Below are 45,146 nucleotides of genomic sequence, written 5' to 3'. Positions count from 1 at the left end.
GAACCTGCATTAGGTTGGGCATTAATGGTAATTGTTGCAACGCTTGAGTCATTCACGCAAGGTGATGTTCCGGTAATAGTATAGGTGAAGGTACTGTTTGTTGCTCCGGGCGCGGGAGTAAAAGTACCTGCTGCTGAGTCGAATGTTCCGCCGGTTCCTGTGGGCCGTGTCCAAGTTCCTCCGGGTTGTGCTCCGGTAATCAAACTAAATAAATCAATTGGGGTCGAGCTGGAATCACAAATAGTAGTACTTCCTGCCGAACCTGCATTAGATTGCGGATTTACAGTAACGGTTACTGTTATAGGTGTACCATTGCAACTATTTGCATTTGGAGTAATGGTATAAACAGCTGTACCTTGAACGGTACCTGTTGCAGTAAGCGTTTGTGCAATTAGAATTCCACTAGCTGCACTAGCACCGGTTACATCCGTTTCCACAACTGTCCAGGTGAAAGTTGTACCCACTATATCACTCGTTAATGAAACATTGGTGGTCCCCCCAGAACACAACGTTTCAACATCGGGCGCAGCAGTGGCTACGGGACATTGGCCGAAACTAATAAAGGATTTGAAACACAACAGAATTACCAGGAATTTAAAATTTTTCATAATGAATGCTATTGATTAAACAAATACATTTTTTTGATATTTGATTAACTCAATGGAAACCACTTATGATAAAATTCCGAATAAAACCTGTGGTATATGTTTTACGATTGGGTTCGTAAATTGTATAAAATATAAAAATATTTATTTAGATTATAAACAAGAAATATTAAGAGTATTTGTATACATCACAAAGTAATTTTTACCATAATAGGTATTTTTTATTGAACTAACTACTTTAAAATTAGTTATTTAAAATCTATTTTTGAGAGATAGAATTCAGTTTTCGATGAATTGTTTCCATCCTTCGATGAACAACCATATTTTAGTAAAGATGACTTTTTAAAAGGGGATCACTTACCTGAAAATAGATATTTAACATTGTAAAATTAGAATATTTTAGGTAATATAAAAGCTCCTCCGGTGGAGAAGCTTTTATAAATTTTAAGATTTTTAATTTATTGGATAATAATTTTTTTGTTGATATCACCGGCGCTAGTTTTAATTTTTACAAGATAGGTTCCAGCGCTTAAATTTTCAATAGGAATCTGAATATCGGTTTGGTTTTTATCAGTAATATTCCATTGCGTTATAAACTGACCTACAATATTAAAAAGTGTAACGGAACTTACCAATTGTTCAGTGGTATTGATGATATTCAGATTATGGTTCGTATTGGTGAACCTCACTTGGATCTCTGCACCCACACCGCCATTTTCATCTGATTTAGCGGTTACCGTATTGCTATTTTTGTTGTTAAAACATAAATAAAAACGATCACTATATGTTCCGGCTTGTAGCCTGATTCCAAATCCCTGATTTTTAATGCTGTGATAAGTATTGGTTTGTTTATCATATATGTAAACAGTTTGATTAGTACTGAAATTTTCCAATCCATCCAGTACAAATTCAACATTTCCGGCTACATCTGTTATTACTTCAAGTAGGTATTTCTTATGTTCATTAAAGAAACCTACACCCTGAATGGTAAGCTTGCTTTTATCGCTAATGAAACACATATCACTGGGTTGACTATCAATGTGATATCCGTCATACCCTGGGTCGTAATTGCTGGTAGCATTCCCATTCATAAAGCCAAGCAAAATTTGTCTGTGGTAGTTGTTATTGGAATTAAATCCTAAACGAACTCTTTTAAATGTATCGATTTCATATTCATCATTCGCATTTATTTCAGTAGAGGCTGTAGAAGAGGCTAATGAAGACCTATTGGTTCTGAACAATTCAAAAGCAGCTGCATTATCTTCTTTCACAAACAGGCGCTGATTATTATTGAAAACAATATTGCCCCCTGTAACACTTGCGGCCACAAAAAAGCTTTGTCCTACTGGAATAAATCGTTTGGCAATTTTTGTGTTCCCACCGGTACCGTTAATGCCTGTCGGTGCAATAGGAGGAGTTCCGCCTGTTTTGTTGTAAGCAGCGTAGCCTCCCTGATAAGCGGCTAATATATGTGTATTATTAGCGCTGGAATGTTCCCAGAAATAAATAGTGCCTGTAGTTGTTGCCACACCTGAAATAGAAGTCACATTGTCTTCTATGAACTGATTTGCGTCGATTGCCGATGCGTACGGGTTGCCGCTTAAATTCAAATTGTTAGCTGCTATTGGACTGGTGATGGTTCCATTGAAAGGTTTTCCCGTGAAAGTATAATTTTGGGTGGTACCTGCACCGCCGCTGCCTTTCATTGTGAATCCCTGCCCTGGTAAAAGAGAACCGCTTTCTGTAACCTGTGCCCAGTTTGCGTATAAATTGCTTACGTTTTGAAATTTAAAGATCCAATAACGAGCCAGGCTAATTGGCGTTCCGGCACTTCCGTCATAACCGCCTACCCAATTGATATTTATTGGATTTGCCGGATCTGTTCCGTCTTTTATAGCGCCGCCAACGGTATAACTGTTGTTGTTAGTAAAGGCGTTGATAGGGCCCACTGGAGACGACCAATAGTTATAGTTGTATAAATTAGATTGTCCTTGTTGATCTCTTTCGATGCTACCTGCACTGGTTGGCTCCAGGTCACTTTGGATAGTTTGTACCAATTGTGATTTTCCTTGTAAATCGATTTTCCCATCCAATTTCAAATACCAGTCGTTTTGGATTTTGTTATCATTGTTCATCACAATTTTTACTAAAGGGTCTACGAACATTCCTAAGTCGATGGTGTTGCTGCTTTCGGTAATGTTATGTTTTACGTTTACGATAGACCAATCAAAATCCATGATGTCCATTCCTCTGATTTCTTTGGATGGACTATTTACAGCAGTTGCAAAATCCCCTGTTCTTTCCGTGATGAAAGGCATTGGCGCCTGCTGAACGTATATGTTTTTATGATTGTAAATTCTGGTTCCACTAGCAATGTCAATCGCTGGAGTTGTTAAATCATCAATAATATCGTCTTTGTAAACATCCATTCTGTAATATCTCAAAAGATTTGCATAAGGTAACGTGCCTATATCTTTTGGAATGACAGCACCTCTCACTTGAGAACTGTTGTTTTGGATTTCCTGATACACCATTCTTTGCAGTTGGCTATCAGTTAACGCTACATTAAATACACGTACTTCGTCTATTTTTCCGTTAAAATATTTATCTCCCGCTATTGGGTTTTTACCGATAGTCAAAAAGGAAGGGTCGGCTGCGATGGTACCGCTCAAAGCTTGACTGCTTACCATAACACCGTTCAAGTATAATTTTAAAAATCCTCCACCATAAACAGCAGCAACGTGATACCATTGGGAAACATTTAAAGGAAGGGTATATGTTAACATGGTTCCATTTACTACGGCTTCCAATTCTTTATTGGTAGTAATTCGTAACTGGAATTTATTTTGTCCAACAATTACACCCACTTTGGCGAAATCATTTCTCATATTAACCCAAGCCATTAACGAAGTATTTGATAAGCCGCCCAGGATTGCAGTGCTTTGTGCATAATCATTTCTTCCGTCAAAATCAAGGAATAGTTTTCTGTTTAAATCTCTTGGTGATCCAAAAAGGGCGTTATTAGTATCAAAAGCATCTACAATTCCGTCTTTGTCAATATCTGTAGTTCCGTCAATTATTCCATTGTTGTTGGCATCTAAAGTGGCATACAATGTTCCGGCAATATCATAAGTGGCACCGTTAGAAGAAATGTCCATATAATCTGGAGTTCCGTCGCCATCCGTGTCAATTACATAATTCAGAAAAGGAGCTATGAAAGAGCCTTGGTCTAGATTTCCATATTGATAGATACCGGTTCCATAATCGTAAATGTCCAAGATTCCGTCTCCAAAACCTTCCGTGATACCATCTCCATCCACATCCTTGCTTCTAAATGTTTCAGTATCTAAACCGTCACCTACACCATCTCCGGTAATATCACCATCCCCGTTTACATATCCTGCAACGGCATTTGTATTTCCCGCACCTGATTCATCCACATCAAAAAGCGTATCATTATCACTGTCCAAATCGATATAATTTGGAATGGTATCTCCGTCAGAATCCAATACCGGTGATAATGATTCAGCGCCATCATGAAGTCCATTTCCATTTCCATCAATCCAGGCCACATCAATTCTTCCTTTACCATTACTTAGGTTTCCATATCCTGCTTCAATGACATCTTCGATGCCATCGTTATCCGCATCCAAATCAAACATATCAGCAACACCATCATTATCCAAATCACATAAGGTCTGGGCAATTACTATATCGTCTAAAGCAAGGTCATTACCTCCTCCACCAGGAGCGTTATTGATAAAACGAACCGTAAAGGCGTTTACATTTCCTAGATTTACACTTGTTGTGTATTGTTTCCAAACACCTTGGGCGCATGAATTGTCCGCGAGGCCTCCAGAACATCTTCCAAATTGTCCGGTTGTGAATGTAGCAAGTATATTATTTGATAAATCCACAAATTGCACAGTCACATCGGGTAAGATAGAGCCTGGGAAAGTAGATGGAGCCATAATGTTAAGAGCCCAAAAACTATAAGTAATAGGCAAATTTGATAAAACACCACTTATGGTAGTTTCGTAAAACACTCCCGGAGTAAAGCTGGCATTAAAAACAGCCATTCTTCCGCTGGTATCGCCTGGTGTGTGATCTTCTCCATTATACCATGCAAGATCCCCGTGAATGTTTTCAGGATCGCTGGCTATTGTGCCTGTTATTTTAGAAACGACGCAATATTCTCCATCATCAAGTATTATTGAAGACTGGAATGGACATGCCGCGGTATTAGGACCCACGATACCATCTTCATAGCAATAGGTCGTTCTTGCGTCATAGGTAGTGTTTATGGTTGTTCTGGATCCGGTTCCAAAAGTTTCATTTAGAAATTTATAATTTACTTTATGCCCATTCGCATTATTGCAATTTGCCTCTTCTGCAATATCCTGAATCCCGTCATTATCATCATCAATATCGATGTTGTCAAAAACAAGGTCATCATCACTGTCATAAAAAGTCTGGATTACCAAAGCCTTAACGGCAAAATCATATGGATTTTCGTTGGAATCATTATTTATAACGGATATCGTGGCCGATTTACTACCATTTGTAGTTGGAGTAAAGGTTACTACGAATGCCGTACTGGATCCTGGGCCTACTGTAGCGCTTGGTGCGGTAGTAACGGTAAAATCAGCAGCGTTAGGCCCACTGATAGTTATGGCTCCGATCGTTAAGTTTAGATTTCCTGAATTTTTAATTGTAAAAGTTCGTGGAATGTTTCCCCCAACCTCAGTGGTGCCAAAATCGGTCCAGTCCGTAATGGTAGGGGTGATATCGCCATCTGCAATCGATGTAGAATTACCCTCAATATCAATCTCAGGATTGGCGGCGCTGATACCTTTAATCGCAAAAGTATACATTAAAGCGCCTCCATTATTGGTATAATTTACAGTAACAATTGCATTTTTTGTCCCGGTTGGTAAAGTAGGAGTAAAGCGAATTACTAAATTTGGAGAATAAATGGCTCCACCACCATTTAATGTACTTCCTGCTGTAGGACCTGAAATTATTGAAAATTGTGCTGCATCAATACCGGATATTACTATCGAAGGGTTTGAGAATGTAATTTTGCGAGAACCAGCATTGCCGGCCACACCTGTATTTCTTAGTACGAAGGTATTGTTCAGGGTGTTTCCCACATACACTGTTCCGAAATCAGTGTTGTCAGCTAGACTTGGTGTGATGTCATTGTTTGCAATGTCGACTCCATTACCGCTGATGATAAGATTTGCGTTTTGGGAAAAACTTAAAGCGGTAAAAAATAGGAAAACTAAAGTAAGAATTAGTTTGCCAGCTAGTAGGGTAATTTTCTTCATAATCTTTGGGGATTAGATTAATGATTCAGTGTGTTTGTTAATTTTGGGCTATGGCATTTTAAATAGGCAACTTGTGTATATGTTATTTATATGTTAAAAATACAAAAACATTTTCAATAAAATCGACATAACTATGTTAATTATCGATAAAAATAACATTTTCTTTAATTTAATACTAAAAGGCTTACAATCAGTTAATTAGAAAATAAATATAATGCGATATTTTGAAATAAAAAAATTATTTGTCGATTAAATACAAATAAAGTCGATTAAGCGCATATATTGTTAAGAAAAGTAAGTTTATTCTTTATTTTTATTTATTATAATAATAAAACACGTTCTTATGTGAATTTTATGGTTTTTCCGCATAAAATAGTAAAGTGTAGAAATAACAATGACTGCAGGGTCAAAAATATAGTTTCAAAAGGGGAAAATTCAGACACCATATGGGACAGGCGCGTCCGAAGGACAGTGACTAAAAAAGGCCCTATCTTCAAGATATTATAGTTTCTGATTTTTATTTCACGAAAAAGTTAACAATAGTTTTTGAGAGTAATGTTATGAACTATAATATGTGAGCATAAAAAAAACGGTTTAGATAGCTTAAACCGTTTGTTTTCAAATACTTGATTTTTGTAGCGAAGACGGGAGGAACTGACTTTATCTTGCTTGATGTGACGAATTCTTAATCCTCTTGTTTACTAAGGCTTTAGAAGAAAGTGAATCCAAATAAATTTCAGTTAATTTAGTTAAGATTAATATAAATCCGTGAATTATCCGTGAATTAAATTGTATCTCTGTCACTGTAAAACAACCCTACTTATGGCAACTATCCAATTTAAAGCATTAGGTACAAAAGACCCAGTAAATCTTAATATTAGATTTTTTCATAATAAAATTAATTGTTATGCAAAGTCTAATGTTTTTATTAATTCAATTAATTGGAGTAACAAGACTTATAAAGTAAAAGGACTGCCTCTAGAAGAAAAGAAAGCTATTGAAGAAAAGATTGAAAATATATCGAAGCATATTTTACAAGGCTTTAATACAGATTTTCCAACGGGTGAAACAATTGATAGTAATTGGTTAATAAAACAAGTTGATGGTTTTTACTGCAAACCTGAAGGAGACGATGATTATAGATTTTATTTTGTACCATTTGTAGCAAAATATATTGAAAGCTCAAAAACCAGAATAAACCCTAAATCAGGAATGCAGATTTCAGTAAGAACAATTCAGAATTATACGACTACATTAACTAGATTAAAAGAGTTTGAAATTAAACATGAGAAGTTAAAAACAAAAAATATTAATTTAAATTTTCACGGAAAGTTCACCAGTTTTTTGAAAACCGAAGGCAATTATTCAAGTACTGTAATTGAGAAATATATCAGCCATATAAAGAATTTTGTAAAGGAATCTAAGATTGAAGGTTTTGAGACAAGTGTAGAGATAGAAAGTAATAAATTTACTTTTAAACGAGATGAAACACTTGATACTTATTTAGACGAAAATGAAATTGAAACAATTTTCAATTTAGATTTAAGTAACAATTTGAGATTGGAAAATGTCAGGGATTTGTTTATCGTTGGGGTTTGGTCAGGATTGAGAATTTCCGACCTGAAAAGAATTAATGATTTCAATATATCTAATAACAGAATCAAAATTATATGTACTGAAAAGACTCAGGCTTCAGTTGAAATTCCAATACATCCACAATTAAAAAGGATTTTAGAAAAGAGGAATAATGTTTTGCCTATAATATCTGAGCAAAAGTTCAATTTATATGTGAAAGATTTATGCGAAGCAGCAGGAATAGATGAAACTATTTTAGGGAGTATCAAAGACCCAAAAACAAACAGAAAAGTTAAAGGATATTATCCTAAATATAAACTTATCTCTTCGCATACATGTAGAAGGTCATTCGTGTCAAATCATTATGGTAAATTACCAGATAAGACAATCATGGCTATTACCTCTCATAGGAGTAATTCCCAATTTCTTAAATACGTAAAAACTACTTTAAAAGAGCAGGCTAATAAACTTGAAGAATATTGGAGTAAAAAAGAAGAATTGAAGAGTATAGAACTAATGAAAGTAGTATAAGTAGCTTAATATGCAGTTATGAAAATAGGTAGAAACGATTTATGCTCTTGTGGGAGTGATGTAAAATATAAAAAATGTTGTTTAGGGAAAGCAGGAAATGTCTTAACATCTGAAAATGTTGGTAATGATTTTGAATTGTTTATTAAGACTAATAATTCTATCAAATTATTAAAAGTTTTATCGCTTATTCAATTGATTCCCAAGAACCATTCTAAGGTTGTACGGTTAGAAACCATTCAAAATACTGTATGTGAAAATCTCACAAATAATGATTTGGATGTAAATTATGTAGCATTCCAATCTATAATTCATAAACAGTTTGCCAGTGATTATAGGGAAGACCCTTCTGAATCTTCTTTTACCGAAAATTTAATTTTTTTAAATGGTAACAATATCGTGTTCCCAGGGATTTCTAGTGGCAGTACTAATGTGAATCAGATACTTTTAAGCACTACAATAATTTGGAAAAATGAATTATCTGAAAAATCAAAAAATAAAATAAAAGAAGGTGCATTCCTTTTACTGCATATTCACAATGAAATAGCAAAAAAATTAAATTACGAAAGGTTTTTATATGAAGATGATTATAAAGGAAAAATTCACTTCCCAACCCCCGAATTTTTAGAATCAAATAGTCATTTATTTGAATTTACAATTGAAGACATACAACATATATATACAAAGTTTAATATTCAAAACGATATAATTAAAGAATTTGTATCTACACCAGAAGAAATAAAAAATCATAACGGAGAAGAAACTTTACTTATTCAAAAGCCCTTTATCATTTATGATGACAAATACTACTTAGCATTACCTACAGCTCAAATGTATTCCTTGAATTTATTCATCAGAAAAGTAATTTCTGAAAATAGTGAATTGGATATTTTAAACAAAACTTATAATAAATTTATTAATCAAGAGGTATATAAATATCTAGTTCCATATTGGTCTAAAATCGAATTTGATTCCCTGCTAAATGAAGATGAATCAATTTGGCAATTTGATACTAATAAGTTTGCTTACGTATGCTACATACACGAAGATTCTAATATAAAAACGGAAGATAGAGCTAATGAAGTTATTCATAATTTTAAGAAAGAATATAAACAGACAGATATAGAATTCTTATCTCTTCATTTTTTTGCTTCTTATAAAATTGATGAAATTGTACCTCATATGTTTGAAGGTATAACAGAGGCAAAATATCAGTTAGCTATAGATTTTTTTGATTTTGAAAGAATTAATACATATTGGGATATAGATAAATTATCGTTTTGGAAATATGCTAAAGCTAAAAATAGATTAGATGAAAAGGACATTATTATCGCTCCATTTTTTTCAATCCTTACTTATTACAAATGGTATGTTTCGAATAAGGAATCCTTTTTTCATAGTGATGATGCAATACCAAATATGATATCCTTTGATTTTAGCATGCAAGGTGAAGTGATTATTGAAGCAGATAAAAAAAATGATAAACATTTAATTTTATACATTAATGATGAAAAAGTATTGGGTTACATTCCTGTATATAAAACAGAGAAATATGCTAAAATATATACTTCTGAAGAAATATTTGAAGGAAGCTTAAAAGTTGCTTTGGAAAAATTTTCTTTTCCAATTTGGGTATCATGTAAGCAGCAAAGAGATTATTTGGGTAAAAATTTCATTGATGCGATTTTGTACTGGCTTAACGAATTACATCATCCACTTAATTCATTATTAAAACCATTAGGGAAACTTCCTGTTGAGTTCATATTGTCATTTGATGAAATGTTAAGAGAATTTATGAATGATGGAAAGCAAATGCCTGACAATAACAAAATCAATATTGATTTTGAAATTAACCCTGATAAAAGAAAAATTGAATTGACTTTTCCTGTCGGTATCTTCAATGCTTTACATCGAGAAGATAACTATGGCGAAAGAATAATCATGAATTCAGTTATTAAATGCTTAAATAATCTGCTTATTATTAACGGTTCTGAAGAAATTCCAGAGATACTGATTAAAAACATTATTGATGAATATATCCCCTTAGGCAAGAAAAAAATGATTCTTACATCTAATTCACATGATAATATTCAATCATTTGATAAATACATACCTACTGTCAGATATATATATTCTGCTGATACATCAATTGTTCTCGAAGAAAACGTAAAATGGTTAAATTATAGTACACCAATTCCAATCAAGATTAATGATATTGAAGAAAAAATAAAACTATGTAATGACTTAATTAACTCACTAACGAATCAAATAAGAAATAGAATTAACGAGTATAATTCCGAAAAATTATTAATTCATTTAATGTTAAGACATGAGTCTTTGATACAAAAAAATGGATTTAAGGATATTGGACTAGTAGCCAGATTGGAATGTTTTAGTAAATATGATGATATAATTGAAGAATATAAAGATTTTAATTCAAAATTAATTAAATCATCTCATGCAATTCGATGCTTAATTGAATATGTAATAGCTGAACCTTACTATGGTAATAAAACAGTTAATGACGATGATACTGATTTTTTATTGGCTTTAATCAGTGAATTAATTTATTATGGTTCAGTAAAAGATTCAATTAAATTGGGAATTGACAACCCCGACATGGGGCTTTTACCATCTGGAAGAATAGGAATGAATCATGATTTTTATGAGAATGTCCTTGTAAAATATAGTGAGTCAGTTACTTTTGATGAAATTCACGAGTATCGGGAATCTTTTGATAATCGTTTTAGAAAAGAGGAAGTAAAAAAGGATGGAGCTAAACAAGATGAATCCTTAAATTCTTATTATGATAAGGTAGATATTGCATTTCAAAATGATATAGGGATTACACTTACAAAAATTCATCATATATTAATATTTCTTTCAAACCATTGCTTCGTTAATGAAAATTCAATTTATAGCTGTGGTGAATTAGAATTTATGCAGCTTTTAAAAGACAATTCTGATTTAGACGGAAATGAAATAAATGCATTCGTTAAGTTCATGTCAATAGTAACAAGGGGAAAAATGGATGTGCCAGAAAATGAAAGTGAATATCCTGAAATATACCCATGGAGATACAATAGAGAGTATTCTTATATTAGGAGACCAATACTAAAATTGAAAGCTGAAAATAATTCCTATACAATATTATGGAGTGCAAGACATTTAGATAGGGCTTTAGAGAATCTATTAGCGATATTTCATAGTGGTTTATTAAAAGTTAATAAAGAACACAAAGAGATTAACCAGCTAATAAAGGATAGAAATAATATAAAAGGAACTGAATTCAGAAATAAAGTATATGAATGGTTAAGTGATAATACTAATTTAAAAATTATCAAACATGAAGTTAAAATTCGAAAGAGCGTATTCCCAAATGCAGTTAGGGATTACGGGGATATTGATATATTGGCTTTTGATTTAGAAAATAAGATTATTTATTCTATAGAATGCAAAAATACCAAACAAGTAAAAATAATGTATGATTTCTCAAGTGATGTTCAAAACTATTTAACAAAACAATTGCCTAAGCATATTGCAAGAGGGATTTGGTTAGAAGAAAACCTTGAGCAACTTTCAATAAAATTTGATTTAGATTTATTGCAATTTGAAGTTAAGCCATTGGTGATTTCTTCATATCAACTTCCAATAAAATTTATTGAAAAAACTCAAATTCCAATTTATTCTTTTAATGAGGTGAAAGGAAAAAAAATATTCAATAACAATCAATAACAAAATGAAATATATAAAACATTGCTTATTAGACATCGAAAATGTTTATGTTCCCCAAATAGAATATTTAAATGATGATTTTTTTGGGATTAACGATGATTTTATTAATAGTAATGAAGTTATAAAAAGGTCTATGAAATTCTATGAAATAGAAGTTGATGCGGAAGACTTTGAAAAACTTCCTATTTCCTACAAGGAGTTTAATAACAAAAATAAGAATCATTTTTATAAAGGTCTGAATTATGAGTATTTACTAGATAATATTGATTTAGAAATATTTAAATTGGAGCTAACTACACTAATCTCAACGCAAGAAAAAAGGTTTTTAGAATCAATAACAAACGAATTGGAAAATAGTTTGTCCGATATAAAATTTACAAAAATGCTAATCAATAATATTGAAGAAATTCTTAAAACTAGTAATAATTTAAAGAGTTTAATAGGTAATTCAAATAGTATAAATGAATTGGTACTAAAAGAATATTTAAAGTCATATAGCAGATGTTATAAAAGCTTAAAAGATGAATATTATCATTTATCACCTCATTTATTTGATAAAAATGAAGAAATACCTGTCTTGTCAAGGGACGAAATATTGAACAATTTAATTGGACGGAATACGAATAACTTAAGAACATTTCTTGAATATGAAAGGAAACTGATTAGTCTAAAATATTTAGATAATAGCAGAGGAAAATGGCTGAAAAAATCTGCTAATCTTGTTCGGTTTTATAATCATTGTGAGAATAAAAACCTATTTAAAGACTTTTATGAAAATAACTCTGAGGGTATTAAATTTTTAAGAGACTTATATGATTTTCATGAAAAAAATTCTATTGATACACCAGAAAAAAGAAAATTACAATTAACACGGAAAACAAAATCAGAATTTCACTTTTTAGACATTATTTAGTCCGATTTTGGTCCATCTAAAAAAATAATATTTTTTTTTATTTTTATTTAAACTGCCCTATATATACTATGATTAAAGATACTTTGCTTTAGTCTGCATTAGTCCAGACCTTCATTCTGCCCAATGTTTTCCTCATAATTTTGATTTTAGAAAATGGCAATAAAGCTATTTGTAAAACAAAATAAAATATGGAATTAAAACAAATCCAAGTCTTTCAATTAAGTATTGAAGACTTATCTCTAATTATCAGAGATGCAGTTGCGAACGAACTTAAAAAAATCAGCAACATTTTTAAGCAACCCAGTCAGGAAAATGAGTTGCTATCAAGGGAAGAAACAAGTAAACTTCTCAAAGTAAGCTATACTACCTTATTCAATTGGAATAGAGAAAAAATACTTGAAGCCAAAAAAATTGGACGAAAAGTATTCTATTTGAAATCTGAAGTGTTTAATAAACTAAATGATGTAGCATAATGATAGACAATATTAAACTGTTTGTATTAGACAAACACAGATTAGAAAATCAAATTATTAATAATGGTTTGGTTGAATTAAGTACTACATTAAACTACTTTACTGGGGAAGTTGAAGAATACCCAAAAAGAGGCAAGGATTCAAATCTAAACGTTACTATTACTTTGCATTCAGCCACTCTATTAGGCAGTATTCATAAGTATAAAAACATTATGGAAGGCAAAGGAGACCAAAATCACAACGATTTCAATTTTGATGAAATTCAAGATGTAATTCGGGGGTTAATTAAAAAATACCATATTGAAAAAGATACTAAAATAACAAACCTAGAATTTGGATTCAATTTGGAGGTATCAAAAGACCCACAATTAATACTCGACAATAATGTATTAATGAATAATTATATAGCCCCAAACAAGAACTTAAAATTCTCAGGTAGGGGTGATTATAAGGAATTTCAATTAACAGATTATCGAATTAAGATATATAACAAGTCTAAGCAGTATAAATTAAAAACAAATTTATTGAGAATTGAGTTGAAAATAATTAATAAGCGACTGTTGCAGAAATTAAAAATTAATTGTCTGGAAGATGTTATGGACAAAGAAGTAATTAATAGACTTTTTAAGCTCTTTATGGAACGTTTTGAGGGTTTGTGTATTGTGGATTTTTTTGACACGGGAAAAGTGCCTCAAAACGATTGCGATAAACTTAACAAATATACCAATCCAAATTATTGGATTAGAATAAAATCTGAGATAAGCCCAAAAAGAATTTCTGCTTTAAAAAGGGACTTTAATTATCTATTAAATAAATATGAATTACTAAAAATGAAAAAAGCGATAAGAGAAAAACTTAATTCAAAATTCATAGAATTAATAAACAACAATAATCCTGAATATAGAAATGTAGCTTAGGGATTAAATGTCAACTATAATGCGAAGAACAAACCTGCCCCGTGCAGGTTTTTTTCTCTTATTTAAATCCAGTTTTGTATGTGTTGTCTAATTTGTTTTGAATAATGGTTGCTACAACTAACACTTCAGTCATTTCTGTCAATTGTGTATCTTCCATAAGCTTTGGGTCATGAGCTTTAGGGTTTCGGTACATGCTGAAAAATCCTTTAACAAAATTCCCAAAACCTTTATGTTCGCTTATTTCACTTTCTGTTTTCAACATATTAAAAGCTAACATAGGTTTTTTATCTTTTCCAAGCCCAAAACATTCATCAACCAATTCTCCACCATCAGAATTATAATCACTTTTCTGCCTAAGTCTTTGAGCAACACTTTTTGTGATTTCTAAAATTGCATGGAAGTAATTTTCATTCAACCATTCTGACTCACAATAAGGTAAAATTTCATAATGAATTCCAATTCCATGAACCCTTTCTTTAATTTTCATTGACCTTCTTTTTGCTTCTGAAATAGTTTTAGCTTTCTCCACAGGTTTTGCTTCACCAGCTTTATTAATTTCTATTCCTTCATAAAGAAGTTTTTCGTTTATTCTCGTTCTGTCCTTCTCAAAAGCTGCTTCATCAGTATATCTTTTTGGATTTATAATTCTCAAAATGAAACTCAATACATTATTAGCACATTTGTCTTGATTTTGTCTTGCTTTTAGTGAATGATAAATTCTATCAGGTTTATTAGTTCCTTCTCCATTATCAACAATATTTGCATTTAGAAATTGCTCATTAATTTGTTTATGAGTCAAAATTTCGGCTATTATGTCCGCTAGGCTTCTGAGTGTACTGAGGTCAAAATTATTTGTCATAAAAAAGATTTATAATGAGATATAACTAATAATTACTCTCAAATGAGAAACTATTGCTTAAGTATGTCTAGGCATCTGCTTAAAATTATTGGATTGTTAATTATAATTAAACAAAGTTTAACTCTTGTTCTAGAGACAATCTGAAATAACATTTTAGTCGGGTGATAATAAGGTTGGAATTTGTAGCCTGTTGTTGAAAGATTTTCACCTTTGTAGTAAAAATGTCCATCTACTACAGCTACAACATTGTTGAATTCTTGTCCGATTACAGTATGTGCATTATCATTTTCCTCTTCAATTTTATAGTTTTCATACGGCAGCTTTGATACTGTGGATGGAGTATAATTTATAGTTTTCCAATCTTCTGATTTTAATTGAGATAGAAATGATGTAGCTTCTACGTAATTGTCAAAATATTTAAGCTCAATATTAGAATATTTATAATTTTCAATAGGTTTATTTTTATTTAATAAGCATTGAATAAAGGAAGCTACTTCCTTATTTGTCCTAATTTTTGTAGTTAATTCAAAGGGTTTTATTGTTAAATCACTTTCTATTTTTTCTTCTATTTTATTATGGATTTCCTGTTTTCTCAATGTCTGTTGCCCATCATATGAAAAAATACATTTGTTAGAAATTCTCTTTACTTCATCTATTATATGAGTTAATTGAGTTTGATAAATTCTTTGTGCTTCATCAATAATAATTAAATGGTATTTTGATAAATCCTGCTTCATTAAATCCTTTGCGGGGATAATATCCCATCCATAATCGTCACGCAATGTTATATGACCTTGATTTAAATATCCACAATGTACTATTAGAGTTTCATTTTTTTTTAAAACTTCTTTGGCTATATCAAAAGTAAGTAACGTTTTACCTGTCCCAGCCTTGCCTTTGATTGAAAGTATAGAATAATTGGTGCTTTTTAGCTCATTTAGGATTATGTTTTTTATTTCCTCTTGATGTGATGTGAGAAAATATTTTCCTTTAATAAATTCTTGTGTTGAATTAAAAGGAGAAACTAAATAATTTGAAGGATTAAAAAAACTATCAATATCAATAATTTTTTTTACATTCTGAGATACTAGTACTGCTAAAAGTTGCTTAAGATTCACTTCGATTAAATTTTGACTTTCATCAATCGTATAAAGTTTTTGCTCTTCAGCAACATAAGAAAAATTATATATTTCTCTTTTTAAGAAGCTTAAATAATATTTATTTCTTATGAGCTGATTTCTAATTTTTTCGGGTGTACTACTTTTTTTTAACTCAATATTTACCACAGATTCATCATCTATTCTTAGTAGGTCAAACTCTTTGCCAATTTGTGGGATTGTGTACCCTATGAAGTATTTATCAAATAAGCTTATATTTTTACTTAAAGATTTTAAGTGATTTACTAATACATCCAAATCTTTTAATTCTTCTAGCTTGATTTGAATTGTATGGTATTTTAAGTATGAGTTGAATAAATCAGGAGTTGTATTTTTATGAGCACTTAGAATTGAAATAAGATTAGCTTCTTTCATGAATTAATTATTTTATTGTTGGGTTGTTATTTAAGATTTGCAAAAAAACTTGGGTTATCATATTATTATCTAGTGCTGATACCATCGTTTAATTAAATCTTATTTTTGCTTCAAATACTTCTTCCCAAAATCCTTTGTTCTTTATTTCTAATGGAGAATCGAATTCTTCTTCATACGCTTCATGAAAATTATTATCTAGGTCAGAATTTATGAATGTTGATACACTGTCAAGTGCATCGTTAATTTTTTGCATCTCTTTTGTTGTGCTCCATTGTATATCTAAGTCTTCGTTTATGTAATCATTTGCATGTGCTTCATCTAGCTCATCTCTATTAGCATCCCATCCAATTTTTATATCTTTACCTGAATAAGACCTGAATATTAAACCATTCATAATTCCGCTTTGTTTGTCCAATAATTTAGTTACTTTTCCACATAGCTCATTAAATTCTTCATACCGATTTGTCTTTTTTTTCTTTAGAATTTCTGCTACTGCTGTTTTATCTTTTGCCTCCTTTAATTTGGTAATTATGTCTTCTAATTCAGATTTTTCTTCAATTAAATTATTAATTGTTTTTTCCAAATCAGTAGTTTCTTTAACTAATTGTCTAAAAATTGCTTTGTCCATAGGTACGTCAAATGGATTAGACGTGAGATGTTTTTTTACCCTTATTTGAAACTCTTTTTTCTTTGTTGTCCATCTGTCGCTCTTAATTAAAGAATGTTTAATGTCAAGTTCTTCCTGAACGATGTCACGAATTCTATCTAAACTAGTTTCATCAATTAGTTTTTCGATTTGACTTAGTTCTTGAATCACACCAACGGTTTTATAATTAATAGGGTCAATAATTAAAGGAAGAACAATCGCTTCTGTCATCCATGCAGCACCCATTTCATTCATACAAACCTCACTTTCTTTATAGTTAGGTGAAATCAAAAGAAAATTAATTTTTGCACTTAATATATTTGACTTAATTGAATCTCTCCAGTCATCTCCAGATTTTATTTTTGTTCCATCAGTGGACACACAAAAGATTTCATCTATTGGAACGCTTAATGCCCCGTGAAGGATAAAATCAACGAATGCAGCTGCAATTTCCTTATCTTTTACAGCATGGCTGATAAATATTTTTTTACTCATATCAGTATCAATTTTTAATTATTTTATTTAATGGTGTCAAGTTTATGTTTCGTAATTAAATCACTGTTGTAAAATTATTCCACTTTGCATTGTTTTATGAAATAATTTCCAAATGCAGTAATATGAAAGTCGTCCGAACTATTATAGCTAGCTGACAAATCTAAATTGAGGTCAACAGATTTATCTTCATCATCATCAATGATATCAGCAGAAGTAGAGCCATTGTCAATGTCAATTTCAGGCTCTTCATACCTTAATAGTCCAAGTGACACTAAATTGTCAATATAGATTTTTATAAACTCATCACTTAACTCAAAATGCTCTTTCACAGAGCTATAGCTAATTGTTATATCTTCCAAAGTTATATCTCGTTCTGTGTAAACTCTATTTGCATATTTACTATTTAACAATCTTGCTAATCTTAATTGTTGTTGTACATAAAAGTCTTCGTGAATAAAATCCAGTATTTTAGCTTCTAAGGAAGAAAGAGAAGATAGGGTATTAATTAACCTTGGTTCTAAACCGTTCTCTGGGGATGTTGAAATCTTTGCGATTAAATTTGCCCATTTGTCTTGGAGTAATTCATCTTCCTCGACTGACGATTTTTCTATTAAAGGTACAATTGTTTTAAGATTTAATTCTCTAGGTTCTAATCCATTTTTATCAAGTAGTTCACGAGTTTTATTTAGTATTCTCACTTGATTTTTAAGTCTTCTAAACCTGACATTGTCTGCGAAAATTTCGCCAAACTCTTTTATTGAAGGTCCGAATAATTTCGTCATTAATTTTTCAGTTTTATCTAAAATTTGTTTAGGCAAGTTTAAATCTTCAATTATTTTCAATATTGCTATTTTTTAAATGTTTATAACGTCTTGTGGCTTTGTTTTGCTGTTTAAGCTTTATTAATACCTAATTATTAATTATTAAGAAATTCCCAAAAGCAATTTTTTGTTTACTAAATCTTTTAATCATTCCTTCATATATAATATTCCCTTCACTCACATATTTGATTTTCCATTCCTCATCAATGGGATAAATTATAGTTGAATTTGGGGTCAATAAATCCCATTTATATTGTGGGGAATAATTACTTGCAGAGTGTTCTGATATAGTCCATAATTCAATATATGAATTTAATTTGTGATTCTTAGTTGAAGACACCTCGGGTACTAGTGGTTTATATAACCATGGATTTTTAAAATCTTTAGAATTTAAAAACTTATGATTTTCTTTTTCTTTAAATTCTTTGAAGCCTAATTTTTTCCAAATTTTTTTCGAACTTGAAGGTTCGCAAAACAATTCCATTACAACTACATTCTTGTTTAATAAATGGACAGTTAATTCATTTAGTAAAATCTTTCCAAAACCATTTCTTTTTTTATTATTTTTAATTACTACGACTTCTATTTTAGCATATTTATCAATTATGGAGTAAGAAATATAACCAATACAAAAATCGTTGTCATCAATCAAACATATAAAATTATCATTGGTAAATTGGGAATTATTGAAGTTGTATATAAAACTATTTAATCCACTTTGACTTTCTTCAAATAACCATGTTGTGATTTGTTGAATGTATTTTTCATTCGGTTCAAAAAGGATTTTCATAAATTTAATTTATGGCAATCAAAATGCTTAGTTTTTCAATTTTATCGAAGTAATCCTTCCAATAATCTTTATTAGAACTTGGATTCGTTTTATCGTCATATAGAAATATCATTGAAATTTTACCCTCAGTGTCATATTTAATAGAATTTTCAGAGCTGGCGATGTCTATTAATTTTAATTCAGTTAGTGCCTTATATTTTGTATAGACGGGATTTTCAGAAAATGCTTCTTCACTATGAATTGAAAATTTGTCACTTATTTTACTCCAACCTAAGGGCATGTATTCACGATTAAATGCAATCCACTCATTGTTTGAATTTCTTTTAATTCCATAGGGTAAGTTGATTCTGAAGAAATTTGATAATGCCATAATTTCGTTTTCTTAAAATTAATTTGGTGAAATAATATTTCATAAATATAAAACAAACTTTTTTTGTTTGGTAAATATTATAGAATTTGTTCCAAATTGAGTTTAAGTCTTAAATTCCGCAAATGCCATTAATTTGGATATATGTTTTTATCAAACGCTTCAATTATAAATTCATATTTTTTTGAACAATTGTTGATGTTTCCGTCATAAAGAGTTACTACTTTAAAATCCTCACTGATAACTACATCTCCATAAGGTGTATTATAATAATAAGTTTGGGTATAAGAATTATATACTTTAAAGTCTAATTTTCTATCCAACCAAGAATTATTACCCCTTTTGAAATATAAGTAGTTGCCTGCGTAATAAAATAGGTTTTGTCCGACATCAGTTTGTGTTAAGACCCAATTTTTATTTTCAAATGAATATTCTGAAACTTGAGAAATTTTATACCCACCTCTATATTTTAAAAAATCTAATGCTTCATTTTTCTCTGGTACGTTTTTCTTAGGAACTTCATAGAGATTTTCATTTTTGGGAGTTGCTGTAGATGACTCTTCATTTTCAATTGTTTTTACTTCTGAATATAAATAATTAACTACCTGATTAGTCATGCTATTGCTAGAGTAGTCAAACTTTTTTGAATTAATATAATGGAGTGTTTCATTTTTAAATCTTGCGTTAATGGTAGTTTTTGTGTTATCGCTAAACGATAAGCTCCATATTTTTGATTGAATATCCGTGATAGCATTTTGAACTCTTTGTACATTTGTGTCATACCTATTTTGTTTTGACGATAAGGCTTTCTCTAATAGATTTATATCTATTGGGTTTATATATGTCGATTGTTCTGATTGTGATAAATCTTTGTATTTCCATACTTCATTTAAACTATCATAATACTTATAGCCAATCATAATGCCTTGATTATTGAAATATTCATATCTTTTATATAAATCATTATACTTTTCGGAATATGACTGTGCACTGATTAAATTTATGGACCCGATTAATAAAAATAGAAATAAGTGTTTCATATGAATTGGATTGGAGATTTAAGGGAAATCGGGTCTAATAACTCATTAAATTATTTAAACCTATAGGAATTGAATATCAATCAATAGTATAAAAAATATTCAATATAGGCAAATATGCTTATATAATTTTTCTGCATAATCATCAATTTTGATTGTGAGAAAAGAGCAAGATATTAATTTCTTAAAATTATTTGGTCAAAATTTGAAAAGGATAAGAATCTCTAAAGATTTTACCCAAGAATATTTGGCTAATGATTTGAATATTGAAATTTCTCAAATATCAAGAATTGAGAGGGGGCTTATTAATACTTCCATAATCAATGTAAAAAAGATAGCGGATTCTTTAAAAATAGATATTAAGGACTTATTTGATTTTAAATAAACTGCAGTTTTTTTATAATTGTTTCATTTGTTCCTTACTTAAAAAACTATTACACCAACCGAATTCATATAAATATCCGTTCTTAATTTCTAGATTAACAGCGAATGAATTTGCATAGATTATTCTACTTGGAAGTCTTGAATCTTTATTTTTTTTATAATTTACATTAAAACCTATTACTGTTTTACCTAAAGAACAAAAACTGCATTTGCTCTCGTGCGTCTCAGTAGAAACGACTTCAAATCCTTTATCGATATTATTAAAAAGTCCAAAGTTATGTTCGCCTTGATTTATAAAATCTATAAAATCTGGATGATTTTGTAATTTGAATTTATTAAAAGTATTTTTTAATTTTTTAAAATCTACTTGTTTGCAAACTGCAACTAATTCATTTACGAATTCACTAGTCTTTATGGCTGGTAGGAGAGGAGCTTTGATTTTTGAAGGAATAATTTGTTGCATGTTAATAGATTTTAATTCCTTACAGAAGTAAAGAAAAAAAACGACATATACAAGTGAATCAATATGGTATAAACATATCAGTTTTAAAAATTCAATCTAACTTTTTGTTATTAGATTTTCATCGTAAAAAATCCACATAATAAATAAAATTTTAAAATTATTTATGTTTTAGAAAGTTAAAATAACTGTAGGCAGAACCGTAAAAGGTGTCATTTTCCTTAAATGTAGTTTTTTTTGATTTTCTAGTAATTTTATTTAATTCGTTTTGCAGACGTTTTAATTGATGTGCTCTTCTACGGTCTAAATATCTTAGTTGCTTTGAAATAATTCGATTTTTTGTAAGCATTTTAAATCCGTTAGTCCAACATAAACCTTGTTTAGTGGGTTTTTTGTGATTGTAAATTTGGATTCTACCTACAGACATAGAAATAAGTCTTTGTTGTAAACTAAATATTATTTGTCTTTTTGACCATCTTGAATGTTCATTACGAGTTTCTTGATAATGTTTCAGTTTTCCTAGGTTTTCAATTACTTTTTCGGTCTCGGCAACTTGCTTTTTCGTCTCTTTTTTTATTGTTGATTTCCGAACTCTAATCTGCCCATTAAAATTTATTTGATACCCTACGAAAGATACCCAAGGAACATTATTTTCATTGACATTTTTATCTCCCCATAAAAAAGGTAATTTTGATTTCGAATCCCAAAATGAAGAGCTTTGAGCTTTGTAATTTAAATTAGCGGTCGGTTCATGGTATAACAAAAAATTTGCATGGATACCTGACATGAAAACTTTCAATGCATTGTTGCATGTGTCTTTGTTAGGATGCATTAAAATCATATCGTCACAATATCTAATATAAAATATATCCTTACCAGAAGATAATACCTCTTCATCAATATTATGCAATATCAGATTAGCAATGAAGCATGAAATAGCATTTCCTTGAGGGACTCCAATTTTATTTTCAGCACAATAGTTTTGACCAAATTCATTATTGAGATTTTTCTCAACCCACCCAAATTTTCCTATAGGCAATTTATTGTTTTCAAACCAAGTGGAATCACTATTGAGTTTTAGTACATTTTCTTGAAACGAGTAAGAATTTAGAAATAATTGAAATATTTTATATGCTTTTTGGTCAATTGATTTAGAAGTTTTAATTTCTATTTTTTTACTAATATCGTAAAAAATATTTAATAAATGTTCATGATTTACTGTGTCAAAAAACTTTTGAATATCACATTCAGCTACATATAACGGATTGTTTGTTTTTCTTTCGTTGCCTATTTTTTCAATACAGTCATGATGAGTAGGAATGATATTAGATTTGTTTTTAGCACGAAATGCGTAGGAGCAATCTAAAAAGATACTGTCAAAATAATTTGTTAGATATTTTGCAGTAAGTGAACATATTATTTTACTTTTTATGTCATATACTGCAATAGGTCTATAAGTGATTTTTTTTTCCTTCTCATCTTTTTTAATTCCTGTAATTTTTGGGGGTGTAAAGGAATAATTTGAAGTTTCAATGTGTAGAACCTCATTTTTTATATCTTCAACATATTTTATTAATTTATCATACCAAATAGGTGCAACAATCCCATTACCGATGTCTTTTTTAGTTTTTAAATATGTATTATAAAGTCGCTCTTGATTACTTTTATTACTATCCAGACAGTATGTTCTTTCGTCACGATGTAATTTTTTCCATTTTCTTCGTGAAGGGAATAATTCCTGAATTTCTTGGAATAGTGGATTTTGCTCTGATGAAAGAATATTATTGGACCTGTGATGAGTGCTAAAATTCCTAATCATGTGCTTTTCATGTCTTTTACCAGCATGAATTGCACGATATTTACATAATAATCGTATTATTTTTTTTTCAGAAAAATAGTCATTTATATCCATAGAAAATAAAAGCGTAGCCGTTTAAAATATTGTGGAAGATAGAAGAAAAGTGTATTCAATAAGCTTAAAAATACACATAGCCAAAAAAATCTTTCAGGACCAACAGACTATTGGATTATTTGGTTGATTTTTGTTAAGAAATCTTCCTAGACAAATAAATGACACCCTGATATATACAATGGAATAAATAATTACCCACCCTTCACTACGCTTTGGACAAATATATGTAATTTTGTATTAACATGAAGAATCTTTCAAAAATAAAAATAACTTGCTTTGATAATATGAAATCTACAAATTGTAGAAGCATGTTATTATTCGAAGAATTCGGAAATATAAAAAGAGGGAAATACAGAGATTTAATTGTGACTTGTAGAAATGCGGTTTCGAATGGAGATAAGAATTTATATGCAAAGCTAAAAAGTAATTTGCCTGCTGTAACATTTTGTGGTGAGTTTTTAGAAGGGCATAAAGTTGCCGACATGGTCACTTACAATAATTTAATGGTTATTGATATTGATAATTTAGATATTAATAAGTTACAAGACATCAATCAAGACTTACGTAAAGATAAATATATAACAGCATTGTGGCTTTCGCCATCTGGACTGGGTCTTAAAGGAATAATAAAAATAGATAGTGATGTTAATAAGCACAAAGCTGTATTTAATGCTTTGAGAATTTATTTTTTGGATAATTATCAAATTGAGCTTGACAAAAGTGGTAGTGACGTTTCACGACTTTGTTTTTCTTCGTGGGATGAAAATCTGTACTATAATCCTGATGGACAGATATTCGACGATATATTAGAAGTAGAAGAGGTAAGAGTTGCTAAAAATCTTCGACCAACTGTGAAACAATTAGTTGGCAAAAGTGCCTACGCAACTGAAGGTCTTAATAAAAGAGATGATAAAATTCTAATGAGAGATATTTTGAGGTTTTTAGAAAAAAGAGATATTTCCATTACCGATAATTATGATGCATGGGTAAAAGTAGGATTGGGTTTATCTTATACATTCAGTTATGATGTTGGTGAAACTTTTTTTTTAAAGCTATGTAGATTAGATAAAGATAAGCACTCGGAAGAGCAATCAATTAATTTATTGAAATACTGTTATAATAAAAGGCAACTGGATAAAACACATATAATTTCTTTCGCAACAATAATTTACTATGCAAAGCAAAAAGGATTTAAACCTTAATATATGTTTTGAAGCTAGAATGAATATTACATTATTCTTTTTATGTAAAACTACACTACCTTGATTAATTAGTGTTTTTTATTGAAAAATTATTCTTAAAAAAGTTCAGTAGTCCCCCCTTTATATAATATATAGTAAAATTTATAATTTTTTCATGTGGTTTCGAGGGTAGATACCCTTGTAAAAGGGTGGGGGTTTAATAAAGTTTTTACCCACCCGCCCCGACTTTTTTTAGTGGAGGAAGTGCTGTTGATTTGTTAACTTCTTGATATTAAGTGTGAATTAAAATAAATTAAATAAGGTTAATTTAGACACTTAATAAAAATAGTCGTGAATTATCCGTGAATAAAAAACCCTAACTACTTATTTTTAAAGTAATTAGGGTTTAATTTTGTAGCGAAGACGGGAGTTGAACCCGTGACCTCAGGGTTATGAATCCTGCGCTCTAACCAACTGAGCTACCTCGCCTTATTTTGCCTTTATTCAAGGCCTTGAATGCGGGTGCAAATATAAAACTTATATTATAGCTTCCAAACATAAACTGATAATTTTTTATTTTAAAAAAGGCTTTTTTATTCATTTAAATTTATATATATTTCCAAAAAAATAATCAGTACACATGGATAATAAAATAAGATATGAACTAGAGTTTCCATTAAACTCATCGCCTCAATTATTGTTTCAATATATTTCGACGCCTTCAGGCTTATCTGAGTGGTTTGCAGATAACGTGAATTCAAGAGGGGAATTCTTTACCTTTATCTGGGACGGTTCTGAAGAGAAAGCACGGTTGTCCTCAAAAAAAACAGGGGAAAAAGTAAAATTCAGATGGATAGATGATAATAATAAAGACACTGATTTCTATTTTGAACTTCGTATTTTAGAGGATGAAATCACTAAGGACGTATCCTTGATGGTCACTGATTATGCAAAGGAAGACGATATGGACGAAGCCCGTTTGCTATGGGAAAACCAGATTTCAGATCTAAAACATGTGATTGGTTCCGTATAAAATTTGCGTATTAAAACTTATATTTGCCCTGAATTTAATTTAGGGCTTTTTTTATGATCAATTTTAACGGGACGCTTCTTTCGCCAGACACCAATTTATTAGTTAATAACCGCGCATTTCTATATGGAGATGGGGTTTTTGAAACCGTTAAGATCTTTGATGGTAAAATCCTTTTCCTTGAAGATCATTATTTCAGGCTAATGGCATCCATGCGTGTTGTCCGTATGGAAATCCCTATGAATTTCACCATGGAATTTCTGGAAGAACAACTGTTAACTTTAGCAAAAGCAAATAAGCTGACAGAATCCAGCCGGGCGAGAATTACCGTTTACAGAAACGGAGGAGGATATTACATGCCAACTGACCGGTCGATCTCCTATTTGATTCAGGTATCCCCATTAGGGAGCCAAATGTACGCTATGGAAAATGGCAACTATGAAGTCGATTTATACAAGGATTTTTATGTAACCAAACAATTACTGTCCTCCATAAAAACAACCAATAAGATCATTAATATTACCGGAAGCATTTTCGCGGACGAAAACGGATTAAATAATTGCCTGCTGCTCAATGATAGTAAGAATGTAATTGAGGCCTTACAAGGCAATATTTTCATGTTAATGGGCAGAAAATTAATAACCCCTCCCGTTTCAGAAGGTTGCTTGAATGGCATCATGCGGAAGCAAATTCTTGCTTTGGCAAAAAAAATTGAGAATTTAGAAGTGGTAGAAGAACCCATTTCACCCTTTGAACTTCAAAAAGCGGACGAATTATTCATTACCAATGTGATTAAAGGTATTCAGTCAATAACTAAATACCGAAAAAAAGAATATGAGAGTGATGTAGCAAATGACTTGCTGATCAGGTTGAATGCTCAAATAAGATTGACTTAATTCAGGAGCGGGTTTTCCGGTGCGTTGGACCAAATAAGATAATCACCGCCCAATTCCAATATCTTTTCTTTCCAGAAATCAGCCGTGGACTTGCCAATGATTTTATTTTGGTACAGGTTTTCTGCAACAATCCATGAATTGGAAAGCATTTCAACTTCTAATTGCTCCGCATCCCATCCGGTATAACCCAGGAAAAAACGTATATTATCTTTCTTGATTTTTCCTTCGTTGATGAGGTTTTTAGTCAGTTCAAAGTCACCACCCCAATAAATACCACTGGAAATTTCGATACTGTTAGGGATTAGTTCCGGAATGTTGTGGATGAAGTACAAATTATCTTGTTCCACCGGACCTCCATTATAAATTTTAAATGAAGCCTCAATTTCAGGAATTAGGTCGTTTATGGTATACCTTAAAGGTTTGTTTATGATGAAGCCTATCGAACCATCATCATTATGGTCTGCCAATAAAATTACCGATCTGTTAAATGATAAATCACCAATTATGGAAGGTTCTGCAACGAGCAGCTGGCCTTTTTTTAGTTTTTCTGAAATCATTTTGGCTTATTTTTAATTAAATTTAGAGAAAAAAAGTATTAACTCCCAAATAAAATCGATAATAGGATAAAAAAAACCCTCCAAGTGGAGGGCTTATATTTATATGGGTAGATAAGTAATTAGTTTACTGCACCTTCTAGTTCAGCACCAGCTTTAAATTTCACTACTTTTTTAGCAGCGATTTTAATAGTTGCCCCAGTTTGTGGGTTTCTACCGTCTCTTGCAGCTCTGTCAGATACTGACCAAGATCCGAAACCTACTAAAGATACTCTTCCTCCTTTTTTCAAAGTACCACCTACATTACCTAAAAATGATTCTAAAGCTAATTTTGCAGCTGCTTTAGTAATTCCTGCGTCAGCAGCGATAGCATCGATTAATTCTGATTTGTTCATAATAATAGTTATTAATTGTTGGTTAAATATTACGTTACTTGTAACAAATTTAATAGGAATTCCTTACTGTGCAAGTCTTTTCGATTGTTTTTAATCGAATTGTTAATAACTTTAACATTTTGTTGATAAACTAAGTTGTTTTTATCGAAATTCCGTTACATTCAGTGTTTTCGCACCCTAACAAACGACAGCGTTTTCGCTTAATGGTAGTCCATTTAATAATTCGGAAGTACTCATTTTTTTCTTCCCTGGGAATTGTAACTGTAAGACCTGTATGAATCCATCCTGAACGGCAATTTTCAATTCTTTCTTGGTGCTGAGTACTTTTCCGATTGGTTCCTGATGAGCTTCTTCAACTATTCGGACGGCGTATATTTTCACGTTCCATTCCTGTCCGTTGTCTTTAAAATAACACCAGGCAGCCGGATATGGTGATAGTCCCCTTATTAGATTATGAATTTCTTTTGCTGATTGGCTCCAGTCAATTTTGCAATTGTCTTTATCGAGTTTATAAGCGGTTTTTATGTTGTCGTTATCTTTTTGAATTGTTGTAACTACATTACCTTTTCCAATCAAAGCTAAAGTTTCAACAACAGTATCACTTCCCAGATTCATCAGGCGGTCGTGTAATTCCCCAGCGTTTTCTTCTGGCGAAATTTCAATTTCGGAACTCAGGATCATCGCACCGGTATCAATTTTATCATCAATAAAGAAAGTCGTTACACCCGTTTTGGTTTCCCCATTAATGATAGCCCAATTGATAGGGGCCGCACCTCTATAATTGGGAAGTAACGAAGCATGGAGGTTAAAGGTTCCTAATTCCGGCATTTCCCAAACTACTTTCGGCAACATTCTAAACGCCACGACAATCTGCAAGTGGGCATTCAATGCTTTTAACTCGGCTAAAAAACCTTCGTCTTTCAAATTGGCAGGCTGCAATAAGTGCAAATTGTGTTCTAATGCATATTCCTTTACATCAGAATATTTTATTTTCTGTCCACGTCCGGCTGGTTTGTCAGCTGCAGTAATCACGCCAACCACTTCATAATTATTTTTGAGGATGGTATCCAAAATGCCCACGGCAAATTCAGGAGTTCCCATAAAAACGATTCGTAATTTTTCCATCTTGTGCTGAATTTATTTCAGTATTTGTTTAAGAGTGTATTGATTGTTTGGTTTCACGATGATAACATCGTGATCGAGTAATTGTTGCAATGCAAAGATAATGTCGTCTGCCGAATTTTTTGTCAGGAATTGAATTTCCCTTGAATTCAGTGGTTCTGTCTTTAATAAAGCAAGAATTTTTTTGGCTAAAGAAACGGTATTGGTTTCAGGCTTGGTTTGCTGAATACAATAAGAACAGATTCCACAGTTTTCGGTTTTGGTCTCTCCGAAATAATTCAATATCAGCCTGCTTTTACAGGTATCCTTATCATTGACATAATTCAATACCGATTTTAATTGTTCCGTTTTAAGTTTGTTTTGATTCTCTAAATATTTTGAAACGCGATTGATGGTTCTTTCATCTTCGCGGACTTCATTGAAAATTAATGTCGCATCATTGCTTTTTGCCTGATAATCGATAACGCCTTTGTCTTTTAATTTTAGTAAAAGTTGGGCTACGGCGTTTTCAGTTGTATTTGCTTTTTTGGCAAGCAAAGGTAAATTTAAAGCAGCAGGCACATCATGAACCCCCGAATACGTTCTTAATAATGCCAGGATTATAGGTTCATCGGAAGTATTTAAACTCATGTACCGAATCACTTCTTTGGACGGAATGATAAACTGCACCATCACCTTTTCTGAAAATTCCTGAGATAAGGTCAGGATTCCCTGCCGGTCCAAAAACTGCATTGCATTATATACCTTTAATATAGGGAACTTGTATTGGGCACAAAAATGATTTAAGTTGAAGGAAAACTGCTCGTCAATCCCTTCACCATACGCAATTTGAAAATAATTGCACAATTTGACATACATCGTGGTCAGGAAATTTTTATCGGGTAAAACCGCAATAAACTGCCCTTCTGCCTGAAGACTGTCGGACGGACTGGTCAATAAAACGGCAAACGCCTTTTCGCCATTTCGTCCCGCGCGTCCCGCTTCCTGATAATAGTTTTCAAGATTCTCCGGAAGCTGGATATGGATGACCGTTTTAACGTTGGCTTTATCAATGCCCATCCCAAAAGCATTCGTCGCGACAATAACCTGCACTTCTTCATTCATCCAAAGCTGCATGTTTTTGTCTTTTTCCTTAGACGATAATCCGCCGTGATAGTACGTGGCTTTAAAACCTAAAGACTGCAATTGCGAAGAAACATCCAGACACGATTTTCTGTTCCGTACATATATAATAGAAGGTTGTGGATTTTTCTGTAAAATTTGTTCAATCCGGAATAATTTGTCCTCAATCGCAAAAACCATATACGCGATGTTTTCCCGTGCGAATGATTTTTGGAAAATCACTGGGTTTTCCAATCTTAATTGCGTAATAACATCTTCCTGAACGCGGTCTGTTGCCGAAGCTGTCAACGCTAAAAATGGAATTGTTGGGAAATGCGCTTTTAACTGTGAAATCTTCAAATAAGCCGGACGGAAATCATGTCCCCACTGCGAAACACAATGCGCTTCATCAATAGCAATCAAACTTATGGGCAGATTTTTGATCCGTTCCAAAATCCAGTCGGACTGCAATCTTTCAGGGGATAGGTACAGGAATTTATAATTCCCAAATTGACAATTATCCAGTAAGTTAATCATCTCGTCGGATTGGATTCCGCCGGTCATCGCAATGGCTTTGATATCCCGTTTTTGCAAATTGGCGACTTGGTCTTTCATCAATGCCACTAAGGGCGAAATAACCAGACAGATTCCTTCCTGCATCATCGCCGGTACCTGAAAACACAGTGATTTTCCGCCGCCGGTTGGCATCAATGCAAAAGTATCCTGACCACTGAGAACAGAGTCAATGATTTCTTTTTGCAGAGACCGAAATTGATCGTACTTCCAGTATTTTTGAAGAATGTCTAATGCTTCTTGCATAGAATCAGATAAGTTTGACAGTGGATTTCATGCGCAAATCCAATATCGAAATTCCCTAAATTAATTAGAAAGTTTATCTAATATAAAAAGAATTCTGTTATCCACGTTGTCTTTCGGAACTTCAATTAAATGGTATCCGTAGTTTTCGTAGGTTTCCGTAAGGTGGTTATAGATAAGTTTCGCCTGTTCGTAATTCTCGTAACGCTCGTCATCACTGACATATATTTCTTCCCAGGGCGGAAGAATAAAGATTTTTGTGTATTTATTTTCGTGGCAGGCAGCATCAAAAAAAGAAGGGTAGCTGTCGCCGATATAATGCATGTAAGCTAAAACATCGGGAATTCCGCGATCCAGAAAAACAATTTCGTGAGGCTCATTTTGTGCATTCAGGAACTGTTTTTTTCGGCCTTCCAACAGCAATTCGCTAAAAAGTAGCGGGTTCTCAAGAAATAATTGCTCGATACCCTGTTTTTTTGCCTCCAAAGTTACTTCGCGTGAAATTTCTGGATAACAGCAAAAACCTTTTTTTATCAATCCATCGATGATAGTGGTTTTACCGGTACCTGGCCCGCCAATGATAACTACAATTTCTTTTTCCACTTTTTAGAAATAAGGCGCAAACTTACTCAAACTAATCGGGATATGAAAAATTAATTTTTAGGGAGCTGAAGATTGCGGATTTTTAAGAACCACAATTCCTGCTGTCCGCTGCAAACAAAGTTTACTGAACTCCAATGAAAATAAAAGTATGTGAAGTAATCTCCCGAAAAAAAATCGGGAGGATTTTCCCTTCCATCAGGGCTAGGTATGAAATTATTGGATTTTTTAAAAATATCCTAAAACCTTAATTGAGAATTCCCAAATCTAAAATCAATACCGTATATTTGCTTATATTTTTAAATGAAAATGGATAAGGACAGCGAAGAATTTTACGAGAGGTTGCGATTGGAATTAAACAGTAGTAATAAGCATTGGCCTGCTTTATACCTCTTTAAATTCATCGTTCCATCGGATAAAGAAAAAATACAAACCGTACAGAACGCTTTTGATCGTATGGGTGCTGTAATAGAAACCAAGAATTCTAAAGCGGGCAAATACACCAGCGTTTCTATAAATGTGCATATGCAGAGTGCGGAGGCAATAATAGATAAATACCAGCAGTTAGCTACTGTTGAAGGTATAATTTCCCTATAATTATGGTGACAAAATATCAGAAAGAAAACGCAAATGATGTCGTTTTCAACTTAGAATACAATTCCGAAAGGCAGCATCTGATCATTCCGGAATACGGTCGTCATTTGCAGAAGCTTATCGATCAGGCCACTGCTATAGAAAGTAAGGAAGAGCGCAACAAAGCCGCAAAATATATCATTCAGGTAATGGGAAGTCTGAATCCACACCTTCGGGATGTGCCGGATTTCCAACATAAATTATGGGACCAGATTTTTATCATGTCGGATTTTAGACTTGATGTGGATTCCCCGTATCCGATTCCTTCCCGCGAAGTATTGCAACTGAAACCGGAAATCCTGCAATACCCCCAGAACTTTCCTAAATACCGTTTTTATGGCAATAATATCAAATACATGATTGATGTGGCCAACAAGTGGGACGATGGCGAAATGAAAAGCGCGTTGGTGAAAGTTATTGCCAACCACATGAAAAAATCGTACTTGAGCTGGAACAAAGACACGGTAAAAGATGATGTGATTTTTGAACATTTATTTGAGCTTTCGGACGGAAAAATCAATTTGACCCAAAGTTCGGAAGAGTTGCTCAATACTACTGACCTGATGCGCACCAATAAACGCGTTTCGAACAAGATTATTCCTGGAGGCGGTGCGGCCATCAAGCCAAAAATCACCAAAAACACCAAATCCAACAACCCGACTCACAAAAACCAAAATAGAAAACCACAGTAAGGGCACGTCGCATTCTTGATTTATAGAATACCTGACGACTTACACTTGATCATTATACATATGGGAACTTTTCAAATTGAAGGTGGCATTCGTCTTAAAGGCGATATTACGCCACAAGGGGCAAAAAATGAGGCACTGCAAATTCTGTGTGCCGTTTTGTTGACTCCCGAAAAAGTCACAATCAACAATATTCCGGACATTATCGATGTCAATAAATTAATAACCTTATTAGGGAATTTGGGTGTCAAAATCCAAAAAAACGGACTGGGTTCCATCACATTCCAGGCCGATGATGTAAATGTCGGTTACCTTGAAACTGAAGCTTTCAAAAAAGAAGGTGGTTCTTTAAGAGGTTCCATCATGATCGTCGGACCTTTATTGGCGCGTTTCGGAAGAGGTTATATTCCAAAACCGGGTGGCGACAAAATCGGAAGAAGAAGACTGGATACGCATTTTGAAGGATTTATTAATCTGGGAGCAAAATTCCGTTACAACCGCGAAGACCATTTTTATGGTGTTGAAGCGCCGAAAGGTTTAACCGGTGCAGACATGCTGTTGGATGAGGCTTCGGTTACAGGAACAGCAAATATTGTTATGGCTGCTGTTTTGGCAAAAGGCAAAACATCTGTGTATAACGCAGCATGTGAACCGTATCTGCAACAATTATGTAAGATGCTGAACTCAATGGGAGCTAATATAACCGGAGTAGGTTCCAACTTATTGACCATTGAGGGAGTAGAAAGTTTAGGCGGTTGCGAACACCGAATTCTTCCGGATATGATTGAAATCGGTTCCTGGATCGGACTTGCTGCAATGACCAGAAGCGAAATCACAATAAAAAATGTAAGTTGGGATAATCTAGGGGTGATACCGAGCACTTTCAGAAAATTAGGGATCACATTAGAACGCAAAGGTGACGATATTTATATTCCGTCCCACAACGACGGATATGAAATAAAAACCGATATTGATGGTTCTATCCTGACTATTGCAGATGCACCATGGCCTGGATTTACACCGGATTTATTGAGTATAGTTTTGGTTGTGGCTACGCAGGCCAAGGGCGATGTTTTGATTCATCAGAAAATGTTTGAAAGCCGTTTGTTCTTTGTCGATAAATTAATTGATATGGGCGCTAAAATCATGCTTTGTGACCCACACCGAGCGGTAGTTATGGGTCATAATTTCCAGTCACAGCTGAAAGCGACCACGATGTCCTCACCGGATATCCGTGCGGGAATTTCATTGTTGATTGCAGCTCTATCTGCTAAAGGTACCAGTACCATCCAAAATATTGAACAAATAGACCGCGGGTATGAACGAATTGATGAGCGATTAAGAGCCATCGGGGCGAATATAATTCGTGTCGAATAGACCGTGTACGTAATAGAATAAAAAACGGGACCTGATTTGGGTCCCGTTTTTGTTTATATTTTTGTTCTAATCGATAGCATTTAGGAATTTCATTCCAAAAACAATACCGTCGGTTTGAATACCATTTTGGTATGCGCGCACATAATCCAATCTGAACATCCTGAATTTTCCAAAACCCAGATCATCCAAACCGATACTGTATTCGGTATAAGGTGTCATATTCGGAACTGCCAAAGCATGGAAACCGAGAATCAGCGTTGATTTCAATTTATTCAATAACGGAATTTTATTCATCAGATACCCTTTGTCATTATGTTCCATATGGGTTTCAAAATAACTGTCATTGGTGCTGTGGCTATAATAGGGCATCAGGTTGAATACGTTCAGATAACTTTCCGACTGACCGATATGCGTTTGATTTCCGTCAAAATGTTTATAATCGACAAACGAAATGCTTTCGGCATTAAAAAACTTCCCGGCTTTTAAGTTCATGCTCAGCACTCCTTTATTACCAACGGTGATATCATAAAACAACCGGCCGTTTACGTGATCAAATTCATATTTTTTTTCACTTCCGGCAAATCCTTTTTCATAACCAAAATACAAAGTAGGATATTTATCGTTTCGGATATTGAATTTTCCATCAGGACGCATCCAGTATTGCTGTCCAAAATTGAACTTGGCAAGTATTGACGCTTTTACCAGATTGTGTTTCTCGAAGGCCGGCGTTGTATAATCATCAGGTGCCCAAGGATTGTTCGAGGTGTATAATTTTTGTTTTTTTGCGAAAGTAAAATCGGAGGTATTGAATAAAGGTTTCCTTTCCGAATAATCTACAGCGGCATTTAGAAAGATACCGTTCACAACCTCTCTTCCGAAAAAGACATTAACAAAATTCCTTTCATACAATTTCATGTAATTATCTTTGAAAAGCACCGAGCTTATGGTATTGACAAGGATGCCTATAGGATCGTTGCTGTTGAACTGCGACACACTGCTTCCGCCGGAAATCTTAATTTCGCTTTGGTTGATGTTATTGAACTTGTGGTCAAAACTGGCATTGGAACGGAATTTTTTTTCTGAAAAAGCATATTCAAAATCAGAATTGATTCGGGTAAAGGTTCTCTTTTCATCATTTCTTTTACTGAAAGATAATCCGGTATTCAGTTTCCGGCCCTGAACGGTATTGAAGCTAACGCCTGTCAGGAACCCCGCGTAACCAATTTGCCATTTCTTATATGAATTTTTATAAGTGTAGCCCGTTATAAAATCAAAAAAACCAATCTTATTGCTTTTTTTGTCGATGGAATCCAAATAGACCTTAGATTTTTTCTTTGTTTGCAGGATGTCTTTCTTCAAATAATCGGTAGTTTCCTCATTGGTCAAAGGCACCGGACGAATCGTATTCCAAAAATCATCATCCTTTTTGTTGGCATTTTCCTGGAATGTTAAAATCTCCCGTGTGAACGTTTTTTTGTCAAATTTAGGTTCGAACTCAAAATTGGAATATACATAAGTGAATCTTCCTGAAACATTAATGCCGAGCATACCGGCCAGGAAATCGACTGTCTGTGTATTTTTTACCCAGATTTTAGTAGTGGTATTGTAACTGAAATTCTGCTTTAAAGTCAATAAATTGATAGCAGGGCTTTGCATTTGGCTTCCTTTTATATTACAATCCACCGCATAAATGGCCCAGCTGTCTTCTACAATATAAATATATCCCTGCATGGCAGGTTCTGAATCCCTTCGGGGAGTGATTTTGATTTTGTTGATCTGGTTGTTGTTTTCGTCAAAAAAAGTACCTTCCAGTTTGTATTTGTAGTAATTGAACGCATTATCCGCGATCGGGGAAATCACATTGACATCAAACGGCAAATAATTATCGTAAAAGTCAAAATTTACTGAAGCGGCATTATTAAAACTAAAGCCATTGTCATTACCGCTTACTTTTGAAGCAATAATGGTTTCCTGCATCTTATCAGGCTTCTTAAAAGTAATTTTGGAAACGGTTTCCGATAAGTACAAGATACCGCTTCGTGTGGAGTCCAGCATGTCATCAAACATATCCAGTTTTTGTCCTAAAATCGCTTTTGGGGCATCTTTAATCCTAAAAATCCCCCGGGAATAGAAATCGGCTTTATAACGGGCAGTGTTCTCCGCATTTTCTTTCTTTGCGGCTATCGCACTTCGGATGATAGCATTGGCAGGATTGTCTTTAGGGTTGATGACCACTTCATTCAGCGTGAAGCTTTCCTCAGTCATTTTTACGTCTAAAGCATAAGGTAATTTTTCGACTACAATTGCTATTTTTTTGGTTTTAAAACCCAAATACTGAAAAACAACAGTGTGTTTTCCTAACTTTTTTATATTAAGGTCATAGTTTCCCTGTTCATTGGTGGTGGTTCCGTTGTAAGTGTTTTCGGCGAAGACATTAACGAAAGGTAATGCGGTTCCTTTTTCATCGGAAACCGTCCCCCTGATTTGAGAGAAGCCGGAAAAGGAGGCTAATAAGAGTAAGAATAAAAAGTTTTTTTTCATGATAAAGTTTAAAGGCGTTTACGGTTGCATGGAATTGAGACGTGTTAAATACCAGAATGGTTGCATGGGAATTATTATTTTATAAAAGAATACAGTGCCAATTTGTAACTGCTAAGGCCGAAGCCAATGATTATCCCTTGCGCATTGGGAGAAATAAAGGACTGGTGCCTAAAACTTTCCCTGGAAAAAGTATTGGAGATATGAACTTCAATTACCGGCGTCGTTATTGCTTTGACTGCATCGCCAATCCCTACTGAAGTATGTGTATAAGCGGCGGCATTTAAAATAATGCCATCATATGAAAAACCGGTTTCCTGTATTTTAGAGATCAGTTCCCCTTCGATATTGCTTTGGTAATACTGCAACTCAATAGTCGGGAATTCGTCCTGAAGCGTTTTAAAATAATTCTCAAAGCTTTCGCTTCCGTAAATTTCTGGTTCACGTTTACCTAAAAGATTAAGGTTTGGCCCATTAATGACTATGATTTTCATAACTGAATTTTTGTAAAAATAAAAAAACCGTTCCTATAATAGAACGGTTTGACAAAAGTTTATTTTTTTACTTAAAAAGTATAACCAACAGATAACTGAATGACTTTGTTTTTAACATCGGCATCCCTTGACATATCCGTTAAACCAATGACATATCTTGCCTGGGTAAAAAAGTGTTTGGTAATATTCAGGCCTAAACCACCTGCAACGGCAAAGTCAAAGGATTCTGTTTCAAAAGTCTCTTGCACGTTATCATTAACCAAAAATGCAAATTGAGGACCCGCTTCGAGACTCAACCGGTCCGTAATCAGATAAAATTTAGCCATGACCGGCACGGTTAAATAATCAAATTTAAAATCATCGGAACCTTCCACTTTAGCGCCTTGAGAAGAATACATCAATTCGGGCTGAAGAGCGAAATTCGGAAATACTTTGATTTCGGCCACAGCTCCAAAATGATAACTGGTAAGCGTACTTGAATTAATGTCACTATCCACATCAGAAAAATTAGCACCACCTTTTAAACCAAATTTCAGGATCTGAGCGTGCATATTCATTGATAGGGCAATGAAACAAATAGTTAATACGATTGAATTTCTCATGTTTTTATGGTTTTAGATTAAAGTATATTCGACTCCAAACGATAAATCTTCGACTAATATTGTGACAGTCAGTAAATTTGTAGGATAACCAATGTTAATAACATTGTTAACAACTGTATTTACTGGAAAAACATCGTAGTAACATTAATATCTAATTTCGTTGTATTAATTTTAAATAAAACAAATATGAAAAAAGTAATTTTTACAGTAGCAGCAATTTTCGCATTCGGATTTGCTAATGCTCAAGAAACAAAAGTTGAAAGTACAGGTGGAAAAGGTTTCTCTAGCGGAGATATCTTCATGTCTGGTTCAGTTGGAATTTCTTCAACATCTGAAGGCGATGACAAATTTAATTCTTACACAGTTTCACCAAAACTAGGTTTCTTTGTATCTGATAACATCGCTATCGGTGCTAAAATTGGTTTTACAGGAACTAAAACTGAAGATGCTTCTCCGTTAGTTGAAGACATTAAAACTTCGGAATTATCATTAGGAGCTTTTGGTAGATATTATACTACTCCTGCTTCAGATTTCTCTTTCTTCGCAGAATTAGGTGCTAATTTCACGAACTCAAAAATTGAAGAGAATGGTGCTCCTGATGACAAAGAAACTGGATTTAACATTGCATTTGCTCCAGGTGTTAGCTATTTTATCTCTAACAATTTCGCTTTAGAGGCTTCAATCGGTGTGTTAAGTTATGATACTAACAAACCAGACAATGGTGGTAATCCAGATTCTACTGATACAGTAAATTTCGGTTTAAACTTAAGTGATATCTCGTTAGGTTTAGTTTACAAATTCTAATCTAGTTAGATTTTAATACCAAAAACCTCCCAACCGGGAGGTTTTTTTGTTCTTAGTCGATTTTTTTTAACAGCTTATCGATTTTACTGTAAGGATAATCTTCGTTCTCAATTATTTTTTAACTTAGGCGGTAAATTTTAAATAAAAACCAAATATGAAAAAAGTAATTTTTACAGTGGCAGCAGTATTCGCTTTTGGATTTGCTAACGCCCAAGACACAGCAGGACCGGATACAACAATGTCATTCGGAGTTAAAGGAGGTCTGAACGTAGCTTCGATTTCTAACTCTGACGATGCAAAGTCCTTAATCGGATTCCATGTGGGAGCTTTTGGCGAATTCATGTTAAGTGAAAAATTTGCAATCCAACCTGAGGTTCTGTTTTCCACGCAAGGAGCTAAAATTGATAATTCTTTGGGTGAAACTGATTACAAACTCAATTACATTAATATTCCAGTAATGGCTAAATTTTATGTAACCCCTGCTGTCAGCGTTGAATTAGGGCCACAAATCGGTTTTCTGATGAGTGCAGATTTTGGTGATGATGATGTAAAAGACGATCTTAACTCAACGGATTTTGGGATTGGTTTCGGAGTTGGGTATAACCTTACTTCTAATATGTCTTTAAATGCTCGTTACACTATCGGTTTGTCTGATATTGAAAAAGAGCCTTTTCCAGGGGAGGATGCATCTCAAAATGGGGTTTTACAAGTGTCATTTGGATACAAATTCTAATAAAAAGCACTTTATATACAAACCTTCCGCCAACGACGGAAGGTTTTTTGTTTTTAGTCGGATTATATGGTTAATTGTCCGAAAAATAGGAAGACTTTTTATAGTATTGGTTAACTTTAAAAGAAGTTTAAAATAGTATCAAAATGAAACAGTTTATATTACTCTTAGCTGCAATGTTTGTTTTGGAATATGCTGAAGCCCAACATATGAATTTCGGAGTCAAGGCAGGTGTGAATGTCGCTTCATTATCAAGTTCCGATTCCAGCACCTTGATTGGTTTCCATTTTGGTGGTCTCGCTGAATTTACGGTAATAACCGAAAAATTATCGTTGCAGCCCGAAGTTTTGTTTTCGACCCAGGGAGCCAAAAACGATACGGGTGACTTAAAGTTGAACTACATCACGGTGCCAGTAATGTTTAAATATTATTTCCTTGACTATTTTAGTGTGGAGGCCGGTCCGAGAGTAGGTTTTTTAATTTCTGCAAAAGATGGGGATTTGGATGTAAAAGATTCCTTCAATGCGATTGATTTCGGCGTGGATGCGGGTGTGAACTATGACATTACCACAAAAATATTTGCACAATTGCGCTATGATTATGGTGTTATTGAGGTTCAAAAAGGAGTGCCATCCGGAGAGGACGGTTCTAAAAACGGGGTGATCCAAGTGTCAGTCGGGGTGAAACTTTAAAAATATTTTTAATCAACTATAAACCTCACTCTTCCGAGGTTTTTTTATGCCAAATAAATGCTTACTTTCGAATCATGAATTGGGATTCGTATATCAAAAATTTTCAGTCGTACCTTCGGATTGAAAGAGGGTTGTCTAAAAACACGATAGACAATTATTCTTTTGACATTGAGAGATTGTGCCAACACCTGACGGAGAATTCCATTACTGTCTCGCCTTTAACTATTAAAGAAGAAACGTTGCAGCAATTCATTTATAGCGTTTCCAAAGAAGTAAATCCCCGTTCACAGGCGAGAATGATCTCGGGATTAAAAAGTTTTTTTTCTTATCTGATTTTTGAAGATTACCGCGCAGATAACCCTTTGGAATTAATCGAAACGCCAAAAACCGGCAGGAAATTACCAGACACATTGTCTTTATCGGACATTGATTTGTTAATTGCGGCAATCAACTTAAGCTCAAATGAAGGCGAACGCAACCGTGCTATCCTTGAAACTTTGTATGGGTGTGGACTGCGGGTTTCCGAATTAGTTTCTTTAAAAATTTCCGATTTGTTTTTTGAGGAAGGATTTATCAAAATTACCGGAAAAGGCAATAAACAAAGGTTTGTACCGGTGGGAGATTTAACCCAAAAATATATTGAGATATATACAGGCACTGTTCGTAATCATATCAATATCCAAAAAGGCCACGAAGATACCTTATTCTTAAACCGACGCGGGCGACATTTGACAAGAGCTATGATTTTTATAATTATTAAGGATTTAGCCCATAAAATTAATCTCAATAAAACCATTAGCCCCCATACGTTTCGGCATTCTTTTGCAACCCATTTATTGGAAAATGGCGCTGATCTACGTTCCATCCAACTCATGCTGGGGCACGAGTCAATTACCACTACAGAAATCTATGTTCATCTTGACAGAAAACATTTAACACAGATAATCAACACATTCCATCCCAGAAAGTAGTTTAGTATTATTTTTTATCGCTAAATTTGCCGGCTGATTTATATTTTTTTTCAAATAAAATCAAAAAATTGCTCAAATTATTTAACACCTATAAAAATGAAGTTTGATACTTTTTCTGATACTTTACTATTGGAAGAAAAAATAATTTTCTACAAGAAATTATTATCTCAAATCCCTGATTTAATTTTTCAGGCCACTATCTCAAGGGATGCCCATGTGAACTTTCCTTTTCTGAGCCGGTCCGTTATTGCTTATTTTGAATTAAGCAGTAAAGAACTATTTCAAGGAGCATTTGAAATTGTAAAAAGCAGAATTGTTACTGATGATTTTGAAGGTTTTGTACAATCAATAGAGGACGCTAAGACGGACTGTACATCTTGGTTTTATGAATTCCGTGTAAATATTCCGTCCAAGGGATTACGCTGGGTGAAAGGTGCAGCGACGGTAGGATTAGATGAGAATGGCAGTATTATTTTTTATGGAAGGTTAACGGACATTACAGCAAAGAAAGCAAATGAACAAAAATTGAAGCTATCGGAAGAAAGATATCAATTTGCTTTAGAAGCTTCCACAAAAGGAATTTGGGATTTGAATTTAAGTACTAACGAAGTTTTTCATTCTTCACAATCCATGAAAATGTTGGGTTACGGAGATAGTGATCTTGTAAATTCGCACGAAACCTGGGAAAATCGGGTTCATCCTGATGATAAGGAGAACTATCGGAAAGTCATTCAAATGCATTTGGACGGTATAACCCCCGTCTACGAGAATTCAAAAAGAATGCTTGCCATTGATGGAACCTATAAATGGATTTCAAGTAGAGGTAAAGTTATTGAGAGAGATAAAAACGGGGCTCCTTTAAGAATTATTGGCACGCACACCGATATTTCTGTTGAGAAAGAAAAAGAACAGGAATTAAAACGAACTTTTGAGATCATTAGTGAGCAAAATAGTCGTTTACTGAATTTTGCCCATATAGTATCACATAATCTGAGTTCCCATGTGGGTAATTTAAATATGCTACTGCAGATTATCAATAGTGAGGATGATGCGGAAACAATTAAAGAAAGTTATTCTCATTTAAAATCTACATCAAATTCCCTGACCGAAACTATCAATCACCTGAAAGAATTGATGGACATACAATCGGGACTTGTGCACAAGCGTGAAAATCTGGATTTAAATTACTATTTGAATCACACCATAAGCATCCTTGGAGAAGAAATCAATGAAAATAAAGTAATTATACATAATCACATTCCCGCTGATAGTACTGTGAATTTTAATCCGGCGTATTTGGAGAGTATTCTTTTAAACTTTACTACCAATGCTATTAAATATTGCAGCCCGGACAGAAATCCTGAAATTAAATATACTTTCATTATTACGAATGGGGTAAAATCGCTGGAAATAAAGGATAATGGTCTCGGTATCGATCTGGAAAAACATGGGGATAAGCTGTATGGGATGTATAAGACCTTTCATAAGCATCCAAAGTCCAGAGGAATCGGTTTGTTTATAACTAAAAATCAGATTGAAGCGATGGGCGGAAGTCTGAAGATTGAGAGTGAAGTGGGAGTGGGGACGACATTTAAAATATACTTTAATAATGAAATTTAAAAAGGTATTTATCGTTGATGACGACAAGGTTTTTCATTTTATTATTAAAAAGCTGTTGCTGAAAAACAATATTGAAACGGTTCCTGTTTTTTTTGAAAATGGTCTTGATGCCATAATAGAATTGAAAGACAAGATAGATTTCGAAAACGATCTTCCGGATTTAATTCTCGTAGATATCAATATGCCAATCATGGATGGATGGCAATTTTTAGAAGAATTCAGAACGATAAAAAACCAACTAAAAAAACAACCACTTATATATCTTATAAGTTCCTCGAACGACAGTGTGGATTTAAATAAATCAGCCGACTTTAAAAAAGAGATTACCAGTTATCTTCTAAAACCAATGGATGGTGAGCAGATAAATAAAATATTCTAAAATAAAAAAGCCTTTCGATTCGAAAGGCTTTTTTATTATTTCTGAGAGGGTCTATTTTGCAATATTCACCGCTCTTGTTTCTCTGATTACCGTTACTTTCACCTGACCTGGATATGTCATTTCAGTCTGGATTTTTTGTGAAATTTCAAAAGATAGGGTAGCTGCATTATCATCAGATACTTTTTCGCTTTCAACAATGACACGCAATTCTCTACCGGCCTGAATAGCATACGCATTTTTCACACCATGGAATCCAAAAGCAATTTCTTCCAAGTCTTTCAAACGTTGGATATAAGAATCCAATACTTGTCTTCTTGCTCCTGGTCGCGCTCCTGAAATAGCATCACAAACCTGGATAATTGGCGATAATAATGATTTCATCTCGATTTCATCGTGGTGTGCTCCAATAGCGTTGCAAACCTCTTCTTTTTCACCATATTTTTCAGCCCATTGCATTCCTAATAAGGCGTGTGGTAAATCACTTTCGGTATCCGGTACTTTACCAATATCGTGAAGTAATCCGGCTCTCTTGGCTAATTTTACATTCAATCCTAATTCAGCAGCCATGATTCCACAAAGTTTGGATACTTCACGAGAGTGCTGTAATAAGTTTTGTCCGTATGAAGAACGGTATTTCATTCGTCCAACTACTTTAATCAATTCCGGGTGTAATCCGTGGATTCCTAAATCGATTACGGTACGCTTACCAACTTCGATAATTTCGTCATCGATTTGTTTGGCTGTTTTAGCGACTACTTCCTCGATTCTTGCCGGGTGGATTCTTCCGTCCGTTACCAATTTATGTAAAGCCAGTCTGGCGATTTCTCTTCTTACCGGGTCAAAGCAAGAAAGAATAATAGCTTCCGGCGTGTCATCAACAATGATCTCAACTCCTGTAGCGGCTTCCAATGCGCGAATGTTTCGTCCTTCACGTCCAATAATTCTACCTTTAACATCATCCGATTCAATATTGAAAACAGAAACGCAATTTTCTACCGCTTCTTCAGTTCCAACTCTTTGGATTGTGTTTATGATGATTTTCTTGGCTTCCTGTTGTGCCGTTAGTTTTGCTTCTTCAATAGTATCCTGAATATGCGACATTGCTTTGGTCTTAGCCTCCGCTTTTAAGCCTTCTACTAGTTGTTCTTTAGCATCTTCAGCAGATAAACCGGAGATAACCTCCAATTGTTCCAATTGGCTTTTGTGCATTCTTTCCACTTCGTATTGCTTCTTGTCCAGAAGCTCTACTTTAGTGGTATATTCCAAGGTTTTTGCCTCGAAATCGTCGTTTACTTTTTTGGCTTTAGCCAATTCGTTTGAAATCTGAGATTCCTTGTCACGGGTCCTTTTTTCTACTTCCGCCACTTTTCTGTCGCGGGAAAGGATTACTTGTTCGTGTTCGGCTTTTAATTCAATGAATTTTTCTTTGGCTTGCAGAATCTTGTCTTTCTTAATGTTTTCCGCTTCCACATTAGCGTCTCTTAAGATAGATCCCGCTTCTTTTTTGGCATTTTTGATAAGGTTGGAAACATTGTTCTTCTCCATAAATTTTGCGATAGCAAAACCGCCCGCAATGCCTAGAAATCCTGAAATAATTATAATTAATGTACTGTCCATGTTTGTTAATGTTTATATATAAAAAAGCCTACATTAGATTGCTTGTATAAACTCGAAAAGACAAGTTTTGAGCTAACTCACTGTTCAAGTTTCCTCGCCGAAGCGTGGCATGCTTTAGTAGTGATGATTCGCTCATTCTAAAATGTTAGTGTTGAGTTTACCAATATGAACTAATGTAGGCAGTATCTTAGTCTTTGTAAAGAACGTTTATTTATCGAGATATTTGGCTAATAAATCATTAATCTTCTTGAGTCGCTCGTTTGTTTCCACATTATCGATTGACTTGTCGATTTGCTTTTGTTCCAATTGAGAAGCAAATTGTAAAGCACACATGGCCAAAACATCTTGCTTATCACGAACAGCATAATTTTCTTCAAATTGCTTAATCATAATATCAATCTTTTTGGAAGCACTCCTTAGCCCTTCCTCCTGCGACAAATCTACCGTTAACGGATATACTCTGTCTGCAATTGATAATTTGATTTTAAGCTTTTCATCCATATTTTTCTAATCAGATAGCTGTGCTATACAGTAATCAATTTCCCGAATTAATGAATTTATTTTTAGCTTGGTATCTCTTTTGTTATCGTCACTGCCGAGCAATGAATTAGCAATTTTAAGTGATTCATACTGTGTTTTAAACACTTCAATCTCTTCAGATTGTTTTTGTATGATGGTTACAGACTGTTTTAACTCTTGTTTTAAACTTTGGGTATTTTGCTCTAAAGTCGCTATTTTACTAAAGAGTTTTTCTATCCTATTTTCAAGAGTATCAATTATTTCTGCAATTTCACTCATTAGAAACTATATTCGTTACTTAATGGACAAAGTTAGTATTCCTATTTAATTATAACAATTATTTCACCGAAATTTTAGCATAATTGTAAACGTTAATTATAATAAATTGTATGTTAGTAAGTTATAAC

40 protein-coding genes, 1 tRNA gene and 1 other RNA gene are annotated in these 45,146 nt (G+C 33.3%); 18 read left to right on the top strand and 24 right to left on the bottom strand.

The annotated features are described in order from the left end of the window. A partial coding sequence (locus FNW07_RS13370) for a PKD-like domain-containing protein (protein WP_144265638.1) occupies positions 1-608 on the bottom strand: 608 nt, incomplete at its 3' end. A 455-nt stretch (positions 609-1,063) separates the two neighbouring features. After that, positions 1,064-5,935, bottom strand: a complete 4,872-nt coding sequence (locus FNW07_RS13365; protein WP_126744558.1) for a choice-of-anchor D domain-containing protein — start codon at positions 5,933-5,935, stop codon at positions 1,064-1,066. An 822-nt stretch (positions 5,936-6,757) separates the two neighbouring features. Here FNW07_RS13365 and FNW07_RS13360 point away from each other — a divergent pair. From FNW07_RS13360 to FNW07_RS13340, 5 genes are all read left to right on the top strand, one after another. Further along, positions 6,758-8,041 carry a phage integrase SAM-like domain-containing protein gene (locus FNW07_RS13360; protein WP_126744559.1) on the top strand — a complete coding sequence of 428 codons (1,284 nt, stop codon included), beginning with the start codon at positions 6,758-6,760 and terminating at the stop codon, positions 8,039-8,041. A gap of 18 nt (positions 8,042-8,059) precedes the next feature. Continuing rightward, positions 8,060-11,773, top strand: a complete 3,714-nt coding sequence (locus tag FNW07_RS13890) for a YecA family protein (protein WP_199745239.1) — start codon at positions 8,060-8,062, stop codon at positions 11,771-11,773. 4 nt (positions 11,774-11,777) lie between these two features. Continuing rightward, positions 11,778-12,686 (top strand): hypothetical protein, encoded by a 909-nt coding sequence (locus tag FNW07_RS13350; protein ID WP_126744560.1) that lies wholly within the window; start codon positions 11,778-11,780, stop codon positions 12,684-12,686. 188 nt (positions 12,687-12,874) lie between these two features. Then, complete coding sequence (locus FNW07_RS13345) at positions 12,875-13,159, top strand: helix-turn-helix domain-containing protein (protein WP_126744561.1); 285 nt, start codon at positions 12,875-12,877, stop codon at positions 13,157-13,159. Continuing rightward, a complete protein-coding gene (locus FNW07_RS13340) occupies positions 13,159-14,076 on the top strand; it encodes a hypothetical protein (RefSeq protein ID WP_126744562.1) in 918 nt (305 codons plus the stop codon). Before FNW07_RS13345 ends, FNW07_RS13340 begins: the two co-directional genes overlap by 1 nt. Positions 14,077-14,134: 58 nt before the next feature. Here FNW07_RS13340 and FNW07_RS13335 read toward each other — a convergent pair whose 3' ends face one another. The 7 genes from FNW07_RS13335 to FNW07_RS13305 all read right to left on the bottom strand — a co-directional run bounded on the left by FNW07_RS13335 (position 14,135) and on the right by FNW07_RS13305 (position 20,626). Continuing rightward, positions 14,135-14,935, bottom strand: coding sequence for a TIGR02391 family protein (locus tag FNW07_RS13335; RefSeq protein WP_126744563.1), 801 nt, complete (start codon positions 14,933-14,935; stop codon positions 14,135-14,137). A gap of 50 nt (positions 14,936-14,985) precedes the next feature. Continuing rightward, on the bottom strand, positions 14,986-16,467 hold the full coding sequence (locus tag FNW07_RS13330; protein ID WP_126744564.1) for a DNA/RNA helicase domain-containing protein: 1,482 nt from the start codon (positions 16,465-16,467) through the stop codon (positions 14,986-14,988). Positions 16,468-16,555: 88 nt separating this feature from the next. After that, complete coding sequence (locus FNW07_RS13325) at positions 16,556-17,608, bottom strand: toll/interleukin-1 receptor domain-containing protein (protein WP_126744565.1); 1,053 nt, start codon at positions 17,606-17,608, stop codon at positions 16,556-16,558. A gap of 74 nt (positions 17,609-17,682) precedes the next feature. Continuing rightward, entirely contained in the window at positions 17,683-18,450 is a 768-nt protein-coding gene (locus tag FNW07_RS13320) for an Abi-alpha family protein (protein WP_126744566.1), read from the bottom strand. A 67-nt stretch (positions 18,451-18,517) separates the two neighbouring features. Further along, positions 18,518-19,219 carry a GNAT family N-acetyltransferase gene (locus FNW07_RS13315; protein ID WP_126744567.1) on the bottom strand — a complete coding sequence of 234 codons (702 nt, stop codon included), beginning with the start codon at positions 19,217-19,219 and terminating at the stop codon, positions 18,518-18,520. 4 nt (positions 19,220-19,223) lie between these two features. Continuing rightward, positions 19,224-19,589 carry a hypothetical protein gene (locus tag FNW07_RS13310; protein ID WP_126744568.1) on the bottom strand — a complete coding sequence of 122 codons (366 nt, stop codon included), beginning with the start codon at positions 19,587-19,589 and terminating at the stop codon, positions 19,224-19,226. A gap of 128 nt (positions 19,590-19,717) precedes the next feature. Beyond that, positions 19,718-20,626: a hypothetical protein gene (locus tag FNW07_RS13305; protein ID WP_126744569.1), complete on the bottom strand. Its 909-nt coding sequence runs from the start codon at positions 20,624-20,626 to the stop codon at positions 19,718-19,720. A gap of 154 nt (positions 20,627-20,780) precedes the next feature. On the opposite strand from FNW07_RS13305, the gene FNW07_RS13300 reads away from it, so the two are divergent. Beyond that, a complete protein-coding gene (locus tag FNW07_RS13300; protein WP_158626861.1) occupies positions 20,781-21,008 on the top strand; it encodes a helix-turn-helix domain-containing protein in 228 nt (75 codons plus the stop codon). A 12-nt stretch (positions 21,009-21,020) separates the two neighbouring features. On the opposite strand, the gene FNW07_RS13295 is transcribed toward FNW07_RS13300, so the two are convergent. After that, positions 21,021-21,470 (bottom strand): hypothetical protein, encoded by a 450-nt coding sequence (locus tag FNW07_RS13295; protein WP_126744571.1) that lies wholly within the window; start codon positions 21,468-21,470, stop codon positions 21,021-21,023. 157 nt (positions 21,471-21,627) lie between these two features. Beyond that, a complete protein-coding gene (locus tag FNW07_RS13290; RefSeq protein ID WP_126744572.1) occupies positions 21,628-23,379 on the bottom strand; it encodes a reverse transcriptase domain-containing protein in 1,752 nt (583 codons plus the stop codon). A gap of 242 nt (positions 23,380-23,621) precedes the next feature. On the opposite strand from FNW07_RS13290, the gene FNW07_RS13285 reads away from it, so the two are divergent. Beyond that, the gene (locus tag FNW07_RS13285; RefSeq protein WP_126744573.1) at positions 23,622-24,581 is read left to right on the top strand and encodes a BT4734/BF3469 family protein; all 960 of its coding nucleotides are present in this window, start codon (positions 23,622-23,624) and stop codon (positions 24,579-24,581) included. A 394-nt stretch (positions 24,582-24,975) separates the two neighbouring features. On the opposite strand, the gene FNW07_RS13280 is transcribed toward FNW07_RS13285, so the two are convergent. Beyond that, a tRNA-Met gene (locus tag FNW07_RS13280) sits at positions 24,976-25,049 on the bottom strand. Between the two features lie 151 nt (positions 25,050-25,200). Between FNW07_RS13280 and FNW07_RS13275 the strand changes: the two genes are divergently transcribed. Together FNW07_RS13275 and FNW07_RS13270 are read left to right on the top strand one after the other, a co-directional pair. Then, positions 25,201-25,593 carry an START-like domain-containing protein gene (locus FNW07_RS13275; protein ID WP_126744574.1) on the top strand — a complete coding sequence of 131 codons (393 nt, stop codon included), beginning with the start codon at positions 25,201-25,203 and terminating at the stop codon, positions 25,591-25,593. Between the two features lie 53 nt (positions 25,594-25,646). Further along, complete coding sequence (locus FNW07_RS13270) at positions 25,647-26,486, top strand: aminotransferase class IV (protein ID WP_126744575.1); 840 nt, start codon at positions 25,647-25,649, stop codon at positions 26,484-26,486. Here FNW07_RS13270 and FNW07_RS13265 read toward each other — a convergent pair. The 5 genes from FNW07_RS13265 to FNW07_RS13245 all read right to left on the bottom strand — a co-directional run bounded on the left by FNW07_RS13265 (position 26,483) and on the right by FNW07_RS13245 (position 31,077). Then, on the bottom strand, positions 26,483-27,043 hold the full coding sequence (locus tag FNW07_RS13265; protein WP_126744576.1) for a YqgE/AlgH family protein: 561 nt from the start codon (positions 27,041-27,043) through the stop codon (positions 26,483-26,485). The genes FNW07_RS13270 and FNW07_RS13265 overlap by 4 nt on opposite strands. Positions 27,044-27,162: 119 nt before the next feature. Continuing rightward, a complete protein-coding gene (locus FNW07_RS13260; RefSeq protein WP_126744577.1) occupies positions 27,163-27,435 on the bottom strand; it encodes an HU family DNA-binding protein in 273 nt (90 codons plus the stop codon). Between the two features lie 177 nt (positions 27,436-27,612). Continuing rightward, positions 27,613-28,560, bottom strand: a complete 948-nt coding sequence (gene fmt, locus FNW07_RS13255; protein ID WP_126744578.1) for a methionyl-tRNA formyltransferase — start codon at positions 28,558-28,560, stop codon at positions 27,613-27,615. A gap of 12 nt (positions 28,561-28,572) precedes the next feature. Next, positions 28,573-30,477: an ATP-dependent DNA helicase RecQ gene (locus tag FNW07_RS13250; RefSeq protein WP_126744579.1), complete on the bottom strand. Its 1,905-nt coding sequence runs from the start codon at positions 30,475-30,477 to the stop codon at positions 28,573-28,575. A gap of 60 nt (positions 30,478-30,537) precedes the next feature. Beyond that, positions 30,538-31,077 carry an AAA family ATPase gene (locus FNW07_RS13245; RefSeq protein ID WP_126744580.1) on the bottom strand — a complete coding sequence of 180 codons (540 nt, stop codon included), beginning with the start codon at positions 31,075-31,077 and terminating at the stop codon, positions 30,538-30,540. Positions 31,078-31,383: 306 nt separating this feature from the next. Between FNW07_RS13245 and FNW07_RS13240 the strand changes: the two genes are divergently transcribed. Genes FNW07_RS13240 through murA form a run of 3 tightly spaced genes read left to right on the top strand, consistent with a single transcriptional unit; the run spans position 31,384 to position 33,773 of the window. Further along, the gene (locus FNW07_RS13240) at positions 31,384-31,671 is read left to right on the top strand and encodes a DUF493 family protein (protein WP_126744581.1); all 288 of its coding nucleotides are present in this window, start codon (positions 31,384-31,386) and stop codon (positions 31,669-31,671) included. A 2-nt stretch (positions 31,672-31,673) separates the two neighbouring features. Further along, complete coding sequence (locus FNW07_RS13235; protein WP_126744582.1) at positions 31,674-32,399, top strand: DUF4290 domain-containing protein; 726 nt, start codon at positions 31,674-31,676, stop codon at positions 32,397-32,399. Between the two features lie 60 nt (positions 32,400-32,459). Continuing rightward, positions 32,460-33,773, top strand: a complete 1,314-nt coding sequence (murA, locus tag FNW07_RS13230) for a UDP-N-acetylglucosamine 1-carboxyvinyltransferase (RefSeq protein WP_126744583.1) — start codon at positions 32,460-32,462, stop codon at positions 33,771-33,773. A gap of 66 nt (positions 33,774-33,839) precedes the next feature. Here murA and FNW07_RS13225 read toward each other — a convergent pair whose 3' ends face one another. The 3 genes from FNW07_RS13225 to FNW07_RS13215 all read right to left on the bottom strand — a co-directional run bounded on the left by FNW07_RS13225 (position 33,840) and on the right by FNW07_RS13215 (position 37,407). Continuing rightward, the gene (locus tag FNW07_RS13225) at positions 33,840-36,314 is read right to left on the bottom strand and encodes a DUF5686 and carboxypeptidase regulatory-like domain-containing protein (RefSeq protein WP_126744584.1); all 2,475 of its coding nucleotides are present in this window, start codon (positions 36,312-36,314) and stop codon (positions 33,840-33,842) included. Positions 36,315-36,388: 74 nt separating this feature from the next. Continuing rightward, positions 36,389-36,805 (bottom strand): type II 3-dehydroquinate dehydratase, encoded by a 417-nt coding sequence (aroQ, locus tag FNW07_RS13220; RefSeq protein WP_126744585.1) that lies wholly within the window; start codon positions 36,803-36,805, stop codon positions 36,389-36,391. 71 nt (positions 36,806-36,876) lie between these two features. Next, the gene (locus FNW07_RS13215; protein ID WP_126744586.1) at positions 36,877-37,407 is read right to left on the bottom strand and encodes a porin family protein; all 531 of its coding nucleotides are present in this window, start codon (positions 37,405-37,407) and stop codon (positions 36,877-36,879) included. 186 nt (positions 37,408-37,593) lie between these two features. Here FNW07_RS13215 and FNW07_RS13210 point away from each other — a divergent pair, with 186 nt between their 5' ends. The 6 genes from FNW07_RS13210 to FNW07_RS13185 all read left to right on the top strand — a co-directional run bounded on the left by FNW07_RS13210 (position 37,594) and on the right by FNW07_RS13185 (position 42,603). After that, a complete protein-coding gene (locus tag FNW07_RS13210) occupies positions 37,594-38,211 on the top strand; it encodes an outer membrane beta-barrel protein (protein ID WP_126744587.1) in 618 nt (205 codons plus the stop codon). Positions 38,212-38,365: 154 nt separating this feature from the next. Next, a complete protein-coding gene (locus FNW07_RS13205) occupies positions 38,366-38,944 on the top strand; it encodes a porin family protein (RefSeq protein ID WP_126744588.1) in 579 nt (192 codons plus the stop codon). Positions 38,945-39,087: 143 nt separating this feature from the next. Then, the gene (locus FNW07_RS13200; RefSeq protein ID WP_126744589.1) at positions 39,088-39,633 is read left to right on the top strand and encodes a porin family protein; all 546 of its coding nucleotides are present in this window, start codon (positions 39,088-39,090) and stop codon (positions 39,631-39,633) included. 74 nt (positions 39,634-39,707) lie between these two features. After that, complete coding sequence (xerD, locus tag FNW07_RS13195) at positions 39,708-40,604, top strand: site-specific tyrosine recombinase XerD (RefSeq protein WP_126744590.1); 897 nt, start codon at positions 39,708-39,710, stop codon at positions 40,602-40,604. Between the two features lie 96 nt (positions 40,605-40,700). After that, positions 40,701-42,224 carry a PAS domain-containing protein gene (locus FNW07_RS13190; RefSeq protein WP_126744591.1) on the top strand — a complete coding sequence of 508 codons (1,524 nt, stop codon included), beginning with the start codon at positions 40,701-40,703 and terminating at the stop codon, positions 42,222-42,224. Continuing rightward, positions 42,214-42,603: a response regulator gene (locus tag FNW07_RS13185; protein WP_126744592.1), complete on the top strand. Its 390-nt coding sequence runs from the start codon at positions 42,214-42,216 to the stop codon at positions 42,601-42,603. The genes FNW07_RS13190 and FNW07_RS13185 overlap by 11 nt, the downstream gene beginning before the upstream one ends. A 51-nt stretch (positions 42,604-42,654) precedes the next feature. Here the strand turns inward: FNW07_RS13185 and rny are convergent, their stop codons facing one another. The 4 genes from rny to FNW07_RS13165 form a co-directional block, all read right to left on the bottom strand. Continuing rightward, on the bottom strand, positions 42,655-44,220 hold the full coding sequence (rny, locus tag FNW07_RS13180) for a ribonuclease Y (protein WP_126744593.1): 1,566 nt from the start codon (positions 44,218-44,220) through the stop codon (positions 42,655-42,657). Positions 44,221-44,268: 48 nt separating this feature from the next. Further along, a non-coding RNA gene (gene ssrS, locus FNW07_RS13175) (6S RNA) lies at positions 44,269-44,377 on the bottom strand. Positions 44,378-44,427: 50 nt separating this feature from the next. Next, positions 44,428-44,721, bottom strand: coding sequence for a cell division protein ZapA (locus FNW07_RS13170; protein ID WP_126744594.1), 294 nt, complete (start codon positions 44,719-44,721; stop codon positions 44,428-44,430). 6 nt (positions 44,722-44,727) lie between these two features. Then, positions 44,728-45,018, bottom strand: a complete 291-nt coding sequence (locus tag FNW07_RS13165) for a hypothetical protein (protein WP_126744595.1) — start codon at positions 45,016-45,018, stop codon at positions 44,728-44,730. Positions 45,019-45,146: the final 128 nt, after the last annotated feature.

Source organism: Flavobacterium sp. GT3R68 (assembly GCF_007109225.1).
Classification (GTDB): Bacteria; Bacteroidota; Bacteroidia; order Flavobacteriales; family Flavobacteriaceae; genus Flavobacterium.
Note: the sequence above shows the minus strand (reverse complement) of the source record. Positions and strands in the feature narration are given on the sequence as shown.

What these genes read in the sequence shown, in the direction of transcription:
- FNW07_RS13365 (WP_126744558.1), bottom strand. Translation starts at nt 5,935, where the DNA reads ATGAAGAAAATTACCCTACTAGCTGGCAAACTAATTCTTACTTTAGTT.
- FNW07_RS13360 (WP_126744559.1), top strand. Translation starts at nt 6,758, where the DNA reads ATGGCAACTATCCAATTTAAAGCATTAGGTACAAAAGACCCAGTAAAT.
- FNW07_RS13890 (WP_199745239.1), top strand. Translation starts at nt 8,060, where the DNA reads ATGAAAATAGGTAGAAACGATTTATGCTCTTGTGGGAGTGATGTAAAA.
- FNW07_RS13350 (WP_126744560.1), top strand. Translation starts at nt 11,778, where the DNA reads ATGAAATATATAAAACATTGCTTATTAGACATCGAAAATGTTTATGTT.
- FNW07_RS13345 (WP_126744561.1), top strand. Translation starts at nt 12,875, where the DNA reads ATGGAATTAAAACAAATCCAAGTCTTTCAATTAAGTATTGAAGACTTA.
- FNW07_RS13340 (WP_126744562.1), top strand. Translation starts at nt 13,159, where the DNA reads ATGATAGACAATATTAAACTGTTTGTATTAGACAAACACAGATTAGAA.
- FNW07_RS13335 (WP_126744563.1), bottom strand. Translation starts at nt 14,935, where the DNA reads ATGACAAATAATTTTGACCTCAGTACACTCAGAAGCCTAGCGGACATA.
- FNW07_RS13330 (WP_126744564.1), bottom strand. Translation starts at nt 16,467, where the DNA reads ATGAAAGAAGCTAATCTTATTTCAATTCTAAGTGCTCATAAAAATACA.
- FNW07_RS13325 (WP_126744565.1), bottom strand. Translation starts at nt 17,608, where the DNA reads ATGAGTAAAAAAATATTTATCAGCCATGCTGTAAAAGATAAGGAAATT.
- FNW07_RS13315 (WP_126744567.1), bottom strand. Translation starts at nt 19,219, where the DNA reads ATGAAAATCCTTTTTGAACCGAATGAAAAATACATTCAACAAATCACA.
- FNW07_RS13310 (WP_126744568.1), bottom strand. Translation starts at nt 19,589, where the DNA reads ATGGCATTATCAAATTTCTTCAGAATCAACTTACCCTATGGAATTAAA.
- FNW07_RS13305 (WP_126744569.1), bottom strand. Translation starts at nt 20,626, where the DNA reads ATGAAACACTTATTTCTATTTTTATTAATCGGGTCCATAAATTTAATC.
- FNW07_RS13295 (WP_126744571.1), bottom strand. Translation starts at nt 21,470, where the DNA reads ATGCAACAAATTATTCCTTCAAAAATCAAAGCTCCTCTCCTACCAGCC.
- FNW07_RS13290 (WP_126744572.1), bottom strand. Translation starts at nt 23,379, where the DNA reads ATGGATATAAATGACTATTTTTCTGAAAAAAAAATAATACGATTATTA.
- FNW07_RS13285 (WP_126744573.1), top strand. Translation starts at nt 23,622, where the DNA reads ATGAAGAATCTTTCAAAAATAAAAATAACTTGCTTTGATAATATGAAA.
- FNW07_RS13275 (WP_126744574.1), top strand. Translation starts at nt 25,201, where the DNA reads ATGGATAATAAAATAAGATATGAACTAGAGTTTCCATTAAACTCATCG.
- FNW07_RS13270 (WP_126744575.1), top strand. Translation starts at nt 25,647, where the DNA reads ATGATCAATTTTAACGGGACGCTTCTTTCGCCAGACACCAATTTATTA.
- FNW07_RS13265 (WP_126744576.1), bottom strand. Translation starts at nt 27,043, where the DNA reads ATGATTTCAGAAAAACTAAAAAAAGGCCAGCTGCTCGTTGCAGAACCT.
- FNW07_RS13260 (WP_126744577.1), bottom strand. Translation starts at nt 27,435, where the DNA reads ATGAACAAATCAGAATTAATCGATGCTATCGCTGCTGACGCAGGAATT.
- fmt (WP_126744578.1), bottom strand. Translation starts at nt 28,560, where the DNA reads ATGGAAAAATTACGAATCGTTTTTATGGGAACTCCTGAATTTGCCGTG.
- FNW07_RS13250 (WP_126744579.1), bottom strand. Translation starts at nt 30,477, where the DNA reads ATGCAAGAAGCATTAGACATTCTTCAAAAATACTGGAAGTACGATCAA.
- FNW07_RS13240 (WP_126744581.1), top strand. Translation starts at nt 31,384, where the DNA reads ATGGATAAGGACAGCGAAGAATTTTACGAGAGGTTGCGATTGGAATTA.
- FNW07_RS13235 (WP_126744582.1), top strand. Translation starts at nt 31,674, where the DNA reads ATGGTGACAAAATATCAGAAAGAAAACGCAAATGATGTCGTTTTCAAC.
- murA (WP_126744583.1), top strand. Translation starts at nt 32,460, where the DNA reads ATGGGAACTTTTCAAATTGAAGGTGGCATTCGTCTTAAAGGCGATATT.
- FNW07_RS13225 (WP_126744584.1), bottom strand. Translation starts at nt 36,314, where the DNA reads ATGAAAAAAAACTTTTTATTCTTACTCTTATTAGCCTCCTTTTCCGGC.
- aroQ (WP_126744585.1), bottom strand. Translation starts at nt 36,805, where the DNA reads ATGAAAATCATAGTCATTAATGGGCCAAACCTTAATCTTTTAGGTAAA.
- FNW07_RS13215 (WP_126744586.1), bottom strand. Translation starts at nt 37,407, where the DNA reads ATGAGAAATTCAATCGTATTAACTATTTGTTTCATTGCCCTATCAATG.
- FNW07_RS13210 (WP_126744587.1), top strand. Translation starts at nt 37,594, where the DNA reads ATGAAAAAAGTAATTTTTACAGTAGCAGCAATTTTCGCATTCGGATTT.
- FNW07_RS13205 (WP_126744588.1), top strand. Translation starts at nt 38,366, where the DNA reads ATGAAAAAAGTAATTTTTACAGTGGCAGCAGTATTCGCTTTTGGATTT.
- FNW07_RS13200 (WP_126744589.1), top strand. Translation starts at nt 39,088, where the DNA reads ATGAAACAGTTTATATTACTCTTAGCTGCAATGTTTGTTTTGGAATAT.
- xerD (WP_126744590.1), top strand. Translation starts at nt 39,708, where the DNA reads ATGAATTGGGATTCGTATATCAAAAATTTTCAGTCGTACCTTCGGATT.
- FNW07_RS13190 (WP_126744591.1), top strand. Translation starts at nt 40,701, where the DNA reads ATGAAGTTTGATACTTTTTCTGATACTTTACTATTGGAAGAAAAAATA.
- FNW07_RS13185 (WP_126744592.1), top strand. Translation starts at nt 42,214, where the DNA reads ATGAAATTTAAAAAGGTATTTATCGTTGATGACGACAAGGTTTTTCAT.
- rny (WP_126744593.1), bottom strand. Translation starts at nt 44,220, where the DNA reads ATGGACAGTACATTAATTATAATTATTTCAGGATTTCTAGGCATTGCG.
- FNW07_RS13170 (WP_126744594.1), bottom strand. Translation starts at nt 44,721, where the DNA reads ATGGATGAAAAGCTTAAAATCAAATTATCAATTGCAGACAGAGTATAT.
- FNW07_RS13165 (WP_126744595.1), bottom strand. Translation starts at nt 45,018, where the DNA reads ATGAGTGAAATTGCAGAAATAATTGATACTCTTGAAAATAGGATAGAA.